The organism is Streptomyces sp. NPDC051173 (genome assembly GCF_040689515.1).
In the GTDB taxonomy this organism is placed as follows: Bacteria; Actinomycetota; Actinomycetes; order Streptomycetales; family Streptomycetaceae; genus Streptomyces.
On the sequence record NZ_JBFBBD010000021.1, the window covers coordinates 53,641 to 100,563 of the forward strand.

55 protein-coding genes and 1 tRNA gene (1 of these 56 only partly in view) are annotated in these 46,923 nt (G+C 70.0%); 17 read left to right on the forward strand and 39 right to left on the reverse strand.

The features are described 5' to 3' along the window. On the reverse strand, nucleotides 1–1,275 hold the 5' portion of the coding sequence (locus AB0435_RS14365; RefSeq protein WP_366427113.1) for an immune inhibitor A domain-containing protein. 1,131 nt of this gene lie to the left of the window's left edge; only the first 1,275 of its 2,406 coding nucleotides appear in the window; its start codon is at nucleotides 1,273–1,275; its stop codon lies beyond the left edge, outside the window. A 315-nt stretch (nucleotides 1,276–1,590) separates the two neighbouring features. On the opposite strand from AB0435_RS14365, the gene AB0435_RS14370 reads away from it, so the two are divergent. Then, nucleotides 1,591–1,878: a hypothetical protein gene (locus AB0435_RS14370; RefSeq protein WP_366427114.1), complete on the forward strand. Its 288-nt coding sequence runs from the start codon at nucleotides 1,591–1,593 to the stop codon at nucleotides 1,876–1,878. Here AB0435_RS14370 and AB0435_RS14375 read toward each other — a convergent pair. Together AB0435_RS14375 and AB0435_RS14380 are read right to left on the reverse strand one after the other, a co-directional pair. Next, nucleotides 1,864–2,667: an RDD family protein gene (locus tag AB0435_RS14375; protein ID WP_366427115.1), complete on the reverse strand. Its 804-nt coding sequence runs from the start codon at nucleotides 2,665–2,667 to the stop codon at nucleotides 1,864–1,866. The genes AB0435_RS14370 and AB0435_RS14375 overlap by 15 nt on opposite strands. A 73-nt stretch (nucleotides 2,668–2,740) precedes the next feature. Then, a complete protein-coding gene (locus AB0435_RS14380) occupies nucleotides 2,741–4,093 on the reverse strand; it encodes an RDD family protein (RefSeq protein WP_366004221.1) in 1,353 nt (450 codons plus the stop codon). A gap of 358 nt (nucleotides 4,094–4,451) precedes the next feature. Between AB0435_RS14380 and AB0435_RS14385 the strand changes: the two genes are divergently transcribed. Next, complete coding sequence (locus AB0435_RS14385; RefSeq protein WP_366427116.1) at nucleotides 4,452–4,856, forward strand: SsgA family sporulation/cell division regulator; 405 nt, start codon at nucleotides 4,452–4,454, stop codon at nucleotides 4,854–4,856. A gap of 79 nt (nucleotides 4,857–4,935) precedes the next feature. Here AB0435_RS14385 and AB0435_RS14390 read toward each other — a convergent pair whose 3' ends face one another. After that, on the reverse strand, nucleotides 4,936–6,303 hold the full coding sequence (locus tag AB0435_RS14390) for an FAD-linked oxidase C-terminal domain-containing protein (protein WP_366004223.1): 1,368 nt from the start codon (nucleotides 6,301–6,303) through the stop codon (nucleotides 4,936–4,938). Nucleotides 6,304–6,546: 243 nt separating this feature from the next. Next, a complete protein-coding gene (hppD, locus tag AB0435_RS14395) occupies nucleotides 6,547–7,689 on the reverse strand; it encodes a 4-hydroxyphenylpyruvate dioxygenase (protein ID WP_366427117.1) in 1,143 nt (380 codons plus the stop codon). Between the two features lie 121 nt (nucleotides 7,690–7,810). Here hppD and AB0435_RS14400 point away from each other — a divergent pair, with 121 nt between their 5' ends. The 5 genes from AB0435_RS14400 (at nucleotide 7,811) to AB0435_RS14420 (ending at nucleotide 12,274) form a co-directional block, all read left to right on the forward strand. Further along, nucleotides 7,811–8,290 carry an Lrp/AsnC family transcriptional regulator gene (locus tag AB0435_RS14400; protein WP_116212028.1) on the forward strand — a complete coding sequence of 160 codons (480 nt, stop codon included), beginning with the start codon at nucleotides 7,811–7,813 and terminating at the stop codon, nucleotides 8,288–8,290. A 61-nt stretch (nucleotides 8,291–8,351) separates the two neighbouring features. Continuing rightward, nucleotides 8,352–8,999, forward strand: a complete 648-nt coding sequence (locus AB0435_RS14405; RefSeq protein WP_366004225.1) for an ABC transporter permease — start codon at nucleotides 8,352–8,354, stop codon at nucleotides 8,997–8,999. After that, entirely contained in the window at nucleotides 8,992–10,266 is a 1,275-nt protein-coding gene (locus AB0435_RS14410; RefSeq protein WP_366427118.1) for a betaine/proline/choline family ABC transporter ATP-binding protein, read from the forward strand. Before AB0435_RS14405 ends, AB0435_RS14410 begins: the two co-directional genes overlap by 8 nt. A gap of 127 nt (nucleotides 10,267–10,393) precedes the next feature. After that, nucleotides 10,394–11,278, forward strand: a complete 885-nt coding sequence (locus tag AB0435_RS14415) for an ABC transporter permease (RefSeq protein ID WP_366427119.1) — start codon at nucleotides 10,394–10,396, stop codon at nucleotides 11,276–11,278. Between the two features lie 105 nt (nucleotides 11,279–11,383). Further along, the gene (locus tag AB0435_RS14420) at nucleotides 11,384–12,274 is read left to right on the forward strand and encodes a glycine betaine ABC transporter substrate-binding protein (protein WP_366004240.1); all 891 of its coding nucleotides are present in this window, start codon (nucleotides 11,384–11,386) and stop codon (nucleotides 12,272–12,274) included. 173 nt (nucleotides 12,275–12,447) lie between these two features. On the opposite strand, the gene AB0435_RS14425 is transcribed toward AB0435_RS14420, so the two are convergent. The 7 genes from AB0435_RS14425 to AB0435_RS14455 all read right to left on the reverse strand — a co-directional run bounded on the left by AB0435_RS14425 (nucleotide 12,448) and on the right by AB0435_RS14455 (nucleotide 20,683). Further along, nucleotides 12,448–13,242 carry a S16 family serine protease gene (locus AB0435_RS14425; RefSeq protein WP_366004228.1) on the reverse strand — a complete coding sequence of 265 codons (795 nt, stop codon included), beginning with the start codon at nucleotides 13,240–13,242 and terminating at the stop codon, nucleotides 12,448–12,450. Between the two features lie 116 nt (nucleotides 13,243–13,358). Beyond that, nucleotides 13,359–14,000: a helix-turn-helix domain-containing protein gene (locus tag AB0435_RS14430; protein ID WP_361535753.1), complete on the reverse strand. Its 642-nt coding sequence runs from the start codon at nucleotides 13,998–14,000 to the stop codon at nucleotides 13,359–13,361. 339 nt (nucleotides 14,001–14,339) lie between these two features. Then, nucleotides 14,340–16,130: a DEAD/DEAH box helicase gene (locus tag AB0435_RS14435; RefSeq protein ID WP_366004229.1), complete on the reverse strand. Its 1,791-nt coding sequence runs from the start codon at nucleotides 16,128–16,130 to the stop codon at nucleotides 14,340–14,342. A gap of 83 nt (nucleotides 16,131–16,213) precedes the next feature. Beyond that, complete coding sequence (locus AB0435_RS14440; protein ID WP_366427158.1) at nucleotides 16,214–17,677, reverse strand: MFS transporter; 1,464 nt, start codon at nucleotides 17,675–17,677, stop codon at nucleotides 16,214–16,216. A gap of 245 nt (nucleotides 17,678–17,922) precedes the next feature. Further along, a complete protein-coding gene (locus tag AB0435_RS14445; protein WP_366427159.1) occupies nucleotides 17,923–18,882 on the reverse strand; it encodes a putative sulfate exporter family transporter in 960 nt (319 codons plus the stop codon). Between the two features lie 107 nt (nucleotides 18,883–18,989). Then, nucleotides 18,990–19,544, reverse strand: coding sequence for a cysteine dioxygenase family protein (locus tag AB0435_RS14450; protein WP_366427120.1), 555 nt, complete (start codon nucleotides 19,542–19,544; stop codon nucleotides 18,990–18,992). 233 nt (nucleotides 19,545–19,777) lie between these two features. Then, nucleotides 19,778–20,683, reverse strand: coding sequence for a LysR family transcriptional regulator (locus AB0435_RS14455; protein ID WP_366004231.1), 906 nt, complete (start codon nucleotides 20,681–20,683; stop codon nucleotides 19,778–19,780). A gap of 88 nt (nucleotides 20,684–20,771) precedes the next feature. Between AB0435_RS14455 and AB0435_RS14460 the strand changes: the two genes are divergently transcribed. Together AB0435_RS14460 and AB0435_RS14465 are read left to right on the forward strand one after the other, a co-directional pair. Beyond that, nucleotides 20,772–21,644: an alpha/beta hydrolase gene (locus AB0435_RS14460; protein ID WP_366427121.1), complete on the forward strand. Its 873-nt coding sequence runs from the start codon at nucleotides 20,772–20,774 to the stop codon at nucleotides 21,642–21,644. 78 nt (nucleotides 21,645–21,722) lie between these two features. Then, a tRNA-Cys gene (locus AB0435_RS14465) sits at nucleotides 21,723–21,797 on the forward strand. Between the two features lie 80 nt (nucleotides 21,798–21,877). On the opposite strand, the gene AB0435_RS14470 is transcribed toward AB0435_RS14465, so the two are convergent. The 22 genes from AB0435_RS14470 to AB0435_RS14575 form a co-directional block, all read right to left on the reverse strand. Beyond that, a complete protein-coding gene (locus AB0435_RS14470; protein ID WP_366427122.1) occupies nucleotides 21,878–23,149 on the reverse strand; it encodes a site-specific integrase in 1,272 nt (423 codons plus the stop codon). A 10-nt stretch (nucleotides 23,150–23,159) separates the two neighbouring features. Then, nucleotides 23,160–23,384, reverse strand: coding sequence for a helix-turn-helix domain-containing protein (locus AB0435_RS14475; RefSeq protein WP_366427123.1), 225 nt, complete (start codon nucleotides 23,382–23,384; stop codon nucleotides 23,160–23,162). Nucleotides 23,385–23,852: 468 nt separating this feature from the next. Next, nucleotides 23,853–25,328, reverse strand: a complete 1,476-nt coding sequence (locus AB0435_RS14480; protein ID WP_366427124.1) for an ATP-binding protein — start codon at nucleotides 25,326–25,328, stop codon at nucleotides 23,853–23,855. 2 nt (nucleotides 25,329–25,330) lie between these two features. Then, nucleotides 25,331–26,191, reverse strand: coding sequence for a bifunctional DNA primase/polymerase (locus AB0435_RS14485; protein ID WP_366427125.1), 861 nt, complete (start codon nucleotides 26,189–26,191; stop codon nucleotides 25,331–25,333). Between the two features lie 88 nt (nucleotides 26,192–26,279). Next, on the reverse strand, nucleotides 26,280–26,708 hold the full coding sequence (locus AB0435_RS14490) for a hypothetical protein (protein WP_366427126.1): 429 nt from the start codon (nucleotides 26,706–26,708) through the stop codon (nucleotides 26,280–26,282). Continuing rightward, nucleotides 26,705–27,442, reverse strand: coding sequence for an exonuclease domain-containing protein (locus AB0435_RS14495; protein WP_366427127.1), 738 nt, complete (start codon nucleotides 27,440–27,442; stop codon nucleotides 26,705–26,707). The genes AB0435_RS14490 and AB0435_RS14495 overlap by 4 nt, the downstream gene beginning before the upstream one ends. A gap of 2 nt (nucleotides 27,443–27,444) precedes the next feature. After that, on the reverse strand, nucleotides 27,445–27,711 hold the full coding sequence (locus AB0435_RS14500) for a hypothetical protein (protein ID WP_366427128.1): 267 nt from the start codon (nucleotides 27,709–27,711) through the stop codon (nucleotides 27,445–27,447). A 151-nt stretch (nucleotides 27,712–27,862) separates the two neighbouring features. Next, nucleotides 27,863–28,144 (reverse strand): hypothetical protein, encoded by a 282-nt coding sequence (locus tag AB0435_RS14505; protein ID WP_366427129.1) that lies wholly within the window; start codon nucleotides 28,142–28,144, stop codon nucleotides 27,863–27,865. Continuing rightward, nucleotides 28,141–28,338, reverse strand: a complete 198-nt coding sequence (locus AB0435_RS14510; protein ID WP_366427130.1) for a hypothetical protein — start codon at nucleotides 28,336–28,338, stop codon at nucleotides 28,141–28,143. Before AB0435_RS14510 ends, AB0435_RS14505 begins: the two co-directional genes overlap by 4 nt. A 12-nt stretch (nucleotides 28,339–28,350) precedes the next feature. Continuing rightward, nucleotides 28,351–28,539 (reverse strand): hypothetical protein, encoded by a 189-nt coding sequence (locus AB0435_RS14515; RefSeq protein WP_366427131.1) that lies wholly within the window; start codon nucleotides 28,537–28,539, stop codon nucleotides 28,351–28,353. A gap of 13 nt (nucleotides 28,540–28,552) precedes the next feature. Continuing rightward, nucleotides 28,553–28,678 carry a hypothetical protein gene (locus tag AB0435_RS14520; RefSeq protein ID WP_366427132.1) on the reverse strand — a complete coding sequence of 42 codons (126 nt, stop codon included), beginning with the start codon at nucleotides 28,676–28,678 and terminating at the stop codon, nucleotides 28,553–28,555. Next, nucleotides 28,675–28,926, reverse strand: a complete 252-nt coding sequence (locus tag AB0435_RS14525; protein WP_366427133.1) for a hypothetical protein — start codon at nucleotides 28,924–28,926, stop codon at nucleotides 28,675–28,677. Before AB0435_RS14525 ends, AB0435_RS14520 begins: the two co-directional genes overlap by 4 nt. Nucleotides 28,927–29,067: 141 nt before the next feature. Beyond that, complete coding sequence (locus AB0435_RS14530; protein ID WP_366427134.1) at nucleotides 29,068–31,290, reverse strand: cell division protein FtsK; 2,223 nt, start codon at nucleotides 31,288–31,290, stop codon at nucleotides 29,068–29,070. 94 nt (nucleotides 31,291–31,384) lie between these two features. Continuing rightward, entirely contained in the window at nucleotides 31,385–31,714 is a 330-nt protein-coding gene (locus AB0435_RS14535) for a hypothetical protein (RefSeq protein ID WP_366427135.1), read from the reverse strand. A 138-nt stretch (nucleotides 31,715–31,852) separates the two neighbouring features. Next, on the reverse strand, nucleotides 31,853–32,956 hold the full coding sequence (locus AB0435_RS14540; protein WP_366427160.1) for a DUF2637 domain-containing protein: 1,104 nt from the start codon (nucleotides 32,954–32,956) through the stop codon (nucleotides 31,853–31,855). Between the two features lie 11 nt (nucleotides 32,957–32,967). Then, on the reverse strand, nucleotides 32,968–33,612 hold the full coding sequence (locus AB0435_RS14545) for a hypothetical protein (protein WP_366427136.1): 645 nt from the start codon (nucleotides 33,610–33,612) through the stop codon (nucleotides 32,968–32,970). Continuing rightward, a complete protein-coding gene (locus AB0435_RS14550) occupies nucleotides 33,609–34,241 on the reverse strand; it encodes a GGDEF domain-containing protein (RefSeq protein ID WP_366427137.1) in 633 nt (210 codons plus the stop codon). Before AB0435_RS14550 ends, AB0435_RS14545 begins: the two co-directional genes overlap by 4 nt. Then, nucleotides 34,238–34,768, reverse strand: a complete 531-nt coding sequence (locus AB0435_RS14555) for a DUF6303 family protein (RefSeq protein WP_366427138.1) — start codon at nucleotides 34,766–34,768, stop codon at nucleotides 34,238–34,240. The genes AB0435_RS14550 and AB0435_RS14555 overlap by 4 nt, the downstream gene beginning before the upstream one ends. After that, entirely contained in the window at nucleotides 34,768–35,298 is a 531-nt protein-coding gene (locus AB0435_RS14560; protein ID WP_366427139.1) for a WhiB family transcriptional regulator, read from the reverse strand. Before AB0435_RS14560 ends, AB0435_RS14555 begins: the two co-directional genes overlap by 1 nt. Further along, nucleotides 35,295–35,708, reverse strand: a complete 414-nt coding sequence (locus tag AB0435_RS14565; RefSeq protein ID WP_366427140.1) for a sigma factor — start codon at nucleotides 35,706–35,708, stop codon at nucleotides 35,295–35,297. The genes AB0435_RS14560 and AB0435_RS14565 overlap by 4 nt, the downstream gene beginning before the upstream one ends. Nucleotides 35,709–35,797: 89 nt before the next feature. Beyond that, a complete protein-coding gene (locus AB0435_RS14570) occupies nucleotides 35,798–36,256 on the reverse strand; it encodes a transcriptional regulator (RefSeq protein ID WP_366427141.1) in 459 nt (152 codons plus the stop codon). 42 nt (nucleotides 36,257–36,298) lie between these two features. Next, nucleotides 36,299–36,751, reverse strand: coding sequence for a protein kilB (locus AB0435_RS14575; protein ID WP_366427142.1), 453 nt, complete (start codon nucleotides 36,749–36,751; stop codon nucleotides 36,299–36,301). A 783-nt stretch (nucleotides 36,752–37,534) separates the two neighbouring features. Here AB0435_RS14575 and AB0435_RS14580 point away from each other — a divergent pair. From AB0435_RS14580 to AB0435_RS14600, 5 genes are all read left to right on the forward strand, one after another. Continuing rightward, a complete protein-coding gene (locus AB0435_RS14580; protein WP_366427143.1) occupies nucleotides 37,535–37,870 on the forward strand; it encodes a winged helix-turn-helix domain-containing protein in 336 nt (111 codons plus the stop codon). Between the two features lie 239 nt (nucleotides 37,871–38,109). Beyond that, on the forward strand, nucleotides 38,110–39,525 hold the full coding sequence (locus AB0435_RS14585) for a helix-turn-helix transcriptional regulator (RefSeq protein ID WP_366427144.1): 1,416 nt from the start codon (nucleotides 38,110–38,112) through the stop codon (nucleotides 39,523–39,525). Between the two features lie 46 nt (nucleotides 39,526–39,571). Further along, on the forward strand, nucleotides 39,572–40,255 hold the full coding sequence (locus tag AB0435_RS14590; protein WP_366427145.1) for a RibD family protein: 684 nt from the start codon (nucleotides 39,572–39,574) through the stop codon (nucleotides 40,253–40,255). Between the two features lie 35 nt (nucleotides 40,256–40,290). Further along, entirely contained in the window at nucleotides 40,291–40,713 is a 423-nt protein-coding gene (locus AB0435_RS14595; RefSeq protein WP_366427146.1) for a deaminase, read from the forward strand. A 290-nt stretch (nucleotides 40,714–41,003) separates the two neighbouring features. Further along, entirely contained in the window at nucleotides 41,004–41,327 is a 324-nt protein-coding gene (locus AB0435_RS14600) for a DUF4190 domain-containing protein (RefSeq protein ID WP_366427147.1), read from the forward strand. A gap of 366 nt (nucleotides 41,328–41,693) precedes the next feature. Here the strand turns inward: AB0435_RS14600 and AB0435_RS14605 are convergent, their stop codons facing one another. Beyond that, complete coding sequence (locus AB0435_RS14605) at nucleotides 41,694–41,945, reverse strand: hypothetical protein (RefSeq protein ID WP_366427148.1); 252 nt, start codon at nucleotides 41,943–41,945, stop codon at nucleotides 41,694–41,696. Between the two features lie 58 nt (nucleotides 41,946–42,003). Next, on the reverse strand, nucleotides 42,004–42,783 hold the full coding sequence (locus AB0435_RS14610) for an alpha/beta hydrolase (protein ID WP_366427149.1): 780 nt from the start codon (nucleotides 42,781–42,783) through the stop codon (nucleotides 42,004–42,006). A 230-nt stretch (nucleotides 42,784–43,013) separates the two neighbouring features. On the opposite strand from AB0435_RS14610, the gene AB0435_RS14615 reads away from it, so the two are divergent. After that, complete coding sequence (locus AB0435_RS14615) at nucleotides 43,014–43,343, forward strand: DUF4190 domain-containing protein (protein ID WP_366427150.1); 330 nt, start codon at nucleotides 43,014–43,016, stop codon at nucleotides 43,341–43,343. Between the two features lie 217 nt (nucleotides 43,344–43,560). On the opposite strand, the gene AB0435_RS14620 is transcribed toward AB0435_RS14615, so the two are convergent. Beyond that, on the reverse strand, nucleotides 43,561–44,046 hold the full coding sequence (locus AB0435_RS14620) for an ATP-binding protein (RefSeq protein ID WP_366427151.1): 486 nt from the start codon (nucleotides 44,044–44,046) through the stop codon (nucleotides 43,561–43,563). A 268-nt stretch (nucleotides 44,047–44,314) separates the two neighbouring features. On the opposite strand from AB0435_RS14620, the gene AB0435_RS14625 reads away from it, so the two are divergent. Then, nucleotides 44,315–45,172 carry a helix-turn-helix transcriptional regulator gene (locus AB0435_RS14625; protein ID WP_366427152.1) on the forward strand — a complete coding sequence of 286 codons (858 nt, stop codon included), beginning with the start codon at nucleotides 44,315–44,317 and terminating at the stop codon, nucleotides 45,170–45,172. Nucleotides 45,173–45,182: 10 nt separating this feature from the next. After that, the gene (locus tag AB0435_RS14630; RefSeq protein ID WP_366427153.1) at nucleotides 45,183–45,380 is read left to right on the forward strand and encodes a DUF397 domain-containing protein; all 198 of its coding nucleotides are present in this window, start codon (nucleotides 45,183–45,185) and stop codon (nucleotides 45,378–45,380) included. Between the two features lie 354 nt (nucleotides 45,381–45,734). Here AB0435_RS14630 and AB0435_RS14635 read toward each other — a convergent pair whose 3' ends face one another. Together AB0435_RS14635 and AB0435_RS14640 are read right to left on the reverse strand one after the other, a co-directional pair. Beyond that, nucleotides 45,735–46,331 (reverse strand): hypothetical protein, encoded by a 597-nt coding sequence (locus AB0435_RS14635; protein WP_366427154.1) that lies wholly within the window; start codon nucleotides 46,329–46,331, stop codon nucleotides 45,735–45,737. Further along, on the reverse strand, nucleotides 46,264–46,857 hold the full coding sequence (locus AB0435_RS14640; RefSeq protein WP_366427155.1) for an alpha/beta hydrolase: 594 nt from the start codon (nucleotides 46,855–46,857) through the stop codon (nucleotides 46,264–46,266). The genes AB0435_RS14635 and AB0435_RS14640 overlap by 68 nt, the downstream gene beginning before the upstream one ends. Nucleotides 46,858–46,923: the final 66 nt, after the last annotated feature.

Here is a 46,923-nt window from a genome sequence, read left to right on the forward strand (position 1 = left end):
GTAGTTGAGCCAGCCGAGCTGGAGCTTGTCCCAGGCGCTCATGTCGCCGGGCAGGTCACCGATGGAGTCCTTGCCCGTGCCGAGCCAGGAGCCCGCCGACATCAACGACCAGTAGTCGACGGACGATTCGCCCTTGCCCGTGGTGTCGTACTCGTCGGGGAGGCCCAGGTCGTGGCCGTACTCGTGGGCGAAGACGCCGAGGCCGCCGTTCTCCGGCTGCATGGTGTAGTCGCCGACCCAGATGCCGGTGTCACCGATCTGGGTGCCGCCGGCCTTGTTGTCCGCCGGCCCGGTCCTGCCCGCGTCGGAGCCGTAGGCGTACCAGCGGTGGGCCCAGATGGCGTCGGTCTTCTGCGCGCCGCCGCCGGCGGACTCGTCCTCGCCGGCGTGCACGATCTGGAAGTGGTCGATGTAGCCGTCGGGCTCGTTGAAGTTGCCGTTGTGGTTGTAGTCGTTGCGGTCCCACTGGTCGTACTGCGCGAGCGTCGCCTTGATGTCGGCGTCGCTGCGGCCCGCGGCCTTCTGGTCCTCGACCCACTTGTTGACGGCGTCGCGCACCAGGTCCCAGGCGCTGGGGCAGTTGGTGGAACCGCAGTAGTTGGAGCCGTAACGGGCCTCGTTCCAGGGCACCCGCACCCAGTCCGTCACCTGGCCGTCGACCGAGTAGCGGCCCGAGGACTGCTTCTCGTAGTACTTGGCGAGGGACTCCTTCTTCTTGTCGTGCGAGAAGTAGAGGTCCTGGTAGTGCTGGCGGTCGTAGTCCTTCTGCCAGGCCGTGCTGTTGTCCTTCGCACGGTCCGGCTCGGCTATCTGATTGTGCGCCGGGCCCGGGGTGCCGCCGTACTTCTTCACGGGCGGCTTGGGGCCGTCCGGCCCGTCCGGGTCGTACATCGTGGTGTCGTCGACCTTGTCGCCGAAGTCCACCAGGATCGTGAAGATCTTGTCGGTCTTCTGCCGGGCCAGCTCGACGTACTTGCCCTTGCCCAGCTGGACGACCTGCGAGCCGCCCCGCTGCTCGGTCTTCGCGTCCCCGGCCAGCACCTTGTCCAGGGCGGCCTTGCGCTGCGCTTCGTTCTTCTTGCTGAAGGGGCCCTTGAGGTCGTGCTCGACGCCCTGCTCGGCCTGCGCCGGGTCATGGCGCTCGACGGCGGCGGGCTGGTCGGACCCTGCCGTTCCGGTCGCGTACGCCACCTGTGCCGAAAGGGTCGCCGCGCCCAGCGCGACGACCGTGGCCACGGCGGCGGATCTGACGACCCTCCGTTGGCTGATCTTCACTTGTGTCCGTCCTCCCCAGTAACAACCGTGGAGGCATTTGACCGGACAGAGACAATAAAAGACAGATCTTGACTGGGCCTTGGTGATCCAAGTAGGTTATGGGAACTTTAACTTGCGGATTTCGGACATCAACCGGCGCGCCTGTCTCACCAGTTGGACAGCCGCGTGTCCGCGTGCGCCCCCCGTGCTCCAAGACCGTGGATTAGGTCACGCTTACCAGCAGTTCCGCTCGGGCAGACAGGTCCGTAGAGCCGTTTTGGTGTACGCACCAGTCGGCTCCGGACCCCACACGTTGCCCCGAGGACGGATCCCGCCATGCCGCGTCCGACCCCCGCACAGATAGCCTATGGTTCGGCCACCGTCGTCATCTCGACCCTCGCCATGCTGCTGCTGTCGCAGACGCGAACAGGGCCCGGGATCGCGGTCATTGCCCTTGTCGCCCTCACCCTCGGACTGCTGGTCGCCGTGACCGTGCCGATCCCCCGGGCGTCCCTGCGCGCCAGGGTCCGCCGGGCCCGCGCGGCCGGGGCGGAGCGGGTGCCGGGACAGCGCGCGTCGCTGTCGGCCGAGGCCCGGATGACGGAGACCTCAGTGCGCGGTTGAGACCACCACGGTCTTGGCCGTTTTGTCGTGAATGCATTGGTGATACGGCATATCCCAGGTGCACCACAGCACATTGACCAGCCAGAAGACGAAGCCGCAGCAGGGCACGACTTCGGGCAGGGAGTAGACGGCGGCGCGCGTCCAGCCCGGTGTGCCTTCGGGGACCGCGCCGTTCTCCAGCATCGCCACCCGGATCTGCATGGCCATCTTGCCGACCGTCTGACCGCGCTTGGTCAGCATCAGCCCCTCGTAGACGAAGTAGACGACGGCGATGATGATGCCGAGGCTGGTGGACTTGCCGTTGTTGTTCGACAGGTCCCAGTCCCAGCCCCAGGTGGCCGCCGAGAAGATCGCGGTGACCGGGATGGACACGAGCAGGCCGTCGATGATCCGGGCGACGAGCCGCCGCCAGCGCTTGGCGAGCGGCGGCATGCCCGCGAGCGGGTCGGTGGCGCCGTACTGATCGCCGTACGGATTGCCGGGCCCGCCACCGGGAGCACCGGCGCCGCCGTACGGGTCACCGCCGTAGGGGCCACCGGGGTACGGGCCGCCGGAGGGCGGCACCCCGCCCGAGCTGCTGCCGTACGGACCGCCCGACGGCGGCACCCCGCCCGAGGCACTGCCGTACGGGCCGCCGCCCGGAGCACCGGCTCCCGGGCCGCCGCCGTACGGGCCACCGCCCGGGGCGGCCCCCTGGCCGGGGCCCGGGCCGCCGGGGGGCGGTGAGGCGGGCTCCTGGGGCTTCTTCAGGAACGGGTCGTCCTCTGGCGGCTCTTGGGGGGTGCTCATGCCCCGAGTAGAACCCAGCCTTCCGGCGACCGCATCCGGCCGTATGCCGTTCGAGTGCGCGGCGCGCAGGCGCTCAGCGGCTGTCGGACGCCACGAACGTACGGGCCGCCTTGTCGTGCCAGCACTGCCGCCAGGGCCGGTCGAAGAGGCACCACAGGACATTGAGCACACCGACCGCCAGGACACCGAGCACGCCGTAGACCAGCCAGCGCCGCAGGGCCTGCCCGAAGGAGGGCGTGTCGTGCGACTCGATGCCGAGCACGCGCACCCCGCACAGCTTCTTGCCCGCCGTGCGGCCCCACTTGGCGGTCGGCAACGCCTCGTAGACCAGCCCGGCCAGCAGCAGGACGCCCAGCACGATGCCCAGATACGGGCCGGTGGTGCCGTCGAGCAGCCAGACCGTCACGGTCTGGCCGGACTGCTTGGCCTGCCGCACCTTGGCGTCGATGTGGTCGGCGGACTTGTTCCACAGCGGCACGGCCACGGCACCCACGACGGCGCCCAGCACGGCCGAGTCGACGAGGCGCGCCAGGAGGCGGCGGCCGAGGGAGGCGGGCCTGCCCTGCTGCTCCTGCGCGGCCCGCAGGAACGGGTCGTCCTTGGGCGGCTTCCAGGGCGCGGGAGCGTCGCCGCCGCGCGGCTCCGCGCGCTCCTGGGACCGCGGGCGGGCGGCGGGCCGCTGCTGCGCCAGCTGGTGCACCTGCTGCGCCCAGCCTCCGGCGGCGGGGCGTTCGGCCGCCGGGGCGGGCAGCGCCTGCCGCTCGGGGACGGCGGGCAGCACGGGCGTCTCCTGCGCGGGGCGCGTGTCCTTGAGGGCCTCCTGGGCGCGCGGCGGCGCCTCCTGGGCGCCCGGGCCGGGCCAGGGCCGCGGCGCGGGTGAGGAGACGGGCTGCGGGCTCGCGGACGCGCGCAGCTGGATCGTCCCGCCGGGCCGGGCGCCCGCTCCCGTGGCGGGCGGGGCCTCGCTCCGCGCGGGCGGCTCCGGCTCACGGGTCTCCCGGCCCGCGGGGAGGCGGGGGTCCCGGGCGCCGGGGATCACCGGGCCGCCGGCGGCGTCCCAGGGGGCGCGGCCGCCACGGCCGCCGTCGCCGGTGCGCGGATCCGCCGCTTCCGCACGGGCCTCCCGCAGGGCGGGCTCCTCGTCGAGGAACATCGGCCCGGTCTCCTCCGGCAGCGGCCCGCCCGCGGGCGGGGCCTCCGTGCGCCGCGGGGTGGGCGGCACCGGCGCGGCGAGCGCGGGGGCGGCCGCGGTGGCGAAGCCGGCGGGCGGCGCCGGCAGCGGCTCGCCCTCGGCGGGCGCGGGCCGGCTCGTGCCGGGCACCCAGGCGACGCCGCTCCAGTACCGGATGTAGCCAGGAATGGACGGGTCCGGGTAGAAGCCTTCCACAGGGCTGCTGTCGGCGGATCCTGAGGTAGGAGCGCTCATGGTGTCCGATGTCCCGTATCTGCTCGGCCGTACTGGGTGTCGTGTCGTGGGCGGGCGGCTGGCGAACCCTCAGTCTGCCGCACGCGCGTCACGTCCTGTGCGCTGCTCCGGTACCTCGTGACCTCTATGCACAAAAGGCAACCCGGGACGCTCCAGACAGGTCTACCAGACGGCTCTCTCCTCTGCGGCCGTCCCGCGGGCGGGACCACTCACACGTGCGACCGGTGGGCGCGAAGAGTCCTGGAATCGACGAGGCGAAGTCGCGTAATGGTGTGGGGGTCGACGCGCTCTATCCGGTGCGGGCCCGTTCGCGAAGGGCCACGCACCGAGGGAACGCAGAGCAGAGAGGGCGCACTTCATGCACACCGTGGTGGAACGAGAGCTGAACATCGACCTGGTGCTGTCGCCGGACCGCACCGTTCCGGTGCCCTGTCGGCTGAGTTACCGCACGGCCGATCCGTACGCCGTCAACATCACCTTCCACGTCACCTCGTCCTCCCCGGTGAGCTGGACCTTCGCGCGCGAGCTGCTGATGGAGGGTCTCTTCCGCCCGGCGGGGCACGGGGACGTACGGGTGTGGCCGACCGTGGCCGAGGGGCGGAGCGTCGTGTGCATGGCGCTGTCGTCACCGGACGGCGACGCGCTGCTGGAGGCGCCCGCGCGGCCGGTCACGGGCTGGCTGGAGCGGACGCTCCGCGCGGTGGCCCCGGGCTCCGAGGACGTCCCGCTGGACGAGGCCCTGCGGGAGATCCTGGGAGCGTGAGGGCGGAGGCTCCGGGGGCGAAGCCCCCGGAAACGGACGTCTGCCCTAGGAATGAAGTGGGCGCCCTCCGGGGCGAACGTCAGAGGACCTTGCCCGGATTCAGCAGCCCCAGCGGGTCGAGGACCGCCTTGATGCCGCGCTGCACCTCCATCGCCACCGGGCCGAGCTCCCGCGCCAGCCACTCCCGCTTGAGGACGCCCACCCCGTGCTCCCCGGTGATCGTGCCGCCGAGCGAGAGGCCGAGCGCCATGATCTCGTCGAAGGACTCCCGCGCGCGCCGCGTCTCGTCCTCGTCGGCGGGGTCGAAGCAGACGACGGGGTGGGTGTTGCCGTCGCCGGCGTGGGCGCAGACGGCGATGGTGAGGCCGTATTTCTCGGCGATGGCCGCCGTGCCATCGAGCATCGCGGCGAGCCGCGAGCGGGGTACGCACACGTCGTCGATCATCGTGGCGGCCTTCAGCGCCTCCAGGGCGGGCAGGGTGAGCCGCCGTGCCTGGAGCAGCAGTTCGGACTCGGCCGGGGTGTCGGCGGGCACGACCTCCGTCGCCCCGGCGGCGGTGCACAGCCCGGCGACGGCGGCCAGGTCGGGCGCGGGGTCGGGGGTGTCGAAGGCGGCGAGGAGCAGGGCCTCCGTGCTCTCGGGCAGCCCCATGTGAGCCAGCGCGTTGACGGCGCGGAGCGAGGTGCGGTCCATCAGCTCCAGGAGGGAGGGCGCGTGCCCGCGCGCCATGATCTCGCGGACGGCGTCGCAGGCGGCCGCGGTGGAGGGGAACTCGGCGGCGAGCACGAGCTGCTGGGGCGGCGCGGGCTTGAGCGCGAGGACCGCCCGGACGACCACGCCGAGGCTGCCCTCCGAGCCGACGAAGAGACGGGTGAGGTCGTAGCCCGCGACACCCTTGGCCGTGCGGCGTCCGGTGGTCAGCAGGCGCCCGTCGGCGAGGACGACGTCGAGGCCGAGGACGTACTCGGCGGTCACCCCGTACTTGACGCAGCAGAGGCCGCCGGAGGCGGTGCCGATGTTGCCGCCGATGGTGCACTGTTCCCAACTGGAGGGATCCGGCGGGTAGTAGAGGCCGTGTTCGGCGACGGCGCGGGAGAGCACGGCGTTGACGACGCCGGGTTCGACGACGGCGATCCGCTCGACCTGGTCGATCTCCAGGATGCTGTCCATCTTCACGAGCGACAGCACGATGCAGCCGTCACTGGCGTTGGCCGCGCCGGAGAGCCCGGTGCGGGCTCCTTGCGGGACGACGGGGACGCGGTGCGCTGTCGCGGTGCGCATGACGTGCTGGACGTGTTCCACGGTGCGGGGCAGTACGACGACGGCCGGGCGGCCGGCTTCGCAGAAGCTCGCCATGTCGTTGGCGTAGGTGCGGGTGATGTCGGGGTCGGTGATGACCTCTTCCGCGGGGAGCGATGTGCGCAGTGCGCCGATCAGTTCGTCCATAGCGGGTTTGTTCCCCAGCCCCGCCCCTTCCCGAAACCGGGGAGGCCCCGGGCCCCGCAACACGCTGCGCGCGCTGTCCTCAAACGCCGGACGGGCTGGATTCGCGGTTAGGGTCCGCAGGATCCAGCCCGTTGGGGGTCCCCCCGGACGGAGTCTGGGGGAGTTTGAGGACCGGGGTCCGGGGCGGAGCCCCGGGAGGCGCGGCCCGCTACGGGGCAACGAACACCTGGTACCCCGAACCGGTCAGAGGTTGCCCCTCTTCTCCTGCTCCCTCTCGATCGCCTCGAAGAGGGCCTTGAAGTTGCCCTTGCCGAAGCCCATCGAGCCGTGGCGCTCGATCATCTCGAAGAAGACCGTCGGGCGGTCCTGCACCGGCTTGGTGAAGATCTGGAGCAGGTAGCCGTCCTCGTCGCGGTCGACGAGGATCTTCAGCTCGCGCAGGGTCTCGACGGGGACGCGGGTCTCGCCCGCCCAGTCGCCGAGGGTGTCGTAGTAGGAGTCGGGCGTGTCCAGGAACTGGACTCCGCCCGCCCGCATGGCCCGTACGGTCGCGACGATGTCGTTCGTGGCGAGCGCGATGTGCTGTACGCCGGGGCCGCCGTAGAACTCCAGGTACTCGTCGATCTGCGACTTCTTCTTGGCGATCGCGGGCTCGTTGAGCGGGAACTTCACCTTGCGGGTGCCGTCCGCGACGACCTTCGACATGAGCGCGGAGTATTCGGTGGCGATGTCGTCGCCCACGAACTCCTTCATGTTGGTGAAGCCCATGACGTTGTTGTAGAACGCCACCCACTCGTCCATCTTGCCGAGTTCGACGTTGCCGACGCAGTGGTCGATGGCCTGGAAGCGGCGTGCGCCGGGCTCCACGACCGGCTCGGCGGTCTCGAAGCCGGGGAGGTAGGGGCCGGTGTAGCCGGAGCGGTCGACCAGGGTGTGGACGGTCTTGCCGTAGGTGGCGATCGTGGCGAGGACGACCGTGCCGTGCTCGTCCGTCAGCTCGTACGGCTCCTTGACGCCCGTGGCGCCGTGTTCGACGGCGTAGGCGTACGCGGCGCGCGCGTCGGGCACCTCGATGGCCAGGTCCACGACGCCGTCGCCGTGCTCGGCGACGTGCTCGGCGAGGAAGCGGCCGCGGTCGGTGGTGGCCTTGATGACGGAGGTGAGGACGAAGCGGGCGCTGCCGGACTCCAGCACGTAACTCGCGGTCTCGCGGCTGCCGTTCTCCGGTCCGGAGTAGGCGACGCGCTTCATGCCGAAGGCGGTGGAGTAGTAGTGCGCGGCCTGCTTGGCGTTGCCGACGGCGAAGACCACCGCGTCCATGCCCTTGACCGGGAAGGGGTCGGCCTGCCGAGCGGTGTGAAGGGTGTGATCCGTGGTCTGTGTCATGGCCGCAGGTTCCCGCCGATCCACAAGGTGCGCAATAGTTCGCGTATTCACTGGGCAGACTGCATAGCGTAAGGGCGGTAACGCCGGGCGATCTGTACACGATGACCACAGGGAGGCGACCATGGCGATCGATCGTTTGGACGGCAGGCTCATCGAGCTGCTCGCCGAGGAACCGCGCATCGGGGTGCTGGAAGCCTCTCGCCGCCTGGGAGTCGCCCGCGGTACGGTGCAAGCGAGGCTCGACCGCTTGCAGGCACAGGGGGTGATCCGGGGGTTCGGGCCCGACGTGGACCCGGCGGCGCTCGGGTATCCCGTCACCGCCTTCGCGACTCTGGAGATCAAGCAGGGGCAGGGCGCGGACGTGCGGACCCACCTGGCGACGGTTCCCGAGGTGCTGGAACTCCACACCACGACCGGCCACGGCGACATGCTCTGCCGCCTGGTCGCACGCTCGAACGCCGACCTCCAGCGTGTGATCGACCGGGTTGTGGGTTTTGATGGCATTGTCCGGGCTTCCACGGCGATCGTGATGGAGAACGCGGTTCCCCTGCGGATCATCCCCCTGGTGAAACAGGCGTCGGAGGACCCGTACCGGCCCTGACGCGGCTTTTCGGCGACGACTCTCCCGGCGACGGCGCACGGCGATGGCGAGGAGTGAGCGGGTGAGCTTCTGGAAATACGTCGGCAACCGGCACGCGCAGTTGCTGGCCGACACGTATCAGCACGCGAGCGCCGTCTTCCAGTGCATGGTGGTGGCCACGGTGATCGGGGTGACGATCGGCGTGCTCACCTACCGCAGCGAATGGGCCGGCACCCTCGCGGTCACCGCGACCGCGACCCTGCTGACCATCCCCTCCCTGGCCCTGATCGGCCTGCTGATCCCGGTCACCGGTCTCGGTGTGGCGCCCACGGTCACCGCCCTGGTGCTCTACGGCCTGCTGCCGATCGTCCGCAACGCCGTCGTGGGGCTGCGCGGGGTGGATCCCTCGCTGGTCGACGCGGCGAAGGGCATCGGCATGTCACGGCTCGCCCGGCTGTTCCGCGTCGAGCTGCCGCTCGCCTGGCCGCCGATCCTCACCGGCATCCGGGTCTCCACCCAGATGCTGATGGGGATCGCCGCCATCGCCGCGTACGCCTCCGGGCCCGGCCTCGGCAACGAGATCTTCCGCGGCATCTCCTCCCTGGGCAGCGCCAACGCGCTCAACCAGGTGCTGGCCGGGACGCTCGGCATCGTCGTCCTCGCCCTGCTCTTCGACGCCGCGTACGTGCTGATCGGCCGCCTGACCATCCCGAGGGGGATCCGTGCCTGAGCCCGGACCACCGGCCCCCGCCGCGGCCGGCGCGCCCTCGGGCGCCACCATCCAGCTGGAGAACCTCACCAAGCGCTACCCCGGCACCTCGGCACCCGCCGTCGACTGCGTCAACATGGAGATCAAGGCCGGTGAACTGGTGGTCTTCGTGGGCCCCTCCGGCTGTGGCAAGACCACCACCATGAAGATGATCAACCGGCTGATCGAGCCGACGTCCGGCCGGATCCGGATCGACGACGAGGACGTCACCGACATGGACCCGGTCAAGCTGCGCCGCAAGATCGGCTACGCCATCCAGTCGTCCGGCCTGTTCCCCCACATGACCGTCGCCCAGAACATCGCGCTCGTCCCGCGGATGACCGGCTGGCCGAAGGCGCGGATCAGCGCCCGGGTGGAGGAGATGCTCGACCTGGTCGGGCTGGACCCCGGCGAGTTCCGCGGCCGCTATCCGCGCCAGCTCTCCGGCGGGCAGCAGCAGCGCGTCGGGGTCGCCCGCGCGCTGGCCGCCGACCCGCCCGTCCTCCTGATGGACGAACCCTTCGGCGCCGTCGACCCGATCACCCGCGACCACCTCCAGGACGAGCTGATCCGGCTCCAGCACGAACTGCACAAGACGATCGTCTTCGTCACCCACGACTTCGACGAGGCCATCAAGCTCGGCGACCGGATCGCGGTGCTCCGCGAGCGCTCCCACATCGCCCAGTTCGACACCCCCGAGGCCATCCTCACCAACCCCGCCGACGACTTCGTCTCCGGCTTCGTCGGCGCGGGTGCGGCGCTCAAACGGCTCAACCTCACGCGGGTGCGGGACGTGGGCGTGGTCGCCTTCCCCACCGCGACGATCGACGACCCGCTGCAGTCCATCTTCGACAGGCTGCGCACCGGCACGACCAACGAGGTGCTGCTCCTCGACCGGCACCGGCGCCCCTACAAGTGGCTGCGCCGCGGCGACCTGATGCGCGCCAAGGGCTCGCTGGCACGGGCCGGGACCCTGGTGCACGACACGGTCACCCGCGACGCGACGCTGCGCGACGCGCTGGAGGCCGTCCTCATCGACAACGCCGGGCGGGTGGCGGTGACCGGGCGGCGCGGGGAGTACGAGGGGGTGGTGGACATGGAGACCCTCATGAACTCGGTGCACGAACTCCTGGAGGAGGACCGCCTGGACGCCGTGGACCACCAGCACCGGCTGGAGGAACAGCGCGCGCAGCAGACCCGCCAGGAGCAGGAGGGCGGGGCGCCGGGCGAGCCCGGGGAGCCGGCGTGAGGGGCGACGGTGCGGCGTTGTCTGCCGCCTGCGGGAGCGTCCTCAATCTCCCCCAGCTACCGCTGGAGGTGCCCCCACGGGCTCGGTTGTGCGGACCGTGGCTTTCGCCCGAGCACAGGCGGTGCCCATGACGTGGGGCAGGGGCCGGCGGCCCGACGGGGAGCATGAGGCCGGCGGGGTCGCCTTCCGTGACCGGGGGGAGCACGATCTCGGCGGGCTCGACGACCCCGGGCTCCACCACGGCACGGGCCCGGAGGAGCCCCCCTCCCCCGCGCGCCGTCTCACCTGGCCGAAGCTGACCGTCCTTCCGGTGATCATCTTCGCCGTCCTGTTCGCCACCTGGCTCTGGTTCCGGGGCGCGACCCTCGACTCCATCGCCCAGAACTCGATCGCGGGCGGCAACGTCTGGCTGCGGCTGCGCCAGCACGTCGTCCTCACCGTCGTCTCGACGTTCTTCGTCCTGATCATCGCCATCCCGCTCGGCATCCTGCTGACCCGCCGCCGGGTGCGCCGCGCCGCGCCCTTCGTGATGGCCGTCGCCAACATCGGCCAGGCCACGCCCGCGATCGGCCTGCTGGCGCTGCTGGTGATCTGGATGGGCATCGGGATGCGCGCCGCGCTCGTCGGCATCGTCATCTACGCCGTACTGCCCGTCCTCTCCAACACCATGGCGGGCCTGCGGGCCATCGACCCGACCCTGGTGGAGGCCGCGCGCGGGATCGGGATGTCCGCCCTCGGGGTGCTGGGCAGGGTCGAACTCCCGCTGGCCGTACCGCTGATCCTCGCGGGCGTGCGCACCGCGCTCGTGCTCAACGTGGGCACGGCGACGCTCGCCTACTTCGGCGGGGGCGGCGGGCTCGGCGACCTGATCGCGTCCGGGATCACCAACCAGCGGATGCCGGTGCTGGTCCTGGGGTCCGTGCTGACCGTGGCGCTGGCGCTGCTCGTGGACTGGCTGGCGTCACTGGCCGAGATCCTGCTGCGGCCGCGCGGCCTGGAAGGGGGTGGCTGAGTGACCGCGACGGGACGGCGTACGGGCCTCGCGGCGGCGGCCCTCGGCTGCGCGCTCCTGCTGCCCCTCACGCTCGGCGGCTGCGGGCTGACCAGCGGCTCCCCGATGGTCGACGACGTCCGGCCCGGCTCGATCGGCCAGGGCCTGCCGCTCAAGGGCGCCGACCTGACCGTGGCGTCGAAGAACTTCAGCGAGAACATCGTCCTCGGCCAGATCATGGGGCTGGCCTTCAAGGCGGCGGGCGCGAAGGTGCTCGACCGCACCAACATCCAGGGCTCGATCGGCGCCCGCGAGGCGGTCAAGTCCGGTGGTGCGGACGGGATGTACGAATACACCGGCACCGCCTGGATCACCTATCTCGGCCACGACACCCCGATCGCCGACCCGCACGCGCAATGGCAGGCCGTCGTGGACGCGGACGCGAGGAACGGCATCACCTGGCTCGCCCCGGCCGCCCTGAACAACACGTACGCGCTGGCGCTGAACCAGGCGAACGAGAAGCGGTACGGCACGCGCACCCTCTCCGACGTGGCCCGGCTGTCGAAGAGCGACCCGGCGGCGGTGTCGCTGTGCGTGGAGAGCGAGTTCGCGGCGCGCAACGACGGGCTGCCGGGCATGGCGAAGACGTACGGCATGAGCATCCCCGCCTCCCGGATCCAGAAGATGGACGGCGGGATCATCTACACCCAGGTCTCCGGCAGCCACTCCTGCACGTTCGGCGAGGTCTTCACGACGGACGGCCGGATCAAGGCCATGAACCTCGTCGTCACACAGGACGACAAGGGCTTCTTCCCCAACTACAACGCGGCGCCGGAGATCAACAGTTCGGCGATGCGGAAGTATCCGGCGATCAGAGAGGTGCTCGACCCGATCACGGCGAAGCTGACGAACGACGTGGCGCGGGAACTGAACGCGCGGGTGGACGTACAGGGCGAGGACCCGCACGACGTGGCGAAGGACTGGCTGGTGGAGCAGGGCTTCATCCGGAAGGGCTGACGGTCCATCGCCGCCTGCGGCGGGAGCGGCCTGCGGGTTTCGCTGGCTACGGTCCGTGAAATCCAGCCCGTCCGGCGCTTGAGGACAACGCGCGAAGCGTGTTGCGGGGTCTGGGGCGAAGCCCCAGTTCCGGGAAGGGGCGGGTAGGGGAAAAAGCCCGCCGCAGGCGCCACTCAGCAGGTGGGAACCTGATCCTCCCGCCCCGACGCCAGATCCTTGAGAGACGTCACCGCATCGGCAAGCTTCGTGACCGGCACCAGCTTCAGCCCCTTGGGCAGGTTGGCCCCGGCATCCGAGCACTCACCCTGCGGCACGAGAAAGACCGTCGCCCCGTCCCGCTTGGCGGCCTGCGTCTTCAGGGGGACGCCACCGACCGCCCCCACCGTGCCGTCCGGCTCGATCGTGCCGGTGCCGGCGATCGTCCGGCCGCCGGTGAGGTCGCCGCCGCGGCCGTCGCCGTCCAGCTTGTCGATGATCCCCAGCGTGAAGAGCAGGCCGGCGCTGGGTCCGCCGACGTCGGCGAGGCTGAGTCCGACCTTCACCTGGTCGGGGGACTTGTGGAGATAGCGCAGGGCCGCCTCGGAGGCGGAGTCCTGCGACTTCTTCATCTCGGCGGTGTTGTGCGCCTCGACCTCCTTGTCGGAGTCACCGACGGGGTAGACGGCATCGTGCGGCATGACCGCGCGGTCCGTACGGAACCAGCCACTGATCACATCGCCCAGGCCCACCTCGACGCGCGGTCCGGTGGCCTGGATCGTGGTCATCCGCAGCTGCCCGGTGGTCCGCCGGCTGTCGGCACCGCTGAGGGTGATCACCGGCTTGCCCTCGTCCGACCCGAGGACGTTCACGGTCGAACCCGGCTGCGCGATGGAGAAGGGCAGCGGGACGAACGCGGCGACGGCGAGCAGGGCGACGAAGGGGGCGGCGCAGATCGCCAGGCGCGCGCGGGTGCTGGTCGGAGCAAGCATGCGACCGAATCTACCTGCCGTCCGGGTGCCGCTCACCGACCCGGGGCCCCGCCCCGGGCCCCGGTCGTCGACGGGGGCGCCTCCGAGGGCGCCCCCGGGCAGATCCGCCGCCCGCGCTAGCGAAGCGCGTCCGCCACCTCCTTCGCCGCCTCCATGACCCGTGGGCCCACGCGGTCCGGGACCGAGTCGGCGAGCATCACCACGCCGACGCTCCCCTCGATGCCGAGGACGCCGAGCAGCGGGGCGGCGGCCCCGCTCGCCCCCGCCTCCAGTTCACCGTGCGTCAGGGCGTAGCCGGGGTTGTCCGCCTCCCCGCGGCGCGCGGCGAGTATGGCGCGGCCCGCCGCCCCGCGGTCCAGGGGGTGGCGGAAGCCCGCGCGGTAGGCCACGTGGTAATCCGTCCACGTCGGCTCGACGACGGCCACGGCCAGCGCCTCGGTGCCGTCGACCAGGGTCAGGTGGGCCGTGGCACCGATGTCCTCGGCCAGCGACCGCAGGGCGGGCAGGGCCGCTTCCCGTACCAGCGGATGGACCTGGCGGCCGAGCCGCAGCACCCCCAGGCCGACCCGTGCGCGGCCGCCGATGTCGCGGCGCACGAGTGCGTGCTGTTCCAGTGTGGCGAGCAGTCGATAGACAACCGTGCGGTTGACGCCGAGCTTGGTGGAGAGCTCGGTGACGGTCAGACCGTGATCGGTGTCGGCGAGCAGTTTCAGGACGCGCAGTCCTCTGTCGAGCGTCTGCGAGGTTTCCGCGGTCACGACGCCCCTCCTCCGATGAGTGGCGGCCCGCCGTCGCGGTGGGATGCGCCACCGGTCCCGTCCGGCAGCGCGCGAGGAGAGGCCGCCGGCCGCTTGTCTCATGGCACCGGCTGCGCTCCGCGGCGGCGCTGCCACGGGGCGTGTGCGTGACCGGCACGGTAGCGCCGCCGGTCCGCTCAGCGGAAGAGTCTGCCCAACATCCGGGCAGCAGGCGTCGTCTTTACGAATACCGGGGGATGGATTCCAGAATGCGGACGGATGTGGGCCCAAATAGCTGTGCCGCAGGTCATCGACGACCTGCGGCACACATTCCGGCCTGCTGCCCGGCCTACTGCCCGGCTACTGCATCCGCGTCGCCCACTCCCGCACCTTGCGGATGCGCTCGTTGAGCTGGCCCGCCGTCGCCTCCGCGCTCGGGGGGCCGCCGCAGACGCGGCGGAGTTCGGTGTGGATCACACCGTGCGGCTTGCCGCTCTGGTGGACGTAGGCGCCGACGAGGGAGTTGAGCTGCTTGCGGAGTTCGAGGAGCTCCTTGTGGGTGACCACCGGGCGCCGCTCGGCGGGGAGTTCGAGGAGGTCCACCTCGGCGTCCGGCTTCTTGCGGCTGTGCGCGATCTGCCGTGCCTGCCGCTTCTGGAGCAGCATCTGCACCTGGTCGGGTTCGAGCAGGCCGGGGATACCGAGGTAGTCCTGCTCCTCCTCGCTGCCCGCGTGCGCCTGCATGCCGAACTCGGCGCCGTCGTAGAGCACCCGGTCGAAGACCGCGTCGGACTCCAGCGCCTCGAAGGACAGCTGGTCGTCCTCGCCGGTGTCCTCGTCCTGCTGCCGTTCGGCCTCGGCCATCTCCTTCTCGGACTCCGCGTACGGGTCCTCCTCGCCGTCCTTCTTCGGCTTGTCGAGGACGTGGTCGCGCTCGACCTCCATCTCGTTGGCGAAGGTCAGCAGCGTGGGGATGGTCGGCACGAAGACGGACGCGGTCTCGCCGCGCCGCCGGGAGCGCACGAAGCGCCCGACGGCCTGGGCGAAGAACAGCGGGGTGGAGATCGTCGTCGCGTAGACGCCGACCGCGAGGCGCGGCACGTCCACGCCCTCGGACACCATGCGGACGGCGACCATCCAGCGGGAGTCGGAGTGCGCGAAGTCGTCGATGCGCTGGGAGGCGCCGCCGTCGTCGGAGAGCACGAGCGTGGCGCCCTCGCCGGTGATCTCGCGGATGAGCTTGGCGTAGGCGCGGGCCGACTCCTGGTCGGAGGCGATGACGAGGGCACCGGCGTCCGGTATGGCCTTGCGGACCTCGCTGAGGCGGCGGTCGGCGGCGCGCAGCACGTTCGGCATCCAGTCGCCGCGCGGGTCCAGGGCCGTGCGCCACGCCTGGGAGACGGCGTCCTTGGTCATGGGCTCGCCGAGGCGCGCCTCCAGCTCGTCGCCCGCCTTGGTCCGCCAGCGCATGTTGCCGCTGTAGGAGAGGAAGATGACCGGCCGGACGACGCCGTCGGCGAGGGCGTTGCCGTAGCCGTAGGTGTAGTCGGCGGCGGAGCGGCGGATGCCGTCGTTGCCCTCTTCGTAGGTGACGAAGGGGATGGGGTTGGTGTCCGAGCGGAAGGGCGTGCCGGTCAGCGCGAGCCGCCGGGTCGCGGGCTCGAACGCCTCCATGCACGCCTCGCCCCAGGACTTGGAGTCACCGGCGTGGTGGATCTCGTCGAGGATGACGAGGGTCTTGCGCTGCTCGCAGCGGTTGCGGTGGAGCATGGGCCGCACGCCCACACCGGCGTAGGTCACGGCGACGCCGTGGTACTCGCGGCCGAGGGGGCCCGCGCTGTACTCGGGGTCGAGCTTGATGCCTATGCGGGCGGCGGCCTCCGCCCACTGCTTCTTCAGGTGCTCGGTGGGAGCGACGACGGTCACCTGCTGCACCACGTGGTGGTGCAGCAGCCAGGAGGCGAGGGTGAGCGCGAAGGTCGTCTTCCCGGCGCCCGGGGTCGCGACGGCGAGGAAGTCGCGGGGCTGTTCCTGTACGTACTTCCCCATCGCGCCCTCCTGCCAGGCGCGCAGCTTGTTCGCGGTACCCCAAGGGGCCCGGCCGGGGAAGGCGGGCGAGAGGTGGTGATTGGCGGCTGTGGTGGTAGTCACGGTCTCCGTCGGCTGGCTCGGCGATCGGCAACCGCGTCAGCCTACCCGCGTCCGCGGCGGAACCCGGGAGGGACGACCCGCCCTCACCCGGCGGTGGGACCGAGCTCACAATCCGGCTCGCCGGGGGAGGGCGGAGGGAGGGGGACGGAGCCCTCGTGATTCCGAGGCCGCAGCCGTGTCGTCACGTACGCGCCGACGAGGCCGGCCGCCGCCATGGTGAGGAAGACCACGACGAAGGCGGCGTGCGGCGCGGCCGTGTCACCGCCGGCGCCACCGCCCAGAGCCGCGAAGAGGACGCCGCCGACGCCGACGAGGGTGATGTTGCCGAGCGCGTCGGAGATCTGGAGGGAGGCCGCGTCGGCCCCCTCCTCGCCGGGCCGGGAGAGCTTGAGGAGCAGCACGCTGCCGCCGGAGATCGTCAAGCCCATGCCGTAGCCGCCGACGATCCACGAGACGGCGACGATCCACGCGGGCACGCCGTCGACCAGCGCGGTCGAGACCAGGGCGACGGCGGCGGCGACGAGCAGCATGCCGAGCGTCATCAGGCGCTCGCGGTGCGGCGCGAGGCGCGGGCGGCTCTGGGTGTACGAGCCGAGGGCCCAGGTCAGGCCGCCGCCGGTGAGGGAGAGCCCGGCCGTCGTGGCGGACATGCCGCGCTCGGTCACCAGCATCAGCGGGATGAAGCTCTCCGTGCCGAGGAAGGCGCCCGCGGCGATGCCGCGCAGCAGGATGACGGACGGCAGCCCGCGGGCCGCGCGGAGGGTGCCTCGCGGCAGCAGCCGCAGGACGGCGGGGGCGAGCAGGCCGAGCCCGGCGGCGGCGGGGACGAGGGCCACCCAGCGCAGGTCCTGCCCGGCGTACTGGAGGAGGCCCGCGCCCGCCGCGACGGCGAGGGCCAGCAGGATGCGGCGGCGGTCCATGGCCGCGGTGCGCTCGCCGACGGGGAGCGCCCGCAGGGCGGGCAGCATCACGGCGAGCGGCAGCAGGATCAGCACGGGGATGGAGAGGAACACCCAGCGCCAGCCGATGTGTTCGGTCACCGTGCCCGCCACCAGCGGGCCGACGATCACGGGCACGACCCAGGCGGCGGAGAACGCGGCGACGATCGAGGGCCGCAGCCGCTCGGGGTAGGCGCGGCCCACCACGACGTACAGCGCGACGAGGACCAGGCCGCCGCCGATGCCCTGGATGCCGCGGCCCGCCACGAACATCCACATCCGCTGCGCCGAGCCCGCGACGACGAGCCCGGTGCCGAAGGCCGCGATCCCCGTGAAGAGGGGTGCCGGCGGGCCCGTGCGGTCGCACCACTCCCCCGACAGCGTCATCGCGAACAGGCTCGCGGTGAAGAACGCGGAGAAGGAGAAGGCGTAGAGCCCGACGCCGTCGAGGGCCCGCGCCGCGACGGGCATCGCGGTGTTGACCGCGCTCGCCTCGAAGGCGATGAGGGAGACGACGGAGATGATGCCGAACGTCAGCGCCCGGTAGGAGCGCCCGAGGACGCCTTGCGCCGCGTCGTCCGGCGCGGAGTCGGCGGCTTGGCCGGTCATGGATTCGGCGGGTATGGATTCGGCGGGTATGGATTCGGCCGCGGTCAGGGCATCGGCGGGTTCGGCAGCGGTCATTTCCTCAGAGTAAGAACCGAAACAGGAATTGACACCTGTCGCGGGAACCAGATCCCCTCGTCCTTCGGTCCTGGTTCAGAGGCCCGATCATCAGGGCGGCGGCACCTCCCGTGAACGCGACGGGGCCCGGCACACGGCCGGGCCCGCCTCCTCTTCCGCGCACGCTCCGGCTACGTGGTGAGCAGCACTCCCCCGTACGACGCGCCCGCGATCACCACCCACGAGCACAGGCCCAGCGCCGCGACCCGGCCGCCGGTGCGCACCAGCGTGGGCAGGTGCACCGCGCTGCCGAGGCCGAACAGGGCGGCGGCGAGCAGCAGTTCCTGCACGTGCTGCGCGAGGTCGAGCGCCCCGCCCGGCACCAGGCCGGTGGTGCGCACGCCGACCATCGCCAGGAAGCCGAGGACGAAGAGGGGCACCAGCGCGGGCCGCTTGCCCGAGGGCGCCGCCTGCCTGCGCTTGCGTACGGACACCGCGACCGCGGCCACCAGCGGCGCGAGCAGCGCGACCCGCATCAGCTTGACGAGGACGGCGTCGGTGAGCGCCTCGGGCCCCGCGGTCTGCGCGGTGGCCACGACCTGCCCGACGTCGTGCACCCCCGCGCCGACCCAGCGCCCGAACTGCGCGTCGTCCAGGCCGAGCGGGTGGTGGAGCAGCGGGAGCACGGCGATGGCGAGCGTGCCGCACAGGGTCACCAGCGCGACGGAGGTCGCCACGTCCTCCTCGTCGCTGCCCGACACCTCGCTGACGGCGCCGATCGCCGAGGCGCCGCAGATGGAATAGCCGGTGGCGATCAGCAGCGGCTGGTCACCGCGCAGCCCCAGCCGCCGCCCGAGCCACAGCGTCCCGAAGAACGTGGCCGCCACGACCGCGACCACCATCGCGACGGTGGCCCAGCCGAGCCCGAGCACGTCGCCGACGCTCAGCTTGAGGCCGAGCAGCACGACGCCGACGCGCATCAGCCGCTTGCCGGCCAGCGTCAGCCCGGGCCGGGCCACGCCGCGCACCCGGGCCCGCACGCCGGGGGTGTGCGCGGCCGCGATGCCGAGCACGACGGCCGCGGTGAGCATGGGAACCGCGGGTACGAGCCGGTGGGCGGCCCAGGCCACGGCGACACCGGCGGCCGCCATGGCCAGCCCGGGCAGCTTGCCCCTGCCCGGGATCCCGCTCTTCGCCGGGGTGGCGGGCGGACCACCCGGTCGCGTACCCGCCTTCGTACGGGGAGTTTCCAGGGCCATCAGAGTTCGTCGGCCGGGAGGTCGTAGACGCGGCGGACGCTGCTGCCGAGCCGGGAGACGTCGGCGCCGTAGACGTGGATCGAGATGGCGGTGGACGAACAGGCGTTGCGCACGCGGTGGATGTCGCCGGGCGGCGCGAAGCCGCAGACGTCGCCCTGGGCGTTGACCACGTCCTCGGTCGCGACGAGGCGGGCCGTGGTGCCGTCGGGCACGAGGCGGTAGCGGCGTTCGCTCTCCGTCCCCTCGTGAACTCCCGTGACGCACCAGGACACATGGTCGTGCACGCACGTCTCCTGGCCGGGCAGCCAGACGAGCGCGACGATCGAGAAGCTGCCGTCGCGCTCGGCGTGCAGGAGGTGTTGGCGGTAGTGGTCGGGGTCGCCCTCGCGCTGCTCCGGGGTGAGCAGGTCGGGGGAGCCGAGGTGGGCCGCGAGCCGCTCGCCGACGAGATATGCCGTCGTGTCGGGCGGCAGGCCGCGGCCTACGGCCTCGCGTACGTCGTCGACGAGCTGGTCGATGCGCGCGGTCGTCGGGGCTGCGGTGGGTGTGGTCATACGTGCAGCGTCGGGCGGCGTGATCCATCGGTCCAACGACAGTTTGTTGACGGGAGGCCAATGCGGGCTTATGCATCAGCCCGTCCGGCGATTGAGGACAACGCGCGAAGCGTGTTGCTGGGGGTCTGGGGGCTGGCCCCTCACGCGGCGGAGCCGCAAATCGATGCAGCCGGGAAGGGGCGGGTAGGGGAAAAAGCCCGCCGCAGGCGCGGCAGCCGGGGGCGGCACAAGGATCAGCAGCCGACCCGACGCGCCGCGACAGCCTTGAGCTCGTCCAGCACGAGCGCCGTCGCGGGAACCCGCAAGTGCTCGCGGAGCACATACGCCGAGACCTGACGGCGCGAGGCCGGGTCCAGCGCCCGCCCGGTGATCTTGTCGTGGCGGAGGAAGGACAGCACCAGGCCCGGCATCATGGCGACGCCCAGCCCCTCGGCGACCAGCGACTGCACCACGAGGTTGTCGTCGGTGGTGAAGGCGATGTCGGGGGCGAAGCCCAGCTCGGCGCACTCGTGCAGGAAGTTGGTGCGGCAGCGCAGGCAGCCGGCGATCCAGCGCTCCTCGGCCAGGTCCGCGAGCTTGACGGCGCGGCGGCGGGCGAGCGGGTGCCCGGTGGGCATCAGCACCGTCAGCTGATCCTCCATCAGCGGCAGCTCGACCACCTCCTCCGGCACCTGCTCGTGCAGGCCGGGATAGGTGAAGGCGAGGGTGATGTCGCACTCGCCGCGCACGAGGCGGCGGATCGACTCCGGCGGCTCCCCCTCCAGCAGCTCGACCCGCACCCCCGGATGGTCGGCGGCGAGCCTGGCCAGCGCCTCCGGTATCAGGGTGGCGCTCGCGCTGGGGAACGCGCAGACCCGCACCCGCCCGGCACGCAGCCGGGTCAGCGAACTCATCTGCTGCTGCGCGGCCGTCAGGCTGTCGAGGATCGTCTCGGCGTGCCGGGTGAGCGCCTCGCCGGCCTCGGTCAGCCGCATCCTCCGGCCCGCGCGCACGAAAAGCGGGGTGCCCACCGCGCGCTCCAGCGCCTTGATCTGCTGGGTGATCGCGGGCTGCGTGTAGCCGAGCGCGCGAGCGGCCGCGGAGTACGACCCGGCCGTGACCACCGCGTGGAACGTTCTGATGTGCCGGGTGTCGAACACACCGGAATCATAAGCGGAATTTGGGGGAGCAGGGGAGTGAGCGGGGAGTCACTTCTGGATCGGCGGACTATTGGGGCAAGGTGGACACGTGCGGCACTACACCTCGTACGACTCGACGGAGCAGGCGTACCGCGTCCTTCAGGCCCGGGACGGCGGTGACGGCGAGACCGTCGTCTGCCTCGCCGGCGGGCCCGGGCGGGACGCCGCCTACCTCGGTGACCTCGGCGGGCTCGACGCGCGCCACACCCTCGTGATCCCCGACAGCCGCGGCACCGGCGCCTCACCACCCTCCCCCGACCCGGGCGGCTACGCCTTCCCCGCGCTCGCGGAGGACCTGGAGGCGCTCCGCCGCCATCTCGGCCTGGAGCGGTTCGCCCTCCTCGCCCACGACGCCGGGTGCGCGACGGCCCAGGCGTACGCGGCGGCCCACGCCGACCGGCTCAGCCGGCTGATCCTGGTCACCCCCGGCTCCCGGCTCCAGGGCGAGCTGCCCGACGACGCCGAGCAGATCTTCGAGGCCCGCGCCACGGAGGACTGGTGGACGGACGCGTACGTCGCCGTCCACACGCTCCCCACGACCGGCGACCTGGGCGAGGTCCGCGACCTGCTCCGGCGCGCGGCCCCCATGGGCTACGGCCGCTGGGAAGCGCCCCAGCGCGCGCACGCCGCCACGGAAGGAGACCAGCTGAACCCGGTCCCCCGCGCCGGCTTCTGGCAGGGCGTCGACGAACCGTCCCGCCTCACCCTCCTCCACCGCCTCCGCGACGTACGCTGCCCGGTCCTGGTCATCACCGGCGACCGCGACGCGATCACAGGCATGCGCGCGGGCGAACTCGTCGCGTCCTCCTTCCCCGAGGCGACCCTGCGCCCCCTGCACGAGGTCGGCCACTACCCCTGGGTGGACGAGCCGGAGCTGTTCCGCCCCCTGGTGGAGGAATTCCTGTCACTGGGCCCGGCGTGAACACGGTGTGTCAGTCGCATTGCACCCATTGCTCCCGCTCGACCGCCCTGCTTACGCTCGGAGTGCAGCACACAACTTGGCCGTGTGCCCGAGTGGTTGAGGGACTCGCCTGCAAAGCGAGTTACGCCGGTTCGATTCCGGTCACGGCCTCCAACGCCTCCTGCCAGGGGCTTTCGGGTGGGGCGATCTCCATAAGGAGGCCGCCCCACCTGCCGTTCGGCTCAGTTACCGTCTCAGTTGACCGGCACGAGCACGCCAGCAGCACCGTCATCGTCGTCCGGCTGGTCCGTCTCGGGCTTCCAGATCAGTCCGTCGACCTGATTCGCCACATCGGATCGCACGGCGTCGACCATGTGCTGGTACCGGGCGGCCATGGCCGTGGTCGACCAGCCCATCAGTCCCATGACGGCGCGCTCGGACACCCCGAGGATCAGCAGGACCGTGGCGGCAGTGTGGCGAGCATCGTGCAGGCGGGCGTCACGGACCTTCGCCGCTCTCAGTAGTTCCTTCCATTCGGTCCAGTCCTTGCGGTGGGATTCGATCGTGCCGGTCTCGCCAGGGAACACCCAGCCTCCTTCCGCCCAGCGCTTGCCTGCTGCCGCTCTCTCGGCTTCCTGCTGAGTGCGGTGAGCCTTCAGTAGATCCACGAGCTGTTGGGGCAGACCGACCGCGCGACGGCCGGCGCGCGACTTGGTGTCGGCGGTCTCCGGGTTCGTCCGCTTCCGCTCCGGGCAGTACCCGGCCTTACGGCCGCAGAATTCTGTGCAGCCGTGCGCGTACTGGGGGCGGTGCCGACTTCGGCGAACCACCAGGAATCCGCGGTCGAGGTCCAGGTCATCCCATTTCAGGCCCAGCACCTCCCCCTGCCGCAGGCCCAGCGCAAGCGCGACGGCCCAGCGTGCCGAGTTTCGCCGCTTGCTGGCCGCTCTCAGGAGACGTTGAACCTCCTCGACGGAGTACGGTTCGACCTCCTCTTCCCGGACGCGTGGGGCCTTGGCAAGTTGCACCGGGTTCTGCCCCAGGTGGCCGCGCCTCACAGCCTCGTTCAGCGCGGTACGGAAGGTTCGGTGGACCTGGTGAGCGGTGGCCGGCTTGCTGCCTGCCTGCATCATGCGGCTGTAGAAGTGCTCAATGTGTTCAGGTTTGAGACGGTCGAGCTTGTGCGCACCGAGACCAGGGATCAGATGCTTTCTGACGGCGACGCCATAACCGACCATGGTGTTGGAGTTAACGCCAAGAGGTGCGATGTTCTCGACCCAGTGCGTGAGCCACATGGTCACCGTCCAGGCACGGCCGGGCTTGCGGAGGGTCTTGGCGTCGCGCTGCTGCTCCAAGTGCTTTACGGCCTTGGCCACCTCCGCGCGAGTCTTGCGCTCGACGTGACGCCGGTCGGGTCTGCCGTCATCGCGGATGCCGACGGTGACGCGACCGTGCCACTTCCCTTCTTTGCCCTGGTAGATCGATGACCGGCCGTTGGGCTGACGGGTGCGCTTCTTCTCTTCCATGACGAACCTCCTAGGCAGCAAGCGGCGTGGGGCGATTGGCGGTGCGAAGACGCGCGACGAACTCCGGTAGCGCGTCGGCGGGGACTCGCCTCAGACGCCCTACGGGTACGACGGATTCGAGCTGCCCGGTGCGAATCAGGGCGTAGCAGTTGGTCCGGCCGATCCGGAGCCGACGGGCGGCTTCTTCTACGGTCAGCAGGAGGACGGTGGGGTCTTCGGTGTAGGCCGTGTCCATACGGCTCTCCTTGGCGAGGGCGGTGCTTCGGGATGGGAGACCTTTAGGCGTCGTGGTCTGTGCTGTCCGAGGTGCGGATTTCTGCGTCACCGCGTCATCTGCGTCATTCAGGCCTCTGACCCGCGTTTTTGGGTGACGCAGGGGGTTGGGGGGGTGCGTCACCGGTGACGCAGGCTGTTCGTCACGGGTGACGCGGGTGACGCGGGGTGACGCAGCTCCTGCCGCTCTGCGTCACCGAGGTAACAGGAGGTCGCAGGCCGTTTCCGGCCCGGTGGTGACGCGGGTGACGCAGAGTCCTTTTCTTCGGACAAAGAAGGGGTGTCTGTTGTGGTGCGGTGCGACTCAAGGCGTGAAGAAGGAGCCGCTTCGCGGCGCGATCACCGGGCGGCGACGCCGCCGAATTACAAGAAGAGCACCGGTCGGGTGTGGTGCTCTTCTTGCTTGTGCGGCCGGGCGCGGTGGCACGGGTCAGAGCATGTGTTCTTGCTGGTGCGGGGGCGGAGCGCCGGGGCGGGTCATCTCGATGTAGCGGGCCGTGTTGGTGCGTCCCCAGTCGATGAGCACGCCACGGGCGGCCAGCGTCGGCTGAAGACGCTTGAGGCGGTCGGAGAGGACCTTTCCCGTGGTGGGCCATCCCTTGGGCAGGGGTCGGAAGTCCTCGCCGGTGTAGAGGCGGGTGAGGCAGTGGAGCCACTCGGCAGAGGTCATCCGTTCCTCAGCGCCCGCATCGAGTCCGGCGGCGTGCTGGAGCACGGTCTGGGCGAGGAGGTCGCCCTCGATGACGTCGTCGTTGAGGTCGTCGAGCCTCGCCCGGTAGGCGCTGAGTGCTCCGAGGCCGGTCGCTGCGTCGAGCTGTGCGCACAGGTGAGCGAAGTCGGCCATGCGCAGGTCGGTGGGGATGTCGGCGGCGGCGGCGCGGACCTTGACGGTGAGGTCGAGGAGCGAGCCGAGAACCGCGGGAAGGATCTCTTCGTACTCCGTCCACAGCTCGGCTTCGGTCCGCCGCACGCGGGGCCGCTCCAGGCGCAGCGGCAGCAGCCGTTCAGCCAGGTCGGGGCGGATGACGCCGACGTCGATGCCGGTCATGAGCAGGGGGCGGCGGTAGCGGGCGCGGACGACGTCCCCGTCGGTGTACAGGGCGCGCTTGATGTTCTCGGCGCCGGTGACGATGCAGCACATGGCGTCGGAGAGGTCCGGGGTGAGGTGGGAGAGGTTGTCCAGGGCGGTGACCCATCCGGCGGCCACGGCCGCGATCAGGTTCTCCTCGTCCTTCGGCGCCCGCCGCAGGTCGCTGCTCATGCCCTCGATGATCCTCACGAGCATGCGTCCGCCGGTGGACTTGCCCGCGCCCTGGGGGCCGGTGAGGAACGGGGCGGGGACGGGCACGGACGGTCCGAGGCAGCCGATCAGCCAGGCGATGGCCAGGCACTCGGTCTCCGCGTTGGCGAAGTTGCACAGTCTCAGCAGGAGATCGAGCCCCTTTTCTCCGGTGTCCTGGGCCGGCATGGGCAGTTCGCCGGTGAGCTGGGTGCGCCGCCAGCACACCTCGACCGGGTCGGGGGTGACGATGTCCCAGCCGGTGGGGTGGATGCGGACGGACTTCCCGTCGTTGCGGCCCAGGTCCAACCACGTCGCGCCGCCGAGTCCCGGCGCGACACGGATGTGCACCTGCTGCACTTCCTGGACCATTGCCAGTGCCTCGATCAAGTCCAATGCCTCTTTCAGCGCCGTGCCGTTGAACACGCCGAGCCCGTCGTTGAACAGGCCGACCATGAGTTCCTGGCGGTGGCTGCCAGTAGTTCCCTGGGAGCGGATCGGGCGGGCCACGGGGTGGCCGTTCTTCTGCGCGTACACGGTCCCGTCGGCGGTACGGAAGTAGCGGAAGTGCGCCTGCGCGTAGTCGGTGATGACCTCGCGGGCCGGATTCTTCTCGTCCTCGGACACGGCTACAGCCCCAGCCGGGTCAGGGCGTTGGTCCACGCGTCGGTGCAGTGCCGCGGGGATTCTCCCTTGGCCTGAGCGGCGGCGAACAGCCGCGTGACGTGAGCGTCCGTGAGGCAGCCGCACCGGCCATGAGCGGACAGCACGGCGAGGAAGGCGCGGTAGACGGTGTTGTGAATGCCGCTGGTGGCCTCGGTGATGCGCTGCTCCGCCATGGTGATGCCGCGCTCCAGGTAGGCAGGCGTGCGGTGGGGGCACTGGCCGTCCCCGGCCTGTGCGGGCACGGTGATGGCCTGCGGTGTCGCCTGGACGGAGGCGGGCTCCCTCACGGTCAGGGCGCGCACGGTGTCGGGCAGGTCGTTCAGGGTGCCGGTGCCGGGTCCGAGCCAGCGGGCATAAGACATCAGGGATTTGATGTCCACGTCGGCCCGCACCTTGTTGGCCGACTGCATCGCGCCCCGGTAGATCCAGTGTTCCCCCCGGGTCGTGGCGACCGTGCGGGTGGCCGGCAGGGTGACGCGGGCCCATGTGATCGCGTCGGCGTTGTCCAGGTCCACGACCGTCAGCCCCGCCCCGCCCGGGTGGTAGGCGACCCCCGCCGCCTGCATCCAGGCGCGACGCCAGACGCCAGAGGTAATGACGGCGGGGTCGGTGGTCGCGGCGGCCCACGCGTGGCAGGGCCCTGGGCAGGAGCACGGTCCTGCGGTCTTCATATTGGCCCGCCCACCGCACGCGTTGTTGGCGCAGCGGCGGCAGTTGCCGAACGGCACCTTCCCGGCGCGCAACGGCAGCACGGGGACGCCGGAGGCGGCCAGGGAGAGTGCGGTATGCAAGTGGTCTCCCCGGGTGTCGGTCGGTTGCGTCATGCTGGAGTCCTCCACGGCTCTGTTCTGGGCAGGTGGACAAGGGCGGCCCCGCGACTTTGGCGAGACGGTGGGGCCGCCCTTGACGTAGTTAGTGCTGGTCGCGGGCGTCGCAGTCGCAGTCCTCGGGGTGCGGGCAGTCGCAGCCGCACGGCTCTTCGTCGTCGGCGGTGTCGTAGCCGAGCGGGGCGAGCTCGCTGTGCGCGCGGTCCAGGAATTCGGTGAGGGTCTCGGCGATGATCGCGGCAGACGCGAGGGCCGACCGGGCCTCGCCGAGGTGGTCACCGGGCGTGCCGTAGTCCGCCGTGACCCTGCCGGTCTTGGCGAGCACCTCAAGGAATCCGGAGAGCTGGTCGAAGCTCTGCGGCAGGCGCTGGGTGAGCTGCTTGAGCGATGCGACCAGGTGGTACGCGTCACCGGGGTAGGTCAGCTCCCCCTTAGCGCTCTGGGTGGCGTGGTTGAGGCTGCGGACCGCTTCGGCGGCCTGGGCCGCCAGGTCCTGCGGATCGGCGGTCATCATCGGGGAGGTTCCTCTCCGGTGCGCTGGTTCGGGATGAGCGGCCACGAGCCGTCGACGATCGCGGCCGGGTCGGTGCGGCGCCGGTAGTCCTGCAGGCTCGCGGCCTGCGCGGCGGCCCATTCGGTCTGCCGCTGGTGCAGTACGGGCAGTTCGGTCGCGGCCAGCTCGGGGAAGGCGCGTGGCAGGCGCCAGGCGAGGCGGGCCGCGGCGTACGCGTCGTTGGCGGCCTCGTGCGGGCCGTCGTGCCGGACCCGGTAGTGCTGGCACATCGCGGGCAGGGTCCGCTTCCCGCGCCGGTAGCGGTTGACGTGCTTGTCGATGACGAACGGGTCGATGACCGGGGCCAGTTCGGCCCCGAGCCGGGCGGCCGGCGCGTCGACGTCGTGGCGGGCGCACTCGCGGTCCAGGACGGTCAGGTCGTAGCGGGCGTTGAACACCACCACCGCAAGCCCCTTCGCGAGGTGGTCGACAAGGTGGTTGACCACGTCGGTGAGGGCTGCCTGCGGCGTGACGCCTTCGGCGCGGGCCCGGTCGGTGGTGATGCCGTGGATCGCGGTGGCCTCGTCGGGGATATCGACGCCGGGATCGACGATCCAGGTACCGGTAACGGGCGGCTGGTCGCCCCCGACGAGGACGACCGCGGCGGCCACGATGCGCGCGGTGTCGGGATCGGTGCCGGTGGTCTCGAAGTCGAGCGCCAGCATCCGCGAGTCGAGCCAGGTGGTACCGGTCATGCTCAGATCTCCTTGGGATTCTCGATGGCGGACAGTGCAGACAGGTCCGCGTCGGCATGCGCGGTACCGGTGCACTCCCCTGTGGGCACGGGCCGTTCCTGTGCGGTCGTGGCGGGGGTGGGCTTGTGGTCGGCCCGGGCGTAGAGGCGGTTCCGCCTGCCGTCCCGAGTGGGGTAGACGCTCACGATGCCGACCATGAACGTGCCGTCCAGGGCAGCGACGACGCTGTCGGTGTCGGCGGGGTCGCAGATGATGCGGATCTCGAACACGGGCTTCTCCTCTGGAGATCTCAGAAGGGCGCTTCGTCGCTGTAGCCGTTGACTGCCCACGGGGCGCGGACGGTGCGGCAATCAGACCGGGGCGTCTCGGCGAGGACGAACGCGGGCCGGGGACAGTCGGCGCGCTGAATGCGCAGGCGGATCACGCGGTCTTCCTTTCGCTCGGTGCGGGGTTGCGGCGGCGGGTGTCGAGGTGGGTGACCGTGGCGAGACGGTCAGCAGGCAGGGCGTGGTGGGCGGCCAGGGGCTCGCCGCCGCCGTGGGGCGGCTCGGGCGGTGCGGCGGGCTGCGGCTGGTAGGTGGCGAGGACGGCGGCGGCGGTCGCGTCGTGGCGGGCTTGGCGCAGGTGCCCGGCGATGCAGACCGGGGCGAGGATCGCCGCCGGGCCCATGAGGACGGCGGCGGCGATCAGATCGGGGTTCATGCGGCTTCTCCCCGGGCGGTGGCGAGGAGGGCGGGCAGGGCGGCGCCCAGGGAGCGGAGTCGCTCTTCGATGGCCTGCCATGAGGCGGTGTCGATGCTCATCAGCGCGCCGATGGCGGCAGGGAGGTCGCCGCGGGCGTGGGCTTCGAGGGCCGTGCGCAGTTCGGCGGCGGCCATGAGGGACGGAGTCGCCATAGCCGGGCTCCTCTACAGGTTGCCGATGGCGTTGATGAGGGCGGTGGAGAGCTGGTTCATGGGCTTGGCGGCGCCGGTGGAGGAGAGGTAGAAGCCGAACATCATCGCGACGAAGGCGGACCCGTAGCCGAGGGTCCTGGAGCGGAGCAAGAAGAACAGGACCAGGCCGAACAGGGCGACGAGCGAGACCGTGATGGCCATGCGAGACCCCCTTTCAGGGAAGTTGGGTCGTGGTGGCGGGCTGCGGGACGGCCGGGCCCGTGTCCTGGCCGGAGCAGGTGTCGGCGGCGAGACCGAGCAGGACCGCGACGAGCGCGAGGTAGAACAGGCGGCGGATCATCGGGTGCCGTCGCGGTGGAGGCGCATTGCGACGTTGAACAGGTGGCGGCCGACGCGTATGCGCTTGCGGTCGCCTCGGCATCGGCGGCAGGTCCTGCCGGGCTTGAGGCGTCCGCGCCGGTCCTTCTTGAGCGCGTAGCCGAAGCCCTTGCACTTGCGGCAGTTGCCGAACGGGCTGGCCACACACAGAGATGCATAACAGAACGTGACGATCAGCAGGGCGGCGATAGCGAGCAGGGCAGGGGGCACGAAGGGGCTCCAGGGGCTGCTTTCGGGGGTTTCCGCAGGTGGGCCGCTATGCGCTAGCAGCCTGATCAGTGGCCGTATGGGCCGCTATCGGGGCTGCTATCGATAGCGGGTGGGCGCGCTATCGATAGCAGCCCCGGACGGTCAGCTCGCGTCCCGATTTCGGTTACGCTCAGCTACCACGTTGGTGATGTCGTCGCGCTTGATGCCGCGCTTGTTGACGAACTTGCCGTCGATGCGGCGCCCCACCTGCCCGGCGGCGATGCCGTAGGGCTTCAGGACTGCGGTCAGGTGAGCGGTCTGCTCCTCGCCGTTCATGCGGGCCCAGTCGCCGTAGCGCTCAGGCCGCAGCTCCGCGAGGCGTTCGACCACGGTCTCGTTCCATACCTTCGCCTCCGCCTCGGGTACGACGGCGAGGATGTCGGCCAGCAGGGTGTCCGCCTGCTTGTCCTTCTTCGGCGCGTCCGGGTCGGGCAGGGTGCCGGCCGCAGCGCGGGCGGTCCTGGCGCGCTCGCAGATCGTCTCGGCGGTGGCGTTGTCGATGTAGTACGACCGGACGATCTGGGGGTTCGGCCCCGCCCCGACCAGGTAGCCAATGCCCAGGTCATCGGCGGTGAAGGAGGTGGCGCGGATGCCGTTCTTGTACATCGAGGTGCCCAGCACCATGTCGTTCTCGGGCTGGCCCATGACCTGAAGGCAGAAGCGGATGCCGACGTTGGCGCTGATCGCCTTGGGCAGGGAGTCGGCGTCCGGGCGCTGGGTGCCCAGCAGCAGGATCACCCCCAGCGCACGGCCCCGCTTGATGATGGCCGTGGCCAGTTCGGCAGCCTTCCTTCCGAACTTCTCGTGGGTGAAGACTTCCTGGCACTCGTCGATGGACATCACCAGCGGGTGCAGGCCCAGCGATTTCTTCGCCGCCAGGGCCGGGGTGACCTTGTTCTCCGGGCAGATGTCCTTGGGCAGCTTGTTGATGACCCTCGCGCGGCGGTCGAGTTCACCGTAGACGTACTCCATGGCGTCCACACATCCTTCGACCGTGGCGTCATCGCCCGGACCGGAGCCGTAGGTGTGGGAAATGGGCTGGAACGAAGAGAAGTCGCCGGTTCCCTTGAACTCCCAGGTGTGCAGCTCAGCGGTCGGGTCCATCGCCGCAGCGAGCAGCAGGATGCGCAGCGCGAACGTCTTGCCCCGCCCGGGCATGGCGCCGGTCAGGAAGTTGGCGTACATCAGGTCGAAGCCGACCTGCCGGCCGCGCGGGTCGGTGCCGTACGGCACGGGCTTGAACAGCGAAGCCGTGCCGGTCTTCAGCAACGGCCATGAGGGCTGCGGGGCCCGGGCCATGTCCTGGTCCCCGACCCACAGCATCACCCGCCCCGGATGCTCCCCGGGCACGGGCTCGGGCCACACGCATCCAAGGGACTTGCGCAGACCCGACGCGAGGCGCTCGCGGCGGTCCAGCACGTCGGAGACGGTCACCCCGTAGGGGAGATCGAGGTCGGCACGCCATCCCTTGCCATCGCGCTGGATCGGTGCCTTGAACTCCACACCCGGCTTGCCCTTCGCCGCCTGCTTGTTGATCTCCGCGATCCCCAGCGCGGCGAACGCCCTCGCCACGATGTCGGAGGTCAGACGCTGCACCTGCGGCAGGTCCACCGCACGCGTGATGACCGGCGCGTCCTCCGGGCGCCCGAGGTGTCCCAGGGCCAGCAGCAGTGCGCCGACCGACACCGTCTGGAGCCACCCCGGCGCCAGGACGTACAGGGCCAGTGCCGCACCTGTACCGATCAGGCAGACGAGCACCATGACCAGGGTACGCAGCCGTACCCGCCCGTCGCGCTGCCGGGAGAGCTTGAGATAGGTGGCGGCGTCCTCCTTCTCCACCATCGCCAGACGTACCGGCTCACCCTCCTTGTCTGCGACCCACCGCATCGTGCCGCCGACGAACTTCGCGGCCCCGCGCGGCGACAGCAGCGCGAGGCGCGCGGCGTACACCGGGGAACGCAGCACGTGGTACCCGGCCTTGTGGCCGTAGTGCCCGGCCACCCAACCCGTGGCGGCCTTGAGTTCGGTCGTGGACTTCAGCCACACCGGGACGATCGGCCGACGCTTGGCGCCCTTGAGCCGATCCATGAACCCGGGCCCCGCCGGGGCCGGACCGTCCACCATCACCGGCCCCGGCTTCGACGGCTCCGACACCGGGGCGCCGCCCGACTCGTTCGCGGTCGGGTCGGCGGACCCGCTTGTCTCGGAGTCGGCCGACTCACGCGCCGTGCGGGCCTTGTCCAGGTCCACCACCTCGGCCCCGGAGCCGGTGGCCATGTCGGCTTCGAGCCGGTTGAACAGCTCGCTTTCGTCGTCGTGATTCACTGCTGGTTCCTTCCGGAAACGGAGGGGTTGGAAGGGGGCCCGGACGGCGCTTTGGACGGCCGACCGTCCGGGACCCCGGCTCGTGACGTGCGGTTCAGGCAACCGGCCAGTGCCGGTCGTGGTTGGGGTGGGCGGCGGCGATCTCCTGCCACCGGCGGCTCTCCCCCGCGTCCGGGCGCGTCAGGCGGGCACGGAAGGTGCAGCCTTCGACACGGCACCGGTGGGTCTCCGCGAACAGAGCCTCCAAGAACTGGCGCACCGTGACGTAGACACAAGCGGAGACCGTCAGGACGCTCGCGGCCGCGGCGCTCACGGGGACGCCGTACGCGAACAACTCCCGCGCCTGGTGCACCCCGAGGGCGGCACCGACAGCGGCAGCGGCAGGGACGGCGCAGCGGCGAAGCCGCACCTTCGTGATGACCATGTGGGCTCCCTCCAGGGGAAGACAGAACGCGGCTGGTCCGGACAGCTCGGCCGACAGGCGGCCGCCCGGACCTCTGGTGTGGGGTTGTGCCTGCTCAGAGCTGGTTCTGGAACAGCCCTGCCGCAACGATCGGTTCGCTCATGCCGCGGCCTCCGTCTTCTCCGCGTGCGCGGCCGGGAGGGCGTCGCGCGGGTCGACGGGCGAGGCGGGGAGTTGTGGTGTGCGGGCTTCGTTCAGGCGGGTGCTGACCCAGCCGACGGACCAGCCGGTCCGGTCGGCGATCTGCCGCACGGAGTGGCCGGCAGCGTGCCCGGCGCGTACGGCCTGGAGGGCGTCCGCCTCGTTCATCTTGACCGGGGCGGGGGTGTTCACCGGCTTCGCCCTGGCGACCGGCCGGGCCTGTGCCGCCCGTTCACGGGCGGCCTTCTCCGCGCGTTCACGAACGGCGCGGGCCTGCTGTTCATCCTGTTCACGCTGCTGCCGCTCCAGCCGTTCACGCTCCTCACGCTCACGCTGTTCACGGCGGTCCCGTTCGGCCCGTTCACGTTCCTCACGGGCCTGCTCGAACTCCCGCTGCTCACGCTGTTCCCGGTCGATACGGTCCGCTTCCTCACGGCGGAGGCGTCCCTCGTGTTCCCACTGCTCACGGCGTGCGGCGGCTTCCCGCTCCGCGCGCTCCCGCTCCAGGCGGGCCGTGTGTTCACGGGCTTCGCGTTCGAGGCTCTCGGCGTCGGCGCGCTGCTGTTCACGCTCCGCACGGGCCAGGCGTTCACGCCCGGCCTCCTCCCGCCGTTCACGGTCCTGCTGCTCGCGCTGTTCACGGGCGATCCGCTCCAGGGCCACCGTGATCGCCCGGCGGTAGGAAAGACCCGCCTCCGAGGTGACGATGAGCAGGGTCGGCGCGACCGCGTGAACGGCCACGCCGACGAGGTTGCCGCGCAGGGCGGAGTCACCGATGTTCAGGGCGAGCGTCATGATCCCGGTCAGCCAGCGCAGGACGGCCGGCCACCGCCCGGCCGTGCCCCCGAGCCGGGCGACCGTGGAGTCCAGCCGTACGACGATGACGACGGCGGCATCCACGACCACGGGCAGGATCGGCGCTGTCCACCCCCATCCCGGTGGGGTCACCCCGCGCACGAGCGGGGTGACGGTCAGGACGGAGAAGAGCACCGCCCCGAACGTGATGCTCCACGTCCCCAGCGACAGCGTCCGCTCGGCGGCCTGGATCTGGCCCGCGCTCATGGTGGCGGGCCTCACGCGGCCACCGCCCCGGGCGGGTCGCAGGGGATGGCGAGGTGGGTCATGCGGGCGTGCCCGGCGGCCTGGCGGCCGGTGAGCACGCCGTGCTCGTCGACGGCGGCGGCCAGCCGCAGCACCCGGTCCCACAGCGGAGCCAGCGCCGCATCAGCAGCGGCCTGCACCGTGGCGTAGTCCAGGGCACCCGGAACACGGCCGCCGAACGTGACCTCCCGGTTCATGTGCGTACGCATCGCATCCACCACGCACTGCCGGTCGTCGGCCGCGGAGCGCTCGGCCACCCAGGCGCGTTCCGGGCTCCACAGCCCCATCTCCCGCATCCACCGGTCCTGCGCGCGTTCCCCTGCCGCGCACATGGCGACATAGCGCACGTAGGGGACGCTCCACTGGCCACCATGGCGCACCCACGCTGCCGCCGGACGCTCGCCAGCGCCCTTGCCGAGATCCTCGAACAGACGGATCTCGGCGACGGGAATGCCGAACGCGAAGTCCAGGACCGCGTGACCGGCCTCGTGGACCGCTATCGACCGCCGCAGCGTCGCGTCACTGAACGCGAGAACGCCGTACGCACTGATCCATTCGCGGGGTTCGGGGTGGCGGGTGTAGAGGGGCTTGTCGGAGTTCAGGTGCCAGGTGGTCATCGCGCACCTCCCGAGGTGCCACGCCGCCCGGTACGGCGGCCGTTGGTCGTGGTCATGGACGGGATCGGCCCGTGCGCGATGCACCAGCCGCCGCCGGAGCGCTTCGCGGCGTACATCGCCTCATCCGCCCGCCGCATCGCCCGCCCCAGCCCGGACTCCGCCAGGCCCTCCTCGCGGTACGCCCCGACGGACGCCCCTACCCGCAGCTCATGCCGGCGGTAAGGAACGGACCCGCACAGGACCTCATGCAACGAACCGAGGGCATCGGGCAGGTGGGAAGGGGCGGTGATGGCGGCGGCGAACTCATCACCGCCCAGCCGGGCCGCGTACCCGCCATGGTGCTCAGCCCACCCCGCCAGCCGGGCAGCTGAGGTGACCAGCACCGCATCCCCCGCGGCGTGCCCGTGGGTGTCGTTCAGGACCTTGAACCGGTCGAGGTCCACCCAGACCAGCACCAGACCCTGGGCCCGCATCCTGCGGACCCAGGCCAGGAAGGCGGTGCGGCCGGGCAGGCCGGTCAGCGGGTCACGCCGCGCCCGCTCGATCTGCCTCCGGAACCACAGACCATGAACCGACCAGCCCACCGCCAGCGGACCAGCCGTCGCCGCCACCGGCAGGAGCAAGCTCACGCCCTCACCCCCGCGCCCACCAGCGGCACCACCTGAACCGAAGCCAGGAGATCAACCCCTGCCGGGTGACCGTGGAAGTCCGCCCCCGCGTCCTCCGACCACCCCCACGTCTCGCCCGGCGCCACCTGCCACCCCAGCGAGGCCAGCGCCCCGGCGCGCTCAGCAGGCGTAGGAACGGTGTAACGGCGGGACGCGGGCCAGCGGTGCTCAGGCCAGTTGGCCACGCTCCCGGGAAGACTGACGAACACCTTCCAACGAGCCGCAGCCGTCGCCCCCTTGCCCCTGCCCCCCACGGTCCAGTCGCAGCAGGACCGCGACAGAACAGCCAGACTCCACGCCGGCACCCTCACCGGCCGCTCCACACGGAAGCCAGCGGGACGGGTGTAGTCCTCCCGGACGAGGTCCGGGTCGAGGTCGAGGAACTGGTGCCGCTGCTCAGCCAGAACACGCCCCGGCTGCGCGGCCCGCAACTCCTCCAGCAACACACCCAACTCCGCCGCCGCGACAGGTGCACTGATGGTGGCCATCACGCCGCCTCCTTCGTGGTCCCGGTGCTGCGCAGTCGGCGGTCAGCCGCGGAGTTGACTGAGCGGCACCGTGCGCACGCGTCCTCTCCGTTACGGCGGTGACGTTGATAGCCACGCCGTGTACCGCACTTGACGGGCTCACGCTTCGGCCGGGCCGGAACCACGACCGGCGGCCGGGCCGCCACGGCGGCCTCCTCCGGCTGGCGCGAGAGGAGGTAGAGCCAGGAACGCTGTTCCGGGCTGGTCCCACCACGGATACCGAAGCGGGACCGGTGGCTCTGTCCCTCCTCAGCCCTGAGGGCATCAGCCAGGCACGCAGCTGCCACCGGGCAGCGCACACAGATCTCCCGCGCCAGTTCGGCGGTCTGCTTGTCACCGGACTCGGGGAAGAACAGCTCCGGCTCGACCTGCGCGCACAGAGCGCCGGTCAGGCCAGGGTCCGGCGCCGGCTCGAACGCCAGCACCCCGGCAGGACGCGTCGCCAGGTGAGGCGACCGCCTGCCCGCGATCGTGAAATGCCGGTCACTCACGCCGCCACCCCCAGCACCGGAGAGGCCGCGAGCGCAGCTAGGGCGGTCATCCGCTCGACCGCGCGCTCCTCGGCTGCCGGGGCCGCAGGCAGCTGGCGGGCCTCGAACCAGTCGCCGAAGTCCGTCACCCTCTCCCCCGCGCTCTGGCGGCGGTAGTGATCGGTGATGACGTGCCGGGCGAGCGTCCTCAGCAGACCGGCAACCCGGCCGTCGACGGGGCGGCCGGAGTAGCCGCGGACCAGACGGAGGAACGTCTCGCTGGTCAGGTCCTCCGCGAGGTGCCAGTCGGGGCGGTCGAGACGGTTGAGGATGAACCGCTGGACACCCCCGCAGTGCAGGGCGAAGACCTCCGAGAGACGGTCCGAATCAGCGCTGCTCACCGGGGGATGACCTGCTGTAACGTCGAGCATGGGTCGTGCTCCTCTCACAGGTTGGAACGGCCCGAACAGCGGTCCCGGTGTTGCGAGCACCGGGGCCGCGCCGTTGAAGTGGGGTGCCGTCAGACGGCGGCAATGATGAGCGCGGCGACCAGCAGCCACAGGTGGTGCCAGCTCTGATCCAGCGCGTAGGCGCCGGTCCCCAGGCTCGGGTTGTCGCCCATGCCGGGACGCGGGGACCCGAGCCGGTAGAACTCGCCCTTGCCGGTGACCTTGGCCAGCCACGCGAGGGTGGAGCGGCGGTCGGCCCACCAGTGCGAGACCGCATCCACCCCGAGCCCGGCAACGATGCCGGACACGGACAGACGCAGGTCCAGCAGCAGAGCCACGGGCACAAGCAACACGACCTTGGTGAGCGTGAGCGTGGCGACGTGCCGGGCGTCCGCGAGACGGCCGACCCAGCCCGTACGGCCCTTGTTCAGGGACTGGTGCGAGGACTGCACCCAGTGGTCGCCCACGCTGTGCGCGACGTACAAGGCGACAAACACGGCGGCGAAGGTGATGGCAGCCGGAGAGGTCATGCTGGTCACTCCCTGCGGATGGCGAGCGGCTGATGGAACAGATCAGGCGTAGAGGGCGGTGGAACCCATCTCGCGCAGTGCCGTGTGTGCCTGGCGGGCGCGCAGCCCGGCCACGTCCAGCTCATCGGCCGGCACGTCGCCAAGCGCCATGGCCGCGTCGACCGCCTCCTGTGCGACCGCCAGCAGACGAGCATCGACCGTGGCCATGTACAGCGTGTCCATGGCGGACGTGACAGCCGAGCGGGCCGCGTAGCGGGCCTGGCGGGCCTCCACCGTGTCGGCCAGAGCCTCCCGGCGGGCCTTGATCTTCAGATACTGCTGTTCGCGGTGACGGACCAGAGCGCTCAGCAGCGCCGGGACCGCCTCAGCGAGCGCCTGACGGCGCCGTTCGATCTGCGCCGCCCGGGTGGTGCGGCTCGCAGTCAAGTGCTGCATCAACCCGGCGACCAACGCACCGGCGAGCGTGCCCAGTACGGCAATCAGCGTTGCGATCACGACGTCTCCCAAAGGGTTCGGATCGGATGGTCCGGCTCCCCTCAGCGCTGCTCGTACGAGACGAGCAGCGGAGGCAACCGGCCGCGGCACCACAGCGCCGCGGACCCAGCAGGGCAGAGTCGGACCGGAAGTTGTAGCGGCGCCGCCAGCCGGTCCATCACGGCAGCGCCGGGGTATGTCGTCGGTTCACACCGACCTCCCGCCAAGAGCAGGGACACGGCTTCACCAGTGCGCCGTTGCCACGGGCACCGGCCCCGAGCCGGGAAAAGCGGGTGCGTCATCGTCACTGCTCTGACGCCAGCAGGGCGGCGCGTACCAGGTGGCACCCAAGGCGCTGTCCTCCAGTGATGAAGGCATGCTCCCCAAGAGCGCTTCTCCAGAGCTGACACGCAGGACAGGACACGTTCACCTGCCACGAAGTGGCCGCCAGCGGCCGTCACCCGGGCCGTTGCGGGGACGGGACTTATGCCCCGTCAACTCATCACACTGTTCAGTTTTCAAGTGAACAGACGCTCCCGACGGTGCGCGGTAACCCCTAATCAGGGCTCCCGTTTACACGGGGCACATCGGCGCGGCGATCAGGTACTTATGCAGGTCAGAACAGCCCGACGACGGACTCTCTGTGCTGGCTGGAGCCCCGAACTCCCGGGCCGTCCACCAACACCACTGTTCTAGCACGACCAATACAACCAGCACAAGAGGTTGTGTCAGTAGTGCCGATTGGATCAATGAGGGGCCGGTTAGCATCAAGGCATGACGCCTACCCCTGACGACGCACGCCGGGTGAACGAGAAGATCGCGGATGCCCTCCGCGCGGATATCGTCTCGGGCAAGCTCAAACCAGGTGAGAAGCTGCCGGCCGTTCGCCAGATCGCGGAGCGCTTCGAGGTCGCCGCCGGTACTGCCACCAAGGCGCTACAGCTGCTCGCCAAGCGTGGCTTCGTCCGCGCCGAGTCGACGCGGGGCTACTTCGTGAACGAACAAGCAGAGGGACAAGGAGAGCAGGGCCCCAGCTCGGAGTTTGTGACGATCATGCGAGAGATCGAGTCACTGCGGGCACACCTTGCCCGCATGGACGACCGGCTTCAGCAGCTGGAGAGCTCGGTCCAGCCTCACTGACGAGTTGAGCTGTTCGCTCAATCCGCCGCTCCAGATCGCGCACGTCCGCCGAGAGCTGGTGTAAGGCCGTCAACAGCTCGTGCCGCTCAGCAGCCGTCAATGTCACGGTCGCTCCTCCTGCTCTAAACGACGTCGATAGATTGGTGCCCTCGTCGTTTGTAGCGATGGCACAGGCCTGACCAACAGGGCAGCGATGTGGCCGCCCTTGAGCGGCCACATGGCCACATGGAGGTGGACTCATGGGACAGCGTCCGAACGAGTTGACGCCCTACGCGAGTCCGTGGCACTTCCTTGGTTCCGCCATGCGTGATTGGCGCGACCGGCGCGGGTTATCCCTGGCCAAGCTAAAGGCCCGCATCAGGTACGACTACTCCTATATGGGGCGCGCCGAGAGGGGTAGCCAGCCCCCGTCAGAGGCTCTGGTGGAGGCGTACGACAAGGCCCTGGACGCCGGGGGCGTCTTAGTCAGCCTGTACCGGCAGGTCCGAAGCGGCGTCGACGTCGCGGCTCTGGCCCGTGGCTATGTGGCTAAAGCGGGGCCTCATGTGGCTAACGGCCAGCCAGGCCTGGCTGACAACCCGAGCCCCCAGGCACTGTCGGACGAAGAGGGGGTCGCTATCCCCTGCCGTACGTCCGACGGAAGGATCATTTTCGTGTCCCTGCCTCGCAGGCTTTTCCTGGGAGGGATCGGCGCCGCCGCTGCGAGCGTCGCCGGCGCGTCTTTCGCCCAGGCCAGCCCCTCCTTGCCACAGGTCCCCGTCTCGGACCGCAATCCTGTCGAGCACCTACAGGCGATCCGCCGCGTACTCATCGACTCAGACAACCTCTTCGGCCCCCGCCAGCTGATCCCGAAAGTTCAGGAACAGATCAACGTCATAACGGCGCTACGCGAAGGAAAGCGCGGCGCCGACCGTCGTCAGCTACTCCAGGTGCAGACTCAGTTCGCCGAACTGTGCGGCTGGTTCCACCAGGACGCGGGAGATCATCGAGCGGCGCAATACTGGACCGACCGGGCCTTCCAGTGGTCACACATGGCAGGGGACCCCGATCTGACGGCCTTTATCCTGGCGCGCAAAAGCCAGCTGGCCGGCGACATGCGGGACGCGGTGGAAGCTGTCGACGTCGCAGAAGCTGCGGAGGACGCTGCCCGTCCAGGCACGCGCCTGGCTGCCGTTGCTGCTACGTACGCCGCTCACGGGTACGCCCTCCGCGGGGACAGCAAGGAAAGCCTGCGCGCATTCGATCACGCGAGGGAGCTACTCCACGGGGATCTCAACCCGGAATCCACCTGGGGGGTCTGGCTCGATGATGCGTACATCGACGTCCACCGCGCCCGCAGCCTATCCATCTTGGGCGACCACCGCGCCGCAGCCGACGGCTTTCGCACGGCGATTGCCGCCCTGCCTGCCGGATACCACCGCGACCGGGGCGTCTACCTTGCCCGGGAAGCGTTGGCTCACGCCGGCGCCGGAGATGCAGAGCATGCCTCAGTCGTCGGGCGTCAAGCACTCGCCATCGGCAACGAGACCGGATCGGCCCGCATCCTGTCGGAGCTGGCACAGCTCGACTCCCGCCTCCAGTCATGGCACGCAGCGCCGTCTGTGCGCGAGTTTCATGACTCGCTGAACGCCTCTGTACTCCATGAGGCGGGATAACCCTCTCCACCCTCCGCCCTTGATGCAACGACCACGGGAGAACACCTTGCCCCGCCCATATGTCCTGCTGAGCGTCGCCACCTCCGTCGACGGCTACATCGATGACACGAGCGCAGATCGTCTTCTCTTGAGCAACACGGAGGACTTCGACCGAGTGGACCAGGTCCGCGCGGAGTCCGACGCGATCCTTATTGGCGCCGCCACCATAAGGGCCGATAACCCCCGCCTCTTGGTCAACAGCGAACAGCGCCGCGCTGACCGTGTCACCCGCGGCCTTCCCGCATATCCCCTGAAGGTCACCATCTCAGGCAGTGGTGAGCTGGACCCAGAGGCGAAGTTCTGGCATCACGGGGGTTCGAAGGTCGCCTACACCACCAACACGGGAGAGGAGAAGCTCCGTATTCGGCTCGACGGCCTGGCTGACGTGGTCTCGCTCGGAGAGGCCATCGACTTCGGCAAGCTACTCGATGATCTGGGCGAGCGCGGGATCCAGCGACTGATGGTAGAAGGTGGCGGGTCCATCCACACCGCTTTCCTCTCTCAGGGATTGGCAGATGAGATCCATCTCGCCATCGCTCCCCTGATCGTCGGCGACGCCGATGCACCCCGCTTCCTGAACCCGGCGACCTACCCTGGCGGCTCCGCCCACCGCATGACTCTGGCGGAGACGCGCACCATCGGCGACGTCGTCCTACTCCGCTACTTGCCCAAGCAGGAGAACGCCGTATGAGCCACGACGTCGCCACCGGAGCAGACCGTTCTTGGATGGCTGAAGCTATCGAGCTGTCCCGCAAATGCCCGCCGGCCAATGGCGCATTCTCTGTAGGAGCGATCATCGTTGACGCGGACGGCAACGAGATGTCGCGCGGCTTCTCGCGTGAGACCGACCCACACGTACACGCCGAAGAGGCAGCGCTCGCCAAACTCGCCTCGGACGACTCACGGTTGGCCGGGGCCACGCTCTACAGCACCTTGGAGCCGTGCTCGCAGCGCAAGTCGAGGCCACGGACGTGCAGCCAGCTCGTGCTCCAGTCCGGGATCCGTCGCGTCGCCATCGCGTGGCGCGAGCCCACCACCTTCGTCAACTGCGTCGGCGTGGAGAACCTGCGGGCCGCCGGAGTGACAGTGGTGGAGCTCCTCGATTTGGCGGAGCAAGCCCGGTCCGTGAACGCTCACCTGCTCGACTAGACGGTCCAGCTGGCGCTGGGCAGCCCCCGGCGCGTGCACGATCCCGTCTCATTTGCCGTCTCGTTCACCGCAGTACGCCAACGTTCATAACTCGTCCAGCGGGGCACGAAATCCCCGCCGCGAACGGTCATGAACGTTGGCGTACAGCCGCCCAGACAGCAGGAACGAACCTGCAAAGCGAGTTACGCCGGTTCGATTCCGGTCACGGCCTCCGCGTAAGTATCCGCGCACCCGCGGAATGAGTATCCGGCCTGATGTCCGCTGCTCCCTGGCGGCCGTACGGTCCGGTCATGACCAAGCGCGCCATGTTCCCCGCCCACCAGAGCCTGCCCTCCCCCGACGACCGCGACGGCGCGGGGGTCGCCGCCCTGGTCCTCGGCCTGATGGCCCTTCTGATGACCTGCCTGGTCAGGGGATTCCTCTTCGCCATCCCCGTCGGCATCGCCGCGATCGTCTGCGGTTCGATCGGCGTCGGCAGGGCGAAGCGCGGCGAGGCGAGCAACGGCCGCATGGCCCGCGCCGGCCTGACCATCGGCTCCGTCGTCACCATCTCGACGCTCGGCTTCCTGGTGTGGCTGATCCAGGGCCTGCGCGACGCCTACCCCTCGTCCTGACCGTCGTACCCCACGGTATTGGTGGCCAGCTCCTCCGCCGTGATCTCCGTGGCCCACCCCTCGGGCGGCTCCTGATAGGGGCTGCACGTCCCGCAGTTGGGGCAGGTCCACCGCCCATGGATCCCCTGGACGACCGATCCGCACCCACTACAGGTATCAGTGGTGTGATACGGCTCGCCGGGCAGGGCGTGGGGGCGCCATGACTGTTCGTCCATGGCGACAAGCCTGCCATGGGCGCCGCGCCCGCTACGTGGCGTATGCCGCATCGGAATGCGCGACGATCTCCCTCCGGGCGGCCGCGCCTGCGTCGGTATCGCCGTGCCGCCAAGCGGACTTGAGGGTTGCGAACCCCTTCGACGCACCGGGTCAAGCGTGCGGGAGCTGATGCCGTAGGTGAACCAGGGTAACCAGCACCCGGTCAGTAAAGACCAGGTCGCGCTTCGGTCCGGCGCCCGGCCGCTGCCTGCGGCCACCGCCGCGCCGCTTGTCCAGCGCGGACTCGCACAGCGCGGCCCGCGGACCGGCCAACTCCTTGAGCAGACCGCTGAGGTGTGCACGGGAGATGCCCGTGAAGGCAGGATGGGACATGATCGCACGGGCCCACTTCTTCGTCGTCACACACGAGGAACCCGTGCGGCCTGCTCCACGCCACGCCCCGAAGTTGCCCGCGTGCCGGCTACGGCTGGTCATGGTCCGCGAGCGCCGCCGCGGTGGCGCGTACGAAGGCTTGGGGGTTGTCCAGCATGATGTTGTGGCCGCAGTCCGAGATCGGGACGACGGACACGCCGGCTTGGGTGAGTGCGTCGGTGCCCGGGAGCGGACCGTCGGCCTCGGGCAGCAGGTAGGCGCGGGGAATCTTCAGGTCCAGCAGGAGTTCGCGCATGGTGGGAACGGTCCCGCGGATGAGATGGGTGGCGCTGCGGTGGAGGGCTTCCCGGCCGGCGAGGCGCATGGTGGACCACCAGTGGGAGCCGACCCGGTCGCGGACCTCTTTCCAGCCTCCTGCCAGGAACTCCTGCTCGGAGTACGCGGCGATGCCACTGCTGCCGCTGGAGCCGGGCGTGCGCGGGATCGGGTCGAGGTTGGCGTCGACCAAGACCAGGCGGGATACCAGGTGGGGATGGCGGGCGGCCAGGACGATGGCCACGGAGCCGCCCATGCTGTGCGCGATCAGCTCGGCGCCGGTGACGCCTGCAGAATCAAGGGCTGTTGCGAGAGCGTCGGCGTGCGATTCCAAGGTGTAGCCGAAACCCGTCGGCCGGTCGCTGATGCCGTGCCCGAGCAAGTCGATCAGCAGCGAACGGCGGCCGGCCAACAGAGGGTGGACCGCGACCTCGGCGAAGTAGGCAGGCGACGTCGCACCCAAACCGTGCATGTACACGCGGGGCGGCTCCTGGCCCGGTAGTTCCACCCAGCGGATCTGGTCACCCTCGGCCGTCACGGTGGCGGTACGCACAGTCTGCTCCCCTGCAGTCAAGATCGGTGGTCAGACGAGAGTAGCCACCGCGCTCGGCGCGTCGCCGCCGACCCTCAGCGCAGACCCCTATCCAGGCACCAGCGCCCGGCCTCGGCCAAGCCTCGTCACCCACTGCCTGATTCGCTCACAACCTTGTGATTACCCGCGCACTCGCAGAGTGAGTACCCGACCCGATGCCCGCCGCTCCCCGGCGCTCGTACGGTCCAGGCATGCCGAAGCGAGACACCTTCCCATCCGACCGGCGCCTGACCGCTCCGGACGACAACAACGGCGCCGGAACGACGGCGCTGGTGCTCAGTCTGACGGCCCTCCTGATGGTCTGCTCGGTCTGGTTGATCTTCCTGGCGATCCCAGTCGGCGCCGTCGCGGCCCTCTACGGCGTGGTCGGCGTCGACAGGGCGCGGCGCGGCCATGCGACCAATGGCGGCACAGCCCTCGCCGGCCTCGTCCTCGGCTTCCTCATCACGCTCGCGACAGGCGGCCTCCTCTGGGTGAGGCAGGGGTTCGGGTTCTGGATGATCTCGGGGTACTGGGGTTAACAGGACGACGGCGCGTCGTACGCCATCGTGTTCACGTCCAGCTCCTCCGCCGTGATCTCCGTGGCCATCCTCGACGGCTCCTGATAGGGACTGCATGCTCCGCAGTTGGGGCAGGTCCACCGGCCTGGAGCGCCGCGATCGCGCTGCTTGTCGAGGCCTGGGTAGCAGTCGGCACTCACCGGCTGGGTACAGCTACCCGCCGGAGCTGATGCGTGCCTCAGAGTCGGGCATAGCGTTTCGCCGCCTCCCGCGTGAAGACGACCCACATCTTGTTCCCTGCCAGCAGCCCGCCCGCCTCGGCCAGCCCGCAGATGCCGTCACAGGCGTCCACGAACGCCTGCAGCATGGACAGAGCTTGGAGCCGCCGCTCACGGCACGCGCCGATCACATCCCCCTCGTGCGCGGGGTGATCGTCGAACACGGTCAGGCGAAGCACGCCGAACCGCCACCGCACGGACAGGTTCACCTCTCCGCCGGATGTGAACAGGCAGACGTTGCCGAGGAGTTCCGATGCCGAGAGCACCGCAAGCTCGGTCAGGTCGCCGAGCCCGTGATCGTCGAGGAGGCGCCGCACGAAGGTCCGCGCCGTGGACAGGCAGTACGCGCCGCCCGGCAGTCCGAGCGAGTAGTTGAGGTTGGTGGGGGTGGGGGCGAGGCGTTGCGGCTGAATCTCGCCGGGCAGGCAGAGCGAGCTGTTGCTCATGGCGGTCACTCCAAGCACGTTGGGGGGTAGCGGAGTTCTCGCACGCGGGCGGGACGGTGGCTCGCCTCCCTGAGCGCGGCACACACCCACCCAGGGAAGGCGGGCATGCTCGCGCGGTGCACTTCCGGCGCCACTGCGTGTGAGCCAAGCAACACCGAAGGTAGCCCACTGCAGGCACACAGTGCTACCTGACCGTAAAAATCTGTTACTAGTGGATCGGCGCCCCCGCACACGGGCAGACTGTCTGAGGTATCCCGAGAGAGGTGACATGCCCCCAAGAAGCACCCCGACGGTTCGCCAACGCCGACTTGGCAACGAGTTGCGCAGGATGCGTGAAGCCGCAGGCGTAACGACGCAGGAGGCCGCGTCCCTACTGGGCGTTGACCGCACCCGGATCCCGAACATCGAGTCCGGGCGCTTCGGCATCAGCACCGACCGCGTACGCAAGCTCGCCGTCAACTACGGCTGTCCGAACAGCGAACTCGTTGAAGCTCTTACATTCATGGCGGAGGAGCGGGGCCCTCACCGTTGGTGGGAGTCGTACCGAGGGGCTCTTCCGGCAAGCTTTCAGGACATCGCCGAGCTTGAGTACCATGCCGTCGCATTGCGCGTCTTCCTCATGGTTCACATGCCGGGCCTGCTCCAGACGGCAGAGTACGCACGCGCAGCGTTCGAGAAGTCGCTCATCTCGCTCCCCGCAAAGGAGGTTGAGCTACGTGCCACTCACCGCATGCGGCGACAGGAGATCCTCACGCTTCGCGAAAACCCCCCGGAGTACACCGCGATCATCCACGAAGCGGCTCTGCGTATGCAGTTCGGCGGGCCGAAGACAGCTCGCAACCAGTTGACTCATCTCCTCGACATGAGCGACCGCAGCAACATCACCATCCGAGTCGTGCCTTTCAGCGCCGGCGGCTTCGCCGGGCCTGGTCAGCCCATGTTCTACGCTCACGGCCCGGTGCCCCAGCTCGACACAGTGCAGCTGGACAGCTTCCACGGATCCATCTTCGTCGACTCCGAGACGCAGTTGAAGAACTACCAGCGCTTGCTCGACAGCACGCAGGACACCTCGCTGCCCGCCAGCAAGTCCCGTGACCTCATCCAGTCCATTGCCAACGAACTCTGAAAGGCCCACCATGTCCCAGATCCAGTGGCAGACTCCCTTTTGCGGCGGCGATGGCGGCAACGCCTGCATCCAGATCGGCCACACCACCGACGGCACCCCCATACTCCGCGAAACCGCCCGCCCCAACGAGCTGATCACCACCACCCGTGAGAGCCTCCGCTACCTGATCGAGGCCGCCAAGCGCGGCGAACTCGACCATCTCGCATAGACCGGGAGCGTGTCATTCAAGAAGGGCGACCTGTCGCATAACCAGCGGAAGCGCCCGGCAAGGCCAGGGTCCGCCTTTCTGGGGCATCGCCCGCTCGTGCTCGGAGTGTGCGCGTCGGTCGGCGGCTTCGGCGGGGCGGTCAGGGAGATGCTGGACGATGCGGCGGTACTCAGAGTCCTCGCTCTGACAGGCATCGGGCTGTTGGGCCTGATCCTCGCGATCGCTTGCGTAGTGGATTACTCGAGGCGGTAGCCGGGCGGCAGGGGCAGGTAACCTCACCACATCTGTCGGGGCACCTACTTGGGCGAGGCCACCATTACCAACGAAGGTGACCCCACACCCGCCCTTACTTGGTCAGTGGCTTTCCTTCGACGGAGTCGAGGACGGCATCGGAGTCCCCGCCGACCAGAAGTCCGACCGCTGGTCCGGGTAGGGGATCTCGGAACCAGCATAGTTGGGGCCATTGGTCTCGCTCTTCGGAGGCGACACCTCCGACTCCTGCAAGCATGGCGTGGTGACATCAAAGAACGCCTGCCCCTTGTCACCGAACTCCAGACTCATACGGAAATCCCCCGGCGCTGAAGCAAATATCGCAGGGAACTCCTTGTCCGCAGCAGTATCGGTGATTTCGTAACCACGACTCTTCCAGTAGCGCTCAACGACACCGAGAAAATTTCCGCGCCGCTGCTCGGAAATTAGGGTCATGACGGCACGCCGACGGGTGATGGATCCGGTGTTGGAACCGCGACAGCTCCCGTCGGTTGTTTCGCCATGCGTCCACTTGACCGGTGGAGCGACGGCTGCCAATGTCTCGTCGAGAACCTTGTCAGAAAACTCCGCCCCTTGCTGCATATTCATTCGAATCACCTCACCCTTCACTCCGTCACCAGTCGCCCCACAGCCGGACAAGGCCAAGACCCCCGCCAGAAGAGCAATCAATCGATACTTCATCTCGGCTTCTCCGTTGTGATTTTTCGGGATGCCCAGCCACTATGACGCCAATATTGCGCGCCGAATATGGATCTCGATCCGGATCAAAATATCCCGAGTGAGCTGGGAACGGATCGCCATGGATAACAGGCCGCGGACCGTCATTCACTCGGAATCGACGGGCACCGAAACCTTCACTCGCCGGATCTTGACCGAACCAATTCTTATCGTCGTCCCCCACCAACTCATACGCGAGGAGCCCACCCGGCGGTCCGCCGATCATGGTTCCCAGGAGTCCAGCAGCACCCTTCTTCGGACTGGGGGCCCTTGAGACTGGATCGTTGTCCGCAGCACCGACAAAAACGTGATCCCTTCCCACCCCCAAGTCGGATGCCTTGTCGACTCCTACACCGGGACTGCCGAGCAGAACGATGTCATCAGCAGGTATGCCGCCGGGCTGCTGAGACGCCTGACCCACGGTGAGGGAGCCGTAGGAATGGCCGACAGCGGTTACATGCCAGGGCTGATTCAAAGTCCTGGTGATCACGCGGAAGTGCTGGTCACAACGGGGTGACGATCCGTCGGGGCGTCGCTACGAACACAACGAAGCTCC

Coding starts and splice junctions, on each gene's coding strand:
- AB0435_RS14600 (WP_366427147.1), top strand. CDS start 41,004: ATGACCAAGCGCGCCATGTTCCCCGCCCACCAGAGCCTGCCCTCCCCC.
- AB0435_RS14625 (WP_366427152.1), top strand. CDS start 44,315: ATGCCCCCAAGAAGCACCCCGACGGTTCGCCAACGCCGACTTGGCAAC.
- AB0435_RS14475 (WP_366427123.1), bottom strand. CDS start 23,384: ATGGACACGGCCTACACCGAAGACCCCACCGTCCTCCTGCTGACCGTA.
- AB0435_RS14540 (WP_366427160.1), bottom strand. CDS start 32,956: ATGAGCGCGGGCCAGATCCAGGCCGCCGAGCGGACGCTGTCGCTGGGG.
- AB0435_RS14450 (WP_366427120.1), bottom strand. CDS start 19,544: ATGACCACACCCACCGCAGCCCCGACGACCGCGCGCATCGACCAGCTC.
- AB0435_RS14425 (WP_366004228.1), bottom strand. CDS start 13,242: ATGCTTGCTCCGACCAGCACCCGCGCGCGCCTGGCGATCTGCGCCGCC.
- AB0435_RS14555 (WP_366427138.1), bottom strand. CDS start 34,768: ATGGCCACCATCAGTGCACCTGTCGCGGCGGCGGAGTTGGGTGTGTTG.
- AB0435_RS14470 (WP_366427122.1), bottom strand. CDS start 23,149: ATGGAAGAGAAGAAGCGCACCCGTCAGCCCAACGGCCGGTCATCGATC.
- AB0435_RS14505 (WP_366427129.1), bottom strand. CDS start 28,144: ATGAACCCCGATCTGATCGCCGCCGCCGTCCTCATGGGCCCGGCGGCG.
- AB0435_RS14375 (WP_366427115.1), bottom strand. CDS start 2,667: ATGAGCACCCCCCAAGAGCCGCCAGAGGACGACCCGTTCCTGAAGAAG.
- AB0435_RS14565 (WP_366427140.1), bottom strand. CDS start 35,708: ATGCTCGACGTTACAGCAGGTCATCCCCCGGTGAGCAGCGCTGATTCG.
- AB0435_RS14490 (WP_366427126.1), bottom strand. CDS start 26,708: ATGATGACCGCCGATCCGCAGGACCTGGCGGCCCAGGCCGCCGAAGCG.
- AB0435_RS14595 (WP_366427146.1), top strand. CDS start 40,291: ATGGCTGAAGCTATCGAGCTGTCCCGCAAATGCCCGCCGGCCAATGGC.
- AB0435_RS14485 (WP_366427125.1), bottom strand. CDS start 26,191: ATGACGCAACCGACCGACACCCGGGGAGACCACTTGCATACCGCACTC.
- AB0435_RS14520 (WP_366427132.1), bottom strand. CDS start 28,678: ATGATCCGCCGCCTGTTCTACCTCGCGCTCGTCGCGGTCCTGCTCGGT.
- AB0435_RS14585 (WP_366427144.1), top strand. CDS start 38,110: ATGGGACAGCGTCCGAACGAGTTGACGCCCTACGCGAGTCCGTGGCAC.
- AB0435_RS14635 (WP_366427154.1), bottom strand. CDS start 46,331: ATGAAGTATCGATTGATTGCTCTTCTGGCGGGGGTCTTGGCCTTGTCC.
- AB0435_RS14420 (WP_366004240.1), top strand. CDS start 11,384: ATGGTCGACGACGTCCGGCCCGGCTCGATCGGCCAGGGCCTGCCGCTC.
- AB0435_RS14545 (WP_366427136.1), bottom strand. CDS start 33,612: ATGACCACCTGGCACCTGAACTCCGACAAGCCCCTCTACACCCGCCAC.
- AB0435_RS14390 (WP_366004223.1), bottom strand. CDS start 6,303: ATGGACGAACTGATCGGCGCACTGCGCACATCGCTCCCCGCGGAAGAG.
- AB0435_RS14495 (WP_366427127.1), bottom strand. CDS start 27,442: ATGACCGGTACCACCTGGCTCGACTCGCGGATGCTGGCGCTCGACTTC.
- AB0435_RS14630 (WP_366427153.1), top strand. CDS start 45,183: ATGTCCCAGATCCAGTGGCAGACTCCCTTTTGCGGCGGCGATGGCGGC.
- AB0435_RS14535 (WP_366427135.1), bottom strand. CDS start 31,714: ATGGTCATCACGAAGGTGCGGCTTCGCCGCTGCGCCGTCCCTGCCGCT.
- AB0435_RS14440 (WP_366427158.1), bottom strand. CDS start 17,677: ATGACCGGCCAAGCCGCCGACTCCGCGCCGGACGACGCGGCGCAAGGC.
- AB0435_RS14570 (WP_366427141.1), bottom strand. CDS start 36,256: ATGACCTCTCCGGCTGCCATCACCTTCGCCGCCGTGTTTGTCGCCTTG.
- AB0435_RS14400 (WP_116212028.1), top strand. CDS start 7,811: ATGGCGATCGATCGTTTGGACGGCAGGCTCATCGAGCTGCTCGCCGAG.
- AB0435_RS14380 (WP_366004221.1), bottom strand. CDS start 4,093: ATGAGCGCTCCTACCTCAGGATCCGCCGACAGCAGCCCTGTGGAAGGC.
- AB0435_RS14510 (WP_366427130.1), bottom strand. CDS start 28,338: ATGGCGACTCCGTCCCTCATGGCCGCCGCCGAACTGCGCACGGCCCTC.
- AB0435_RS14515 (WP_366427131.1), bottom strand. CDS start 28,539: ATGGCCATCACGGTCTCGCTCGTCGCCCTGTTCGGCCTGGTCCTGTTC.
- hppD (WP_366427117.1), bottom strand. CDS start 7,689: ATGACACAGACCACGGATCACACCCTTCACACCGCTCGGCAGGCCGAC.
- AB0435_RS14615 (WP_366427150.1), top strand. CDS start 43,014: ATGCCGAAGCGAGACACCTTCCCATCCGACCGGCGCCTGACCGCTCCG.
- AB0435_RS14620 (WP_366427151.1), bottom strand. CDS start 44,046: ATGAGCAACAGCTCGCTCTGCCTGCCCGGCGAGATTCAGCCGCAACGC.
- AB0435_RS14385 (WP_366427116.1), top strand. CDS start 4,452: ATGCACACCGTGGTGGAACGAGAGCTGAACATCGACCTGGTGCTGTCG.
- AB0435_RS14415 (WP_366427119.1), top strand. CDS start 10,394: ATGACGTGGGGCAGGGGCCGGCGGCCCGACGGGGAGCATGAGGCCGGC.
- AB0435_RS14370 (WP_366427114.1), top strand. CDS start 1,591: ATGCCGCGTCCGACCCCCGCACAGATAGCCTATGGTTCGGCCACCGTC.
- AB0435_RS14445 (WP_366427159.1), bottom strand. CDS start 18,882: ATGGCGGCCGCCGGTGTCGCCGTGGCCTGGGCCGCCCACCGGCTCGTA.